The organism is Chryseobacterium sp. HNCC26DJ239, assembly GCF_057180445.1.
On sequence record NZ_JBXUGJ010000005.1, the window covers coordinates 346,030 to 403,700 of the forward strand.

55 protein-coding genes and 1 tRNA gene (2 of these 56 only partly in view) are annotated in these 57,671 nt (G+C 34.3%); 29 read left to right on the forward strand and 27 right to left on the reverse strand.

The window, feature by feature from the left end; translation table 11 throughout:
- Window positions 1-776, forward strand: partial view of an NAD(P)/FAD-dependent oxidoreductase gene (locus AC2A1D_RS13250; protein ID WP_484044062.1) — the 3' portion only. Its footprint begins 259 nt before the window's first position; the window shows 776 of its 1,035 coding nt (coding positions 260-1,035); the start codon falls outside the window, past its left edge; the stop codon is at window positions 774-776.
- 26 nt (window positions 777-802) lie between these two features.
- On the opposite strand, the gene AC2A1D_RS13255 is transcribed toward AC2A1D_RS13250, so the two are convergent.
- The 3 genes from AC2A1D_RS13255 to AC2A1D_RS13265 all read right to left on the reverse strand — a co-directional run bounded on the left by AC2A1D_RS13255 (window position 803) and on the right by AC2A1D_RS13265 (window position 2,506).
- Window positions 803-1,165: a hypothetical protein gene (locus AC2A1D_RS13255; protein WP_484044063.1), complete on the reverse strand. Its 363-nt coding sequence runs from the start codon at window positions 1,163-1,165 to the stop codon at window positions 803-805.
- Window positions 1,166-1,344: 179 nt separating this feature from the next.
- Window positions 1,345-1,431, reverse strand: a tRNA-Ser gene (locus AC2A1D_RS13260).
- A gap of 58 nt (window positions 1,432-1,489) precedes the next feature.
- Window positions 1,490-2,506, reverse strand: coding sequence for an asparaginase (locus tag AC2A1D_RS13265; protein WP_484044064.1), 1,017 nt, complete (start codon window positions 2,504-2,506; stop codon window positions 1,490-1,492).
- 306 nt (window positions 2,507-2,812) lie between these two features.
- On the opposite strand from AC2A1D_RS13265, the gene AC2A1D_RS13270 reads away from it, so the two are divergent.
- Complete coding sequence (locus AC2A1D_RS13270; RefSeq protein WP_484044065.1) at window positions 2,813-3,481, forward strand: TrmH family RNA methyltransferase; 669 nt, start codon at window positions 2,813-2,815, stop codon at window positions 3,479-3,481.
- Between the two features lie 46 nt (window positions 3,482-3,527).
- Here the strand turns inward: AC2A1D_RS13270 and AC2A1D_RS13275 are convergent, their stop codons facing one another.
- The 3 genes from AC2A1D_RS13275 to tsaD are packed head-to-tail and all read right to left on the reverse strand — an operon-like array spanning window position 3,528 to window position 5,669.
- A complete protein-coding gene (locus AC2A1D_RS13275; protein WP_484044066.1) occupies window positions 3,528-4,223 on the reverse strand; it encodes an RsmE family RNA methyltransferase in 696 nt (231 codons plus the stop codon).
- 19 nt (window positions 4,224-4,242) lie between these two features.
- Entirely contained in the window at window positions 4,243-4,653 is a 411-nt protein-coding gene (locus AC2A1D_RS13280; protein WP_484044067.1) for a hypothetical protein, read from the reverse strand.
- Window positions 4,653-5,669: a tRNA (adenosine(37)-N6)-threonylcarbamoyltransferase complex transferase subunit TsaD gene (tsaD, locus tag AC2A1D_RS13285; protein ID WP_484044128.1), complete on the reverse strand. Its 1,017-nt coding sequence runs from the start codon at window positions 5,667-5,669 to the stop codon at window positions 4,653-4,655. Before tsaD ends, AC2A1D_RS13280 begins: the two co-directional genes overlap by 1 nt.
- A 4-nt stretch (window positions 5,670-5,673) precedes the next feature.
- Between tsaD and AC2A1D_RS13290 the strand changes: the two genes are divergently transcribed.
- The 10 genes from AC2A1D_RS13290 (at window position 5,674) to AC2A1D_RS13335 (ending at window position 19,954) form a co-directional block, all read left to right on the forward strand.
- On the forward strand, window positions 5,674-10,464 hold the full coding sequence (locus AC2A1D_RS13290) for a translocation/assembly module TamB domain-containing protein (RefSeq protein ID WP_484044068.1): 4,791 nt from the start codon (window positions 5,674-5,676) through the stop codon (window positions 10,462-10,464).
- A 134-nt stretch (window positions 10,465-10,598) separates the two neighbouring features.
- The gene (locus AC2A1D_RS13295; RefSeq protein WP_484044069.1) at window positions 10,599-11,069 is read left to right on the forward strand and encodes an Lrp/AsnC family transcriptional regulator; all 471 of its coding nucleotides are present in this window, start codon (window positions 10,599-10,601) and stop codon (window positions 11,067-11,069) included.
- Between the two features lie 69 nt (window positions 11,070-11,138).
- A complete protein-coding gene (locus AC2A1D_RS13300; RefSeq protein ID WP_484044070.1) occupies window positions 11,139-11,516 on the forward strand; it encodes a hypothetical protein in 378 nt (125 codons plus the stop codon).
- Between the two features lie 91 nt (window positions 11,517-11,607).
- Complete coding sequence (locus AC2A1D_RS13305; RefSeq protein WP_484044071.1) at window positions 11,608-12,588, forward strand: pyruvate dehydrogenase complex E1 component subunit beta; 981 nt, start codon at window positions 11,608-11,610, stop codon at window positions 12,586-12,588.
- 126 nt (window positions 12,589-12,714) lie between these two features.
- A complete protein-coding gene (locus AC2A1D_RS13310; protein WP_484044072.1) occupies window positions 12,715-14,712 on the forward strand; it encodes a KUP/HAK/KT family potassium transporter in 1,998 nt (665 codons plus the stop codon).
- Window positions 14,713-14,784: 72 nt separating this feature from the next.
- Complete coding sequence (locus AC2A1D_RS13315) at window positions 14,785-15,258, forward strand: Fur family transcriptional regulator (RefSeq protein ID WP_484044073.1); 474 nt, start codon at window positions 14,785-14,787, stop codon at window positions 15,256-15,258.
- Window positions 15,259-15,261: 3 nt separating this feature from the next.
- The gene (locus AC2A1D_RS13320) at window positions 15,262-16,998 is read left to right on the forward strand and encodes an OstA-like protein (protein WP_484044074.1); all 1,737 of its coding nucleotides are present in this window, start codon (window positions 15,262-15,264) and stop codon (window positions 16,996-16,998) included.
- A gap of 385 nt (window positions 16,999-17,383) precedes the next feature.
- Window positions 17,384-18,559: an aspartate aminotransferase family protein gene (locus AC2A1D_RS13325; protein WP_484044075.1), complete on the forward strand. Its 1,176-nt coding sequence runs from the start codon at window positions 17,384-17,386 to the stop codon at window positions 18,557-18,559.
- Window positions 18,560-18,685: 126 nt separating this feature from the next.
- Window positions 18,686-19,072: an START-like domain-containing protein gene (locus AC2A1D_RS13330; protein ID WP_484044076.1), complete on the forward strand. Its 387-nt coding sequence runs from the start codon at window positions 18,686-18,688 to the stop codon at window positions 19,070-19,072.
- 72 nt (window positions 19,073-19,144) lie between these two features.
- A complete protein-coding gene (locus AC2A1D_RS13335; RefSeq protein WP_484044077.1) occupies window positions 19,145-19,954 on the forward strand; it encodes an aminotransferase class IV in 810 nt (269 codons plus the stop codon).
- 80 nt (window positions 19,955-20,034) lie between these two features.
- On the opposite strand, the gene AC2A1D_RS13340 is transcribed toward AC2A1D_RS13335, so the two are convergent.
- Together AC2A1D_RS13340 and AC2A1D_RS13345 are read right to left on the reverse strand one after the other, a co-directional pair.
- Complete coding sequence (locus AC2A1D_RS13340; RefSeq protein ID WP_484044078.1) at window positions 20,035-20,616, reverse strand: N-acetylmuramoyl-L-alanine amidase family protein; 582 nt, start codon at window positions 20,614-20,616, stop codon at window positions 20,035-20,037.
- Window positions 20,617-20,719: 103 nt separating this feature from the next.
- Window positions 20,720-21,268, reverse strand: coding sequence for a YqgE/AlgH family protein (locus tag AC2A1D_RS13345; RefSeq protein ID WP_484044079.1), 549 nt, complete (start codon window positions 21,266-21,268; stop codon window positions 20,720-20,722).
- A gap of 24 nt (window positions 21,269-21,292) precedes the next feature.
- Here AC2A1D_RS13345 and pdxH point away from each other — a divergent pair, with 24 nt between their 5' ends.
- Together pdxH and prmA are read left to right on the forward strand one after the other, a co-directional pair.
- Window positions 21,293-21,934 (forward strand): pyridoxamine 5'-phosphate oxidase, encoded by a 642-nt coding sequence (gene pdxH, locus AC2A1D_RS13350; protein WP_484044080.1) that lies wholly within the window; start codon window positions 21,293-21,295, stop codon window positions 21,932-21,934.
- Between the two features lie 117 nt (window positions 21,935-22,051).
- Window positions 22,052-22,879 (forward strand): 50S ribosomal protein L11 methyltransferase, encoded by an 828-nt coding sequence (gene prmA / locus AC2A1D_RS13355; RefSeq protein ID WP_484044081.1) that lies wholly within the window; start codon window positions 22,052-22,054, stop codon window positions 22,877-22,879.
- Window positions 22,880-22,937: 58 nt separating this feature from the next.
- Here the strand turns inward: prmA and AC2A1D_RS13360 are convergent, their stop codons facing one another.
- From AC2A1D_RS13360 to AC2A1D_RS13370, 3 genes are all read right to left on the reverse strand, one after another.
- Window positions 22,938-23,243 carry a cysteine methyltransferase gene (locus tag AC2A1D_RS13360; protein WP_484044082.1) on the reverse strand — a complete coding sequence of 102 codons (306 nt, stop codon included), beginning with the start codon at window positions 23,241-23,243 and terminating at the stop codon, window positions 22,938-22,940.
- Window positions 23,244-23,408: 165 nt separating this feature from the next.
- Window positions 23,409-24,050, reverse strand: coding sequence for a YiiX/YebB-like N1pC/P60 family cysteine hydrolase (locus tag AC2A1D_RS13365; protein ID WP_484044083.1), 642 nt, complete (start codon window positions 24,048-24,050; stop codon window positions 23,409-23,411).
- Window positions 24,028-24,483 carry a DUF1801 domain-containing protein gene (locus AC2A1D_RS13370; RefSeq protein ID WP_484044084.1) on the reverse strand — a complete coding sequence of 152 codons (456 nt, stop codon included), beginning with the start codon at window positions 24,481-24,483 and terminating at the stop codon, window positions 24,028-24,030. Before AC2A1D_RS13370 ends, AC2A1D_RS13365 begins: the two co-directional genes overlap by 23 nt.
- A gap of 488 nt (window positions 24,484-24,971) precedes the next feature.
- On the opposite strand from AC2A1D_RS13370, the gene AC2A1D_RS13375 reads away from it, so the two are divergent.
- Genes AC2A1D_RS13375 through murB form a run of 3 tightly spaced genes read left to right on the forward strand, consistent with a single transcriptional unit; the run spans window position 24,972 to window position 27,698 of the window.
- A complete protein-coding gene (locus AC2A1D_RS13375) occupies window positions 24,972-26,171 on the forward strand; it encodes a pyridoxal phosphate-dependent aminotransferase (protein ID WP_484044085.1) in 1,200 nt (399 codons plus the stop codon).
- A gap of 19 nt (window positions 26,172-26,190) precedes the next feature.
- Window positions 26,191-26,670, forward strand: coding sequence for a hypothetical protein (locus AC2A1D_RS13380; RefSeq protein ID WP_484044086.1), 480 nt, complete (start codon window positions 26,191-26,193; stop codon window positions 26,668-26,670).
- Complete coding sequence (gene murB / locus AC2A1D_RS13385) at window positions 26,664-27,698, forward strand: UDP-N-acetylmuramate dehydrogenase (protein ID WP_484044129.1); 1,035 nt, start codon at window positions 26,664-26,666, stop codon at window positions 27,696-27,698. The genes AC2A1D_RS13380 and murB overlap by 7 nt, the downstream gene beginning before the upstream one ends.
- Window positions 27,699-27,757: 59 nt before the next feature.
- Here murB and AC2A1D_RS13390 read toward each other — a convergent pair whose 3' ends face one another.
- The 6 genes from AC2A1D_RS13390 to tsaE all read right to left on the reverse strand — a co-directional run bounded on the left by AC2A1D_RS13390 (window position 27,758) and on the right by tsaE (window position 33,719).
- The gene (locus AC2A1D_RS13390) at window positions 27,758-30,037 is read right to left on the reverse strand and encodes a cation:proton antiporter (protein WP_484044087.1); all 2,280 of its coding nucleotides are present in this window, start codon (window positions 30,035-30,037) and stop codon (window positions 27,758-27,760) included.
- Window positions 30,038-30,136: 99 nt separating this feature from the next.
- The gene (locus AC2A1D_RS13395; protein WP_484044088.1) at window positions 30,137-30,853 is read right to left on the reverse strand and encodes a LytR/AlgR family response regulator transcription factor; all 717 of its coding nucleotides are present in this window, start codon (window positions 30,851-30,853) and stop codon (window positions 30,137-30,139) included.
- A complete protein-coding gene (locus AC2A1D_RS13400) occupies window positions 30,828-31,601 on the reverse strand; it encodes a histidine kinase (RefSeq protein ID WP_484044089.1) in 774 nt (257 codons plus the stop codon). Before AC2A1D_RS13400 ends, AC2A1D_RS13395 begins: the two co-directional genes overlap by 26 nt.
- A 26-nt stretch (window positions 31,602-31,627) precedes the next feature.
- Complete coding sequence (locus AC2A1D_RS13405; RefSeq protein WP_484044090.1) at window positions 31,628-31,999, reverse strand: hypothetical protein; 372 nt, start codon at window positions 31,997-31,999, stop codon at window positions 31,628-31,630.
- 41 nt (window positions 32,000-32,040) lie between these two features.
- Window positions 32,041-33,234 (reverse strand): alanine dehydrogenase, encoded by a 1,194-nt coding sequence (locus tag AC2A1D_RS13410; RefSeq protein WP_484044091.1) that lies wholly within the window; start codon window positions 33,232-33,234, stop codon window positions 32,041-32,043.
- A 74-nt stretch (window positions 33,235-33,308) separates the two neighbouring features.
- A complete protein-coding gene (tsaE, locus tag AC2A1D_RS13415) occupies window positions 33,309-33,719 on the reverse strand; it encodes a tRNA (adenosine(37)-N6)-threonylcarbamoyltransferase complex ATPase subunit type 1 TsaE (RefSeq protein ID WP_484044092.1) in 411 nt (136 codons plus the stop codon).
- A 535-nt stretch (window positions 33,720-34,254) separates the two neighbouring features.
- Between tsaE and dnaG the strand changes: the two genes are divergently transcribed.
- Together dnaG and clpP are read left to right on the forward strand one after the other, a co-directional pair.
- Window positions 34,255-36,222 carry a DNA primase gene (gene dnaG, locus AC2A1D_RS13420; protein ID WP_484044093.1) on the forward strand — a complete coding sequence of 656 codons (1,968 nt, stop codon included), beginning with the start codon at window positions 34,255-34,257 and terminating at the stop codon, window positions 36,220-36,222.
- 183 nt (window positions 36,223-36,405) lie between these two features.
- Window positions 36,406-37,089 carry an ATP-dependent Clp endopeptidase proteolytic subunit ClpP gene (clpP, locus tag AC2A1D_RS13425; protein WP_484044094.1) on the forward strand — a complete coding sequence of 228 codons (684 nt, stop codon included), beginning with the start codon at window positions 36,406-36,408 and terminating at the stop codon, window positions 37,087-37,089.
- A 166-nt stretch (window positions 37,090-37,255) separates the two neighbouring features.
- Here clpP and AC2A1D_RS13430 read toward each other — a convergent pair whose 3' ends face one another.
- Window positions 37,256-37,546: an HU family DNA-binding protein gene (locus tag AC2A1D_RS13430; RefSeq protein WP_484044095.1), complete on the reverse strand. Its 291-nt coding sequence runs from the start codon at window positions 37,544-37,546 to the stop codon at window positions 37,256-37,258.
- Between the two features lie 400 nt (window positions 37,547-37,946).
- On the opposite strand from AC2A1D_RS13430, the gene panD reads away from it, so the two are divergent.
- Window positions 37,947-38,297 carry an aspartate 1-decarboxylase gene (panD, locus tag AC2A1D_RS13435; RefSeq protein WP_484044096.1) on the forward strand — a complete coding sequence of 117 codons (351 nt, stop codon included), beginning with the start codon at window positions 37,947-37,949 and terminating at the stop codon, window positions 38,295-38,297.
- 6 nt (window positions 38,298-38,303) lie between these two features.
- The gene (locus AC2A1D_RS13440; RefSeq protein WP_484044097.1) at window positions 38,304-39,317 is read left to right on the forward strand and encodes a lysylphosphatidylglycerol synthase transmembrane domain-containing protein; all 1,014 of its coding nucleotides are present in this window, start codon (window positions 38,304-38,306) and stop codon (window positions 39,315-39,317) included.
- Window positions 39,318-39,398: 81 nt separating this feature from the next.
- Here the strand turns inward: AC2A1D_RS13440 and AC2A1D_RS13445 are convergent, their stop codons facing one another.
- From AC2A1D_RS13445 to AC2A1D_RS13460, 4 genes are read right to left on the reverse strand one after another with little or no spacing between them, the layout of a single operon-like run.
- Window positions 39,399-40,739: a UDP-N-acetylmuramate--L-alanine ligase gene (locus AC2A1D_RS13445; protein ID WP_484044098.1), complete on the reverse strand. Its 1,341-nt coding sequence runs from the start codon at window positions 40,737-40,739 to the stop codon at window positions 39,399-39,401.
- A 1-nt stretch (window position 40,740) separates the two neighbouring features.
- On the reverse strand, window positions 40,741-41,181 hold the full coding sequence (locus AC2A1D_RS13450) for a hypothetical protein (RefSeq protein WP_484044099.1): 441 nt from the start codon (window positions 41,179-41,181) through the stop codon (window positions 40,741-40,743).
- A 12-nt stretch (window positions 41,182-41,193) separates the two neighbouring features.
- On the reverse strand, window positions 41,194-41,994 hold the full coding sequence (locus AC2A1D_RS13455; protein WP_484044100.1) for a lysophospholipid acyltransferase family protein: 801 nt from the start codon (window positions 41,992-41,994) through the stop codon (window positions 41,194-41,196).
- Window positions 41,995-42,021: 27 nt separating this feature from the next.
- Entirely contained in the window at window positions 42,022-42,651 is a 630-nt protein-coding gene (locus AC2A1D_RS13460) for an NUDIX hydrolase (protein ID WP_484044101.1), read from the reverse strand.
- A gap of 228 nt (window positions 42,652-42,879) precedes the next feature.
- Between AC2A1D_RS13460 and AC2A1D_RS13465 the strand changes: the two genes are divergently transcribed.
- The 6 genes from AC2A1D_RS13465 to AC2A1D_RS13490 all read left to right on the forward strand — a co-directional run bounded on the left by AC2A1D_RS13465 (window position 42,880) and on the right by AC2A1D_RS13490 (window position 48,467).
- Window positions 42,880-43,941, forward strand: a complete 1,062-nt coding sequence (locus AC2A1D_RS13465) for a hypothetical protein (protein WP_484044102.1) — start codon at window positions 42,880-42,882, stop codon at window positions 43,939-43,941.
- Window positions 43,942-44,029: 88 nt separating this feature from the next.
- Window positions 44,030-44,404: a hypothetical protein gene (locus AC2A1D_RS13470; RefSeq protein ID WP_484044103.1), complete on the forward strand. Its 375-nt coding sequence runs from the start codon at window positions 44,030-44,032 to the stop codon at window positions 44,402-44,404.
- Window position 44,405: 1 nt separating this feature from the next.
- Window positions 44,406-45,140, forward strand: a complete 735-nt coding sequence (locus AC2A1D_RS13475; protein WP_484044104.1) for a CsgE family curli-type amyloid fiber assembly protein — start codon at window positions 44,406-44,408, stop codon at window positions 45,138-45,140.
- A 4-nt stretch (window positions 45,141-45,144) separates the two neighbouring features.
- Window positions 45,145-45,564 (forward strand): curli production assembly/transport component CsgF, encoded by a 420-nt coding sequence (locus tag AC2A1D_RS13480; RefSeq protein WP_484044105.1) that lies wholly within the window; start codon window positions 45,145-45,147, stop codon window positions 45,562-45,564.
- 6 nt (window positions 45,565-45,570) lie between these two features.
- Complete coding sequence (locus tag AC2A1D_RS13485; RefSeq protein WP_484044106.1) at window positions 45,571-46,971, forward strand: CsgG/HfaB family protein; 1,401 nt, start codon at window positions 45,571-45,573, stop codon at window positions 46,969-46,971.
- Entirely contained in the window at window positions 46,968-48,467 is a 1,500-nt protein-coding gene (locus AC2A1D_RS13490; RefSeq protein ID WP_484044107.1) for a beta-sandwich domain-containing protein, read from the forward strand. The genes AC2A1D_RS13485 and AC2A1D_RS13490 overlap by 4 nt, the downstream gene beginning before the upstream one ends.
- An 83-nt stretch (window positions 48,468-48,550) precedes the next feature.
- Here the strand turns inward: AC2A1D_RS13490 and AC2A1D_RS13495 are convergent, their stop codons facing one another.
- The 3 genes from AC2A1D_RS13495 to AC2A1D_RS13505 all read right to left on the reverse strand — a co-directional run bounded on the left by AC2A1D_RS13495 (window position 48,551) and on the right by AC2A1D_RS13505 (window position 51,577).
- Window positions 48,551-49,198, reverse strand: coding sequence for a LuxR C-terminal-related transcriptional regulator (locus AC2A1D_RS13495; RefSeq protein ID WP_484044108.1), 648 nt, complete (start codon window positions 49,196-49,198; stop codon window positions 48,551-48,553).
- A gap of 182 nt (window positions 49,199-49,380) precedes the next feature.
- The gene (locus AC2A1D_RS13500; protein WP_484044109.1) at window positions 49,381-50,940 is read right to left on the reverse strand and encodes an Rne/Rng family ribonuclease; all 1,560 of its coding nucleotides are present in this window, start codon (window positions 50,938-50,940) and stop codon (window positions 49,381-49,383) included.
- A 346-nt stretch (window positions 50,941-51,286) separates the two neighbouring features.
- Complete coding sequence (locus tag AC2A1D_RS13505; protein ID WP_034674127.1) at window positions 51,287-51,577, reverse strand: HU family DNA-binding protein; 291 nt, start codon at window positions 51,575-51,577, stop codon at window positions 51,287-51,289.
- A 567-nt stretch (window positions 51,578-52,144) separates the two neighbouring features.
- On the opposite strand from AC2A1D_RS13505, the gene polA reads away from it, so the two are divergent.
- Window positions 52,145-54,991, forward strand: a complete 2,847-nt coding sequence (polA, locus tag AC2A1D_RS13510) for a DNA polymerase I (RefSeq protein WP_484044110.1) — start codon at window positions 52,145-52,147, stop codon at window positions 54,989-54,991.
- 61 nt (window positions 54,992-55,052) lie between these two features.
- On the opposite strand, the gene AC2A1D_RS13515 is transcribed toward polA, so the two are convergent.
- Both AC2A1D_RS13515 and AC2A1D_RS13520 read right to left on the reverse strand, forming a co-directional pair.
- Window positions 55,053-55,451: an immunity 22 family protein gene (locus AC2A1D_RS13515; RefSeq protein WP_484044111.1), complete on the reverse strand. Its 399-nt coding sequence runs from the start codon at window positions 55,449-55,451 to the stop codon at window positions 55,053-55,055.
- Window positions 55,452-56,139: 688 nt separating this feature from the next.
- Window positions 56,140-56,691, reverse strand: a complete 552-nt coding sequence (locus AC2A1D_RS13520) for a DUF4256 domain-containing protein (RefSeq protein ID WP_484044112.1) — start codon at window positions 56,689-56,691, stop codon at window positions 56,140-56,142.
- A gap of 163 nt (window positions 56,692-56,854) precedes the next feature.
- Between AC2A1D_RS13520 and AC2A1D_RS13525 the strand changes: the two genes are divergently transcribed.
- Window positions 56,855-57,671, forward strand: the beginning of a protein-coding gene (locus AC2A1D_RS13525; protein ID WP_484044113.1) for a M16 family metallopeptidase. 2,054 nt of this gene lie beyond the right edge of the window; 817 of the gene's 2,871 nt are visible here — the first part of the coding sequence; its start codon is at window positions 56,855-56,857; its stop codon lies beyond the right edge, outside the window.

Sequence of the window (57,671 nt, forward strand, 5' to 3'; positions counted from 1 at the left end):
GAAATATCCATCGTATTTTTCATGATGAAAATGAAAAAAATCTTTGGATTAAAAAATCAGAGAATGATGATCTTAAAAATTTTCTAAATCCTGAGTTTACCTCTTTGCCCATTGTTCGAAATGTTTTTGGAGCAGGGAGTGTAGATAGATCAGCGCGTTTAGATGTAAACGGTTTTTTTAATGATTTTTTGTCTTATTTAAAAGAACAAAAATTTTTAGTTCAAGAAAAATTTGATTACAATACTCTTAGAATCGAAGAAAATATTTATAAAAGTTTTACTTATAAACATGTTGTATTCTGTGAAGGCATCGGAGTACAAGAAAATCCTTATTTTAAGCATATTCCTGTTGTACCAAATAAAGGACATCATATTAAAGTTAAACTGCAAAAGCAATTAGAGACCCAGGTTACCATAAAGAAAAAGCACTTTCTTTTCCCTTTAGATTCAGATTTATATTTTTATGGTGGAACGTATGATAGAGATCAACTTCATTCAAAAATTGATGATTCTGCTGTTGAGCAGCTTGTAAATGGTTTATCAGAAATTTATCCTTATGATTTTGAAGTGAAAGAGGTAAGCTTTGGCTTTAGACCTACTGTAAAAGATAGAAGACCGATTTTGGGTAAGCATTCTGATTATGAAAATCTATATGTCTTCAATGGTTTAGGCGCTCGAGGAATCCTCAACGGTTGCTATTTCTCCAAATATCTTTTAGATTTTATTGAGAATAACAAACCGTTATCAGAGGAAGTTTCTCTTGATAGATTTAAATAAAAAATAATAAAATCCATCCGATCAGACTAAGAAGCTGATGGATGGTTGTTCTTTTTTGTTTTAAAAAGAACCATGTTGTAATTCTTTTTAACGAAAGTGATTTCTTTGTTGGTTTCTGTAAGCTGATATTGATTATCAGAAGTAGAGTAGGTATTACTTTCAAAATCTTTTTCTAAAAGATAAACGCTCCCGTTGAATTTTATCGTTTTACGACCTTGTTCGTCTGTACTAACGGAAAGTTTGTCTCCCAGGTTATCCGTGTAATCCTGAAATTTAGTGGTGCTTTCTTGTGCAAGTGGAGTATTTGTTTGAACCTCCACATCTTTCGAGGTTGTATTGCAACTAAGTAAAATACTTGCAATAGCCAAAGTAAGTAACTTTTTATACATATTGTGTTCGTTTTGAATGTTTGGTGTGCGTTTGCAAAATTACTAATTTTATGCCAAACAAATGTTAAATTTTATTAAAATAGCATATTCTTATTATTTTAATAAACTTTTTTTGAGAATTATCTATTTTAAAAAGAAGTGTATTCATAAAAAAACCGCCTGTAAACAGACGGTTTTCGCAGAGAGGAAGGGATTCGAACCCTCGATACAGTTACCCGCATACTAACTTTCCAGGCTAGCTCCTTCAACCACTCGGACACCTCTCTCTATTCGAGAATGCAAAAGTAAACTATTTAAGCGGATTTGCAAATAATTATACCACAATTACTCTGTGATTTCGCCACAAAGACTTCGTGAAAAATTTTCAGAGAAACTTTCTTGATAATTAGGATTGTCAATAAGGTGCATAGATTTGGTAATGGCGCATTCCGCAGTCATATCTTTCCCGCTAATGGCACCTATTTTAGCAAAAACATTAGAGTTTTCATATTTACCAAAAGAAATGCCACCAGAAATACATTGGCTCACGACAACGATTTCAGTTCCGTTGTTACGGATTTGTTGTAAGGTTTCTAAAGTTTTAGGACTGCTAAAAATAGTTCCAGAACCAAAAACCTGAAGAATAAGAACTTTCATTTTTGGAATTTCTTTAAAATGATTCAAATTCATTCCCGGGAAAATTCTCCAAAATAAAACATCTTCAGAAATATGATTATCCACATAGAATTCTACCTTTTTTTCAGCACGAAGCAAATTATCTTTCACAATATTAAGATGAACTCCAGATTGCCCTAAAATTGGGTAATTCGGACTTGCATACGCATCAAAATATTCTGCAGAATACTTCAAAGTACGGTTTCCTCTTAATAATTTATATTCAAAATAAATGGCAACTTCTTGTATTACCGCTTCGTTTTCTTCATACAAACTTGCGTAATACAGACTCGTAAGAAGATTTTCTTTCGCGTCGGTTCTTAAATCTCCAATGGGAAGTTGCGAACCAGTCATAATTACAGGTTTTGTTAATCCTTTCAGCATAAAACTCAGTGCAGAAGCGGTGTAAGACATCGTATCTGTCCCGTGAAGAATTAAAAAACCATCATATTGATTGTAGTTGGCGTGGATATAATTGGCGATAATTTTCCATTCACTCGGTCCCATATCCGAAGAATCTAAAGGTTTGGCGAAAGGATGCACAAAAACTTCGCATTCCATCAACTTCATTTCGGGCATTTTTTCAAAAATATTTCCGAAATCAAAGGCACGAAGGCTTCCGGTTTCATAATCTTTTTCCATACCGATGGTTCCGCCGGTGTAGATTAATAGGACTTTTCTTTTCATGCCATCAAAAATACAATTTTTAACATAATTATTTTACTGATTTTTTTGCGCCAATTTCTGTCTGAGTTTATCCTGAGCTTGTCGAAGGGTTCCCGCTTTTTTACTGATCGTACCTCCTCATAAAAAGAGCTCCACTCAAGCTAGGGCGCAATTGGGAAGCATTAACAGACTTCAGTGATTAGATTATTAAAAGTTTAATTATCTATTTATTTTTCATTACCGAATTCGAAGCCATTGGCAAGAAGCGAATGGCTATAAGCTAATGACAACTATTTTTTAGCCCATCAAATTTCTTATTTTTGCACCATGAAACATGAGCAAATCTACGAGTACCTAAAACAGTTTTTAACGGAGGAAAGATTAAGAAAAATTGAGCATTTTGCACCCGAAAGTTCAGATTACATTCTTCCGGTGGTGGAAGATGTGTATCAGTTCAGAAATGCGGCGGCGATTGTACGTTCCACCGAAGCTTGTGCTTTTCATAAAGTGGTGGCTTTGCAGGAAGAATATAGTTTTGAACCCAATCTTCGTGTTACAAAAGGCGCCGATACTTGGGTGGAAGTAGAAAAAATGCCAAGAAATATGGATTCTTTTCAACAAATTAAAGACAGAGGATACAAAATGGTGGCGGTTTCTTTAGAAAAAAATGCAAAATTTCTACCTGATTACGAAATTACTCAACCTATTGCTTTGGTTTTCGGAACTGAGATGGAAGGAGTTTCTCAAGAAGTTTTAGACTTTGCAGACGAAACTTTGGCAATCCCGATGTATGGTTTTACGAGAAGTTTTAATGTTTCTGTAGCTGCTTCGATTTGCTTGTACGAATTAAAGCAAAAACTCATCAAATCTGGGATTGATTATAAACTGAACGACGAAAAATTATTAAAAATGAAAATTCGTTGGGCGGTAAATTCCATCCGAAGTGGAGAGCAGATTTTTCAGAAATATTTGAGAGAAAATCAGCTTGAATTTTAAGTGCATACTCGAAGCCATTGGCAAAAAGCTAATCGCTATCAGCTTCTTAAATCATTTGAGTATAATTCCACGCGGCGACAAAAACTCCAGCGGTTTCGGTTCTTAATCTTTGGTTTCCAAGAGAAACAGCTTTAATTCCTTTCTCGGCTAAAAATAGAATTTCTTTATCTGAAAAGTCGCCTTCCGGACCAATCATAAAGGTGTAGCTTTCTATTTTGGGAATCTCGTTCAAATGAATTCTTTCCAAATTTTCGTTGCAATGTGCTACGAAAGTTGTTTCAGAATCAATATTTTTTAAGAAATCAGAAAGTTTAATCAAATCATTAATCACAGGGAAATGGAATCTTAAACTCTGTTTTGAAGCTGCAATCGCCTGTTTTCTGATTTTATCGATGTTAATATTTTTACGCTCAGTTTTTTCAGTTTGAAGAATCGTAATCTCAGAAATGCCCATTTCCACAGCTTTTTCTACGAAAAACTCGATACGGTCTATATTTTTTGTCGGTGCAATCGCAATATGAAGTCTCGGTTTGAAATTTGGCGTTTCGGTTTGAATATTTTCAACGTTAATTCCTGCTTTTTTACCTTCAATAACTAAAGTTCCGGAAGCTAAATTTCCCTTTCCATCGGTTACGTGGATTTCTTCACCCTCTTTCATACGAAGAACTTTTACAATGTGTTGTTGTTCTTCATCATTGATGATCACAGATTGGTTGTTGATTTCGCCAAAAAAAAGTTTCATAAAAAAAGGTTGTTATTTTTTAAAAAAAGATTTCGTTTTCACTAATAAAAGCAACCCCAGTTTTAATGGTCGTGTAAATGTCGCCTTCACAATCTCTGTACGAACACATATAAATTTCTTCAACCCAAAGATTATTCAGAAAAATTAAATTTAGATATTCGTTTTTTCTTAAATTATTTTTGATGGATAAATAATCTCCCTCTTTCGGCTCATAAGAAAAGCTGAAAACATTCTCAGAATTCAGTTTCTCGATTATTTCTTCTTTCACGTTTTGAATAAAACCTGTTTCTGAGCAAATCATCTGAAAATCATCTTCATCAAATTCTGCAGTAGTATCATTTTTACCGGTAATGGTTTCCAAAACCCAGTAATATTTTGAATTTTTCTTAGATTGTGTGCCTAATATTTTTTCTTCTAAAAGTATCTTCATTACAAATCGTATTTTGAAGTTGCTGTCGTTCTTAAGTCGGTAAATTCGCCTCTTTCAAATTTGAGTTGAGCTACCATCGCAATCATTGCTGCGTTGTCTGTGGTGTATTCGAATTTTGGAATGTAAATGTTCCAGTCTAGTTTTTCGTGGTTATTCTGCATTACTTTTCTTAATTCAGAATTGGCAGAAACGCCTCCTGCAATCGCAACTTCTTTTACATTAAGGTCTTTTGCTGCTTTTTCGAGTTTATTCATCAAAATTTCTATGATGCATTTTTGTACCGAAGCGCAAATGTCTTTAAGATTTTCTTTAATGAAATCAGGGTTTTTCTTTACCTCTTTTTGGATAAAATAAAGAACCGAAGTTTTTACTCCACTAAAAGAATAATCGTAATTTTCTAATCTAGGTTTGTTGAAAGTAAAAGCATCGGGATTTCCTTCTTTTGCTAAACGGTCGATAATAGGACCTGCAGGATAATCGAGGTCTAAAATTTTACCAATTTTATCGAAAGCTTCACCGGCGGCGTCATCAATAGATTTTCCGATAATTTCCATGTCGAAATAATCTTTCACCAAAACAATCATCGTATGACCGCCACTTACCGTAAGACATAAAAAAGGAAACTTTGGAGGCACAGGATTTGCATCGTCGATAAAATGTGCCAAAATATGTGCCTGAAGATGATTTACCTCTATTAAAGGGACATCAAGACTCATGGCCAAAGATTTTGCAAATGAAGTACCTACAAGCAAAGAACCCAAAAGTCCAGGCCCTCGCGTAAAGCCTATCGCAGAGATAGTATTTTGTTGTATATTTGCTTTGACGAAGGATTTTTCGACAACAGGAATGATGTTTTGTTGGTGTGCTCTGGAAGCAAGTTCCGGAACTACACCGCCATATTCGTTATGGATTTCCTGGTTGGCTGCAATGTTGGAGAGAATGGTATTTCCTTTGATAATCGCTGCTGAAGTGTCGTCACAAGACGATTCGATACCTAAAATAATAGAGTCGCTCATCATAATGGCAAAGTTAGAGAATAATAACGAAAATAAGAACAAAAAATCGGTAACAGAAAATCTGGGAGATCAGGTTCATAAAACTGTTGAGAATGTTCAGGAGTCTGTAAAGGAGGCTTCAGATTTCGCTGCAGAAGCCATTAAACATCCTGTAGATGCCGCACAAGAGATTGGGAAACAGGCTGCAAAAGATATTGTAAGCTACACGTGGTGGGCAAAACTTTTGCTGGTTCTTTTTTGGACGATACTTTCCGTCGTAGTTCTTGCTTTCATTGCAATTAATTTACCTGTTACGCAAAGATGGGCTGCAGATCAAGCTTTACAGATTGTAAACAAAGATTTTAAAGCAGATATGTCTACAGAAAGTGTAGATGTAGATTTCTTTGGTGATGTTACGATTAAAGGTTTAAAAATAAAAGATTATAAAGGATATGAGTTTATTAAAGCTGAAACCTTTGTAGCAGATTCAGATTGGCTTTCTTTGGCATCAAATATTGGAAAACACAATTCTTTAAGTTTTAGCTCTTTAAGTCTGCAAAATGCAGATGTAAAGGTAATTACTTATAAAGGGGATAGTATTTCGAATTTTATACGTTTCACAAAACTTTTTGACAACGGTAAAAAACGCGATCCCAATAAACCTGCATTCGAACTGAATTCTCGTGTAGAATTGGTAAATGCAAAGATTTCTATTGTAAATCAAAATTCTCCTGGTGAAAAAGGAAAGTGGTTAACTGCCAAAAACGTTAATCTTCACGCGCCTAATGTAAAAATCAACGGGCCAAATATTTATGCAAGAATAAATAATTTCTCCTTTGTTACAGAACGATGGGGGAAATCTCATTTTGTTGAAACGTTTTCTACAGAGTTATCTCTTACTCCAGATTTTCTTTCTTTGAAAGATCTTACGATGAATACCGATCATAGTCTTTTGCAGGGTGATATTAAATTCAACCTAAATAAAGGTTCGTGGGCATATTTTGTTGATCGCGTAAAGTGGGAGATGGATATGAAGATGGGAAGCCAGCTAAGCGGATACGACATTAGTTATTTTGTGACCAATTGGGATAATTATGTGCCTTTTAATATGTCTGGAAAAATGACGGGTACGCTTAATAATTTTACTTTAGATAATTTTTTAATCCGAAATCCTACAGTAAATATTGCTACAAAAAAGATGGATGTTACCAATCTTTTGAAAGGCAATTTTTTATTTGATACTAAAACGCTTTCTGCAGATTTTACTTACATCGATCTAAAGGCGATGGTGCCCACATTTGTTTCAAAGAAAATGAAAAATTTTGCCGATGATTTCGGTAGGTTAAAGTTCAACGGAACCGCAAGAGTAAATCCCAGAGAAGTGTACGTTTCGTCTGGAGATTTAATTACTGGGATTGGACAGGCGAAAATATCTAATTTTTCTTTAAGGGAATACAGTTCTCCTGTTCCGAAATATTCTGGAATTGCGGTGGTGAACGATTTAAACACTTCTGTGATAACAAAAAATAAAGCAGTAGGTTTAATTTCAGGTAAATTTGATATTAATGGAGAGAGCTTCGATGTAAATACGATGAGAATTACCACAAAATCTCAGATTTCCAGCATCGAAATTTTAAATAAAGAAATTAATAATATTTATCTAGACGGCCGTCTAGACCACAGAAAATACAATGGTCTTATTACTATAAATGATGAGCAGGTAAAAGGGAAAGTAAAAGGGTTAATAGATTTTAGTACCTCAAGAACTTTTGCGGATGTAAATGCGGATATTCAATCTTTAAATATTAACTATTTTACAGGACAGGCCGGTTCTCAAATCGTGAGCGGAAAAGTAGATGGGAAAATTGCAATGTCTAACATTAATGACCTAGGTCTTGATGTAAATATAGATAATGTAAACTTTGCAACCGGCGGAAAACGCTATCATATTCCTCATGCTAAAATAGCCACACATGTTCAAGGTGGTAATCGCGTAATAGATGTAAAAGCTCCAGGAGCCATTGATGGGGAAATTTCAGGGAAATTCAATCTTGCAGATCTTTCTGGGATGGTGCAAAATGGTTTAGCTAAAATTCTAGTGGGACCACCGCCGAGAAAATTATATCGAGGGCAGAACTTTACTCTTAATTTTGATGTAGAACAAGGCTTAATTGCGCTTTTTGTTCCCGATGTGCAGCTTTCCCAAGGTGCTAAAGTTGCTGCGCATTACAATGGAGACAGTAATCATCTTATTTTGGATCTGGATGCAGCTTCTATGAAGTACATTATGACCAAAAAACAGGAGATTTCTGAAGCAGACCGTGCTTTGGCAGAAGCCAATCCAGATTATCAGATTAATGACCGTCTTATGGTAACTCGAGATAGTGCGATGGTTGATAGCATTAAAGTTCGAATTAATACGGCAAGTCTCGACCAACAGATTTTTGCTAAAATTAATAGATTAGAGTACAATAAAAACGTTTTAAAAGATATTACGCTTACAGGCAAAAACGAAAACAATACGCTGCTTAAAATTTCTACCAATTTTAAACATGGTAGTTTGCAGGATGAGCAAGACGAAAATCTTAAGAGCTATGCTGTGAATTTTAATCAGACCAGCAACGAATACGGAGATTATGTTTTCAGATTTGATCCTACTGAGGTTAATTTTAATGGGGTAAAATGGGCGATTGATACAGATCCTTCGTTAGACCATTCCATAGTGTACAGGAAAAAAACCGCAGATTTTGAAATTCGAAACCTAAGAATTTATTCAGATGATAGTTCACTTAGAATAAATGAATCAACCTTTAAATCGGCAAAAGATTTTTATGTGGATGCCGAAGTAAATAATTTTGCTATCGAAAAAATTCTGGAGATGACTCCGGATGGCAATACAATGGATATTAAAGGTCTTGCCAACGGAAATGTGAAAATTAGGATGGATCATACTGCACTTCAGCCGTTAGTAGATCTTACGGTAGATGATATCATGATGAACGGAAACGATATGGGAGATATCACGATTTCTGCTACCAATGGTTTTTCTTTGAATGTGTATGATGTTGATGTAAAAGTAACTTCTGCCGGAATTATTGGAAATAACAATCTTCATTTAACAGGTACAGTAAATAATAATACCGCTACACCAACCATCGATTTAAATGCAAAATTAGATGAGTTTGATCTTGCCTTTACCCAACAGTTTGTTCAGAGTGTTTTTGGAAACATGAGAGGGAAAGCAACAGGAGATTTAAAAATTAGCGGTACTTTAAAAGAAATTGATTACAGTGGTAAGATAGATCTTAAAAACTTTGGGCTTAAACTTCTTTTCACAGGTGTAGATTACTCTTTTGATGATACTACCATAGATCTTACAAAAGGTTTAGCGATTTTGAATGATATTGGTGTGCATGATGGAAGAGCAAATTCTAAAGGAACAATTTCAGGTTTAATAAGATTCGAAACACTTTCATCTATGGGAGTTTCTCTCCTGATGAGAGCAGATAATTTATTGATGCTTGATACAACTCAGAAAGATTTTGATCTATTTTGGGGAAGGGTTTATGGGCAAGGTGAACTTTATGTTGATGGGCCTGTTTCTGCGCTTAATCTTTCAACTCCTAACATGAAAGCTTTGAATGGTAGTAATTTTACCTTCAACTCGGCCTCTACCTCGAATGTTGAAGAATTTAAAATGCTTAGATTCTTGAAAGAAGGTAAAAGCGGCCTTGTTGTTTTAGAAGAAAAGAAAAAAAGCGGCGCCAATATGGAAATCGACTTTAATCTCGATGTTGATAAAGGTACCAATGTAAATGTTTTGGTGGGAGATGATGTGGGTAGTCTTAATGTAAGAGGTTTCTCGGATGACTTAAGATTTAGAATGAGTCGTAACGGCAATATTGAAATGTTGGGAGAATACAGCGTAGATAACGGAACTTTCGTTTCTAAAGCAATTCTAAACCGTACATTTCAGATCCAGAAAGGGAGTAGTATACATTGGGATGGAAATGCGATGACGCCTACACTTGATATTACGGCAAACTATATAAGAATGGTTTCTAATGCGGGAAGTTATCTGAATATGGGAAGTTTACAACCTATTTCGATTTTGCTTCAGGCAAAAATTACCAATACATTAAATGATCCCGAGATAAAACTTGGCGTTACCGCACTGGATGTTTCCAGCCAGGTGAAAGAAGCTCTCGCCGCAAAAATTAATCAGACAGAAGGTGAAGATGTGCTTCAGTTTGGCTCTATTCTCCTTATGAATAGTTTCAATACTTCTAATACGGTGAATTTTGGAGCGACAGGTGTGGCTAATTTTGCCGAATCTAACGGATATAATATGCTTTTAAGGCAGCTTGGTTCTGTATTTAATACCATCAGTAGCGAGTTTCAGATTGATTTGAATTATGTAAAAGGCGATCAGTTTTCAAACACCGGAGATCGCGCCAATGCGGGAGTAAGTTTCGCGGTTTCGCCTAGGGTTGAAATAAAAACAGGACTTGGTATACCATTAAATCAATCGGAAGGTACAACGGCGAATTATCTTTCAGGAGAAGGTTCTATTGAGTACGATATTTCTAAGAAAAACGATGGTGCATTGGTCTTAAGAGCCTATTCTAAGCCAACAAATATCGGTGTTGGTACTGGTTTAGTAGTTACAAATGGAGCTGCAAATCAAGCGTATGGCGGAGGTATTGTATGGAGTAAAAGTTTCAATTCTTTATTTAAAAAGAAGAAAAAAGATAAAAAGCAACCTGCAAAGATTGATTCAGTAAAAACAGATTCCGTAATTTCATCCAACAAATAATCGTAAAATCATAATGATTTTTATCATACCTGTTAATTATAGTTAATATTTGATATTTTTTTTTCAGTTAAATTATTTTTTATAATTTTGTAAAAAATTTATGGATTTTTTAGGAAAAATATAATTTCACTATTATGAACTATCAACTGGACGAAATAGACAAGAAGATTCTTGATTTCTTAGTAGAAAACACAAGAATGCCTTTTACTGAAATTGCTAAGCAGATGGATGTTTCTGCAGGTACAATTCACGTAAGAGTAAAGAAAATGGAAGATGCGGGTATTATTTTGGGATCATCTTTGAGCATTGATTATGGTAAACTAGATTACCATTTCACGGCTTTCATCGGTATCTTACTTACAAAATCAAACCGTACGCAAGAGGTTTTAAAAGAATTATCTAGTATTCCTAATGTAATTGAAGCAAGTGTAATCTCAGGAAAATATAACATTTTCTGCAAGGTGAAAGCTAAAAATACAGACGATGCGAAGAGAATTATCTATCAAATTGATGATATTCAAGATGTAATGAGAACTGAGAGTATGATTTCTATGGAAGAATACCTTAGCGACAAAAACAGATTGATCAACGCAATCACGATTTAATTTTTAAGACGATATAAATATTCAAAAAGAACTTATGATTTTTTTTCATAAGTTCTTTATTTTTGCACCATGGAAGAATATAGCTACTTTGACGAAGACCCTAAAAAAGGTTGGGGCTTCATTCTTACACTTGCCGTACTGCTCCTTTTCACAGGGATGGGTTTTGGGATAGATTTAGATGAGTTTTTGCAACAAGAAACACTCAATATTCCGGTTTGGTATTTTTATGTAATCTTCGGAATAGATTTTTTAATGGCGGTAAGTCTCGTACTTATGTATTTTTACCGCAAAGTAGGGCTTTTTGCTTTTCCTACTTTTTTAGTACTGCATTTCTTTATGCACAACTATTACCTTTCTACATTTTTATATACAGATGTAACCAATTTATTTCTTTTTACAGGGTTTGGGATGCTTGCAATTATTCCAAAGTGGAAATTTTTCAAATAATTTTTTTTCTGAAATTTAATATTAGAAAGAGCCTTTTTTTCTGATTAATAAATAAAAACCTTATTTTTGTACTTAAATTTTTAAAATTACTATGGCAGAATATACTTTTCGTGAGGTGATTGCGCAGGCAATGAGCGAGGAAATGCGTAAAGACGAGTCTATCTTTTTGATGGGTGAAGAAGTTGCAGAATACAACGGTGCGTACAAAGCTTCAAAAGGAATGTTGGATGAGTTTGGTGCAAAACGTGTAATCGATACCCCTATCGCAGAGCTTGGTTTTACAGGGATTGCAGTAGGTGCAGCGATGAACGGTAATCGCCCTATTGTAGAGTATATGACTTTTAACTTCTCTTTGGTAGGGATCGATCAGATCATCAATAACGCGGCAAAAATTCGTCAAATGAGTGGAGGTCAGTGGAACTGCCCAATCGTTTTCCGTGGTCCTACAGCTTCTGCAGGTCAGTTAGGAGCAACGCACTCTCAAGCTTTTGAAAACTGGTTTGCAAATATTCCTGGTCTTAAAGTAGTGGTTCCTTCAAACCCTTACGATGCGAAAGGATTATTAAAAACAGCAATCCAAGATAACGATCCAGTAATCTTCATGGAATCTGAACAGATGTACGGAGATAAAATGGAAATTCCTGAAGAAGAGTACTATTTACCATTAGGAAAAGCAGATATCAAAAGAGAAGGTACAGATGTAACTTTAGTTTCTTTCGGTAAAATTATGAAGTTGGCGCTTCAAGCTGCTGAAGATATGGCTAAAGAAGGTATTTCTGTGGAAGTTATCGATTTAAGAACAGTTCGCCCACTAGATTACGATACGATTTTAGCTTCTGTGAAAAAAACAAACAGATTGGTAATTTTAGAAGAAGCTTGGCCTTTTGCGTCGGTTTCTACAGAAATTACTTATATGGTACAGCAGAAAGCATTCGATTATCTAGATGCTCCTGTTAAGAGAATTACAACTCCAGATGCACCGGCTCCTTATTCTGCAGCTTTATTTGCAGAATGGTTCCCTAAGTTGGAAAAAGTAAAAGAAGAAATTAAAAAAGCAATGTACGTAAAGTAATTGTGAAACGATTATAGAGAAAAACTTCCGAAAGGAAGTTTTTTCATTTATTATATTCATCGATAAAAATTCTCGGGGTTATTATTTTAGTATAAATTTGCCCCTTTAAATTTTAAAATTGCTGTTATGGCTGAAGTTACAGAAGGTGGTCATCATTTTGACCTCAAAAAGCTTTCTTTTATTGGAGTTCTAGTTTCATTAGGTATTGTTTTCGGAGATATTGGTACATCGCCACTCTACGTAATGAAAGCCATCGTAAATGCTAGAAAAGAAGGGGCTTTGATGCCAATGAATGAGTACGTAGAAGGTGCGCTTTCGTGCATTATCTGGACGCTTACTCTTCAGACTACGGTAAAATATGTTATCATCGCTTTAAGAGCAGATAACAGAGGTGAAGGAGGTATTTTAGCACTTTTTTCACTCGTTAAAAATCTAAAAAAAGGCTGGCTTTATCTCATTGCAATTGTAGGAGCGGCAGCTTTGGTTGCCGATGGAGTAATTACACCTTCTCTTACCGTAATGTCGGCGATTGAAGGTCTTGAAATTTATAATCCTGAAACTCCTGTAGTACCAATTACGATCGGGATTTTAATTGTAATCTTCTTTGTGCAGCAATTTGGAACCAGCTTCATTGGGAAGTTCTTCGGACCAGTGATGGTAATTTGGTTCTTGGTTTTGGGAGGTCTTGGAATCTCACAACTAGGACAAAATCTTGAGATTTTACACTCTTTCAATCCGTATTACGCATATAAGTTAATTGTAAACTCACCGAGTGCTATTGTTATCTTAGGAGCAGTTTTCCTTTGTACAACGGGTGCGGAAGCTTTGTACTCAGATTTAGGACATTGCGGAGCTAAAAATATTAGAATCAGCTGGGTTTTTGTAAAAATCATGTTGATTTTAAACTATCTTGGGCAAGGAGCTTGGTTGTTAAACAACTATTCAGATTCTCATACGCATGAAGTGAATCCTTTCTTCGGAATTATGCAAGAATGGATGATTGTTCCTGCGGTTATTTTGGCAACGGCTGCTGCAATTATCGCAAGTCAGGCTTTAATTACAGGTTCTTTTACCATCTTCTCGGAAGCTATGTCTTTGAACTTTTGGCCCAACCAAAAAATTAATTATCCTTCTGGGGTAAAAGGGCAAATGTACATTCCTAGAATCAATTGGGGATTGTTGTTGTTTTGCATTATTGTGGTTTTACACTTCAAAGAATCTACCAAAATGGAAGCAGCATACGGTCTTTCTATTACCGTAACGATGTTGATGACTACTTTATTGTTGGTATTCTGGTTGCTGAAAAAGCGAATCAATAAATTACTTATTCTAGTGTTTGCAATTGTATATTTAGCGATTGAATTAGGTTTCTTTAGCGCGAATATCATCAAGTTTGCAGAAGGAGGTTGGATTACGGCAGTTCTTGCAGGTTCTATCGGGATTTGTATGTATGCGTGGTTTAATGGAAGACGTATTAAAGGAAGTTTCATCAAGTTTGTAAAACTTTCAGACTATGTCTCTATCATTAAAGATATGAAGCTGGATAATACAATACCGAAATATGCAACCAATTTAGCATATCTAAGTAGAGCGAAATTTAAAGATGAGGTAGAATCTAAAATTATTTACTCCATCATCAAAAAGCAACCGAAAAGAGCAGATCATTATTTTATCTTAACGATTACCAATCAAGATGATCCGTATGAATTCAAATATACAGTAGATGAAGTTTTACCAGGAACGGTTTATAAAATCAACTTCCTTCTTGGTTTTAAAGTAGATAGAAGAATCAACGATTATTTTAATATGGTCTTGAAAGATCTAATGGCAGACGGAACCATCCCTTCAAGAAGTAGCCATCCTTCGCTTAGGAATTATAACATTCCGCCAGATTTGAAATATGTAATTATTGATAACACATATATCAACGATATTCTATTAACGGTTAAAAAGAAAATTATTCTCAACCTTTACAACTTTGTAAAATATATCGGAAGCGACGACTTTAAAGCATGGGGAGTTACCTCTCACAACGTAGTGGTAGAATCTGCTCCACTTACAGAAGAAGCCTACGCAAGCAGCCAAAAGATTCAGCAGGTTGGGTTTGAAAGGCATAATTCTTAGAATTGGAAGCACCTGGAAAAGGCGGTTTTCTTTTCAATAAAAAATCTATAAATTTGTAGTATAAATTTTTTAATGGATACTTTACAAAAAGAAAAAAATATAACTCTAATAAAAGACGTTTTACGTAACTATTTATTAGAAAAAGGTTTCAGAAATACTCCCGAAAGATATACTATTCTAGAGGAAATTTACAATATGGATCATCACTTCAATGTTGATGATCTGTATTTGTTGATGATGCAAAAAAAATATCACGTTTCTAAAGCAACCATCTATAATACCATCGAGATTTTCCTTGATGCTGGTTTAATTCGTAAACATCAGTTTGGCGAAAAAACCCTTACATCTTCCTCTTACGAGAAATCTTATTTCGATAAACAGCACGATCATTTGGTGGTCTATAAAAAAGATTCGGATAAAGAGATTGAAGAGATTATAGAGTTCTGCGATCCTCGTATTCAGCCTATTAAAGAAGCTATAGAACAGGCTTTTGGCGTAAAAATTGATTCTCATTCGCTGTATTTTTACGGTACCAAGAATGATTAATTGATGAAGATATTTTGTTTTCTATTTATTTTCCTTTCTGCTTTTTTTAGTTCACAAGGAAAACTGCAACCTGCGCAAAGAGACCCTTTTTTGCAAAACCCAACACCTGCAAAATCTGCACCTGGTAAAAAGGTGAAGATTATTAATGCAGATGAAATCTCAAAAAAAACTAATGTTTACGATGGGAATCAGTTTCTTAAGGGCAATGTGAAAGTAGAGCATCAAGGTTCTATTCTCAGCGCAGACATCATCGTTATTTACGAGGAAGAAAATTTCGCAAGAGCCATGGGAAATGCAAGGCTCGAAAACCCAGACGGTTCCGTAATTACAGCTTCCGAAATGGAGTATGATGGCAATACCCAAAAAGGAGTTGCCAAAAAAAACGTGGTCTTAAACGACCCAAAAGGTACGGTTATTAAAACTGAAACTTTATATTACGACAGATTAGGAAATCAAGCCTATTACAATACAGGAGGTACTATTAATGACGGTAAAAGTACAACGTACTCAAAAACTGCGTCTTACAACTTGGTCACTAGAGAAATTAATCTTGTAGACAATGTTACGATTAAAGATCGAGAATATACTTTAGTTGGGAAAAATGTGGTGCAAAATCAAAACACCAATATTGTAACCATTAATGGCTACACTACCATTACCAATAATAAGAACCCTAAAAACCGAATTATCACAGAAAAAGGTACTCATAACATGAATACCAAAGAGTCTTTTCTCACCAAAAATTCAAAAATTTATTACAATGATAAAATCTTGACTGGGGACGAGATGTACTATAATCAATTAACAGGTTTGGGTAAAGCAACGGGAAACGTTACGTTGGATGATCCTTTAGAAAAAAGATATATCAAAGGAGGGTACGGTGAGATTTATGAGAAGAAAGACTCTTCCATGATAACCAAAAATCCGTACGCTGTAAAAATTTTAGAGAAAGACTCTATTTATTTTGCCTCAGAAAAAATTCTTTCCTATCAAAAACCGGATACTGCAGATGCAACAAAGAAGAAAAGCTTTTTAAGAGCCTTCAAAAAAGCCAGAATTTATAAGTCTAATGCGCAGGGAAGAGCAGATTCTATTGCTTTCAACGAAACGGATGGAATTATGCACATGTACAAAGAACCTATTCTTTGGAGTGGTGAAAAGCAAGTAACAGGTGACAAATTAGAAGCGTACTTCAATACAGGAAACGAGAATATAGACTCTCTGAAAGTGATCGGAAACGCTTTAGCCATAAGCAAAGTAGATTCTTTGAATCTAAAAGACGAGTTTAACCAAGTAAAAGGCAAACTGATGACCGTCTATTACGAACAAGGCGAGCTTAAAGAAGCGAAAGTAATAGGAAATGCACAGGCGATATCTTATGCTGATGATGTAGATTCTAAAACAAAAAAACCTGTGAGGATTGGGATCAACCTTTCTTCTTGCGGAATAATTGATGCGTTGTTTGAAGAAAGAAAGCTGCAAATAGTTGCCTGCAATATCGGTGCAGAAGACGCCACTTATCCCATGAGTATGATTGAACCCGAAAAACGCAAGTTCCCCGACTTCAACTGGAATACCAAAGACCGAATACGGAAATGGCAAGATATTCTGGTAGACACCCCGAACTACGAAGAAACCCAATACGAACCGGAAACCGCTCTTTACGACAATGCCCAAAAAGTCATCAACGATGCCAAAGCAAAAGAAGAAGCCAAAAAACCGAAGAGAGTAAGGAAATAAATAACAAGACCGCCGAAAAGCGGTCTTTTTTGTTTTCAATTAAAGCATTTTAAAACGAAACAACTTGCATAATCTTCCGCTAACAGTATTTATAGATGCTTTTCTGCAAAAAAAACTATACAAAACACTTTTCTCCAGTGGAGCAATATCTGTGTAGAAAATATTTCCTTAACCGAGCGGAACTCCGTAGGAGTTCAAGTTCATTATATAAATGGTGAATGAGATTGATGAATGATTGATGAAACTCTTGTTAAACAACACGGTTGCTGAACGAAGTCGAAGCAACGATGAAGCTATCCAGACTTCGGAGTTTTATTTTCAACCAATTAATAAAACACTTTCCACCCAATCTTTTTATCTTTGCTTTGCAATTTAAAAGGAGATTATGCAAACAGATTTTTTTAAGTATCAAGCGCAAACTACGCAGTTTGCAGCAGGTTTTGAAGTAGAAAAGGCAGTAGGAAGTTACATTTATGGTACCGACGGAAAAAAATATCTAGATTTTGTAGCCGGTGTCTCGGCGAACACTTTGGGACATTCTCACCCGAAAATTGTAAATGCTATTAAAGAACAGACCGAAAAATACCTTCACGTAATGGTCTATGGCGAATATGCGCAGGAAAAACCTGTTGCGTTGTGCCGTCTTTTGGCTGAAGCTACACCAGAACCGTTGGAGATGACGTATCTTGTTAACAGTGGTGCAGAAGCAATTGATGGCGCTTTAAAATTAGCCAAAAGATATACCGGCAGAGAAGAGATTATTTCTATGAAAAACGCTTATCATGGGAATACACATGGCGCACTTTCTGTGGCAGGGAATGAGTATCATAAAAGAGAATTCAGGCCGTTGCTTCCTTTGGTGAATTTTATTGAGTTTAATAACGAAGAAGATTTCTCTAAAATTACCGAGAAAACTGCTTGTGTTATTGCAGAAACTATTCAAGGGGCGGCAGGTTTTTTAATGCCTTCTGAAAATTATTTTAGAAACTTAAAAAAGCGTTGCGAAGAAGTAGGAGCGCTTTTAATTTTAGATGAAATTCAGCCTGGTTTTGGAAGAACAGGGAAGTTGTTTGCATTTGAACATTACGGCATAGTTCCCGATATTTTGGTGATGGGAAAAGGCATGGGAGGTGGCGTTCCTGTGGGAGCTTTTATGAGCTCGCGTGAAATGATGGAAACGCTTTCGCATTCGCCAAAGTTAGGTCATATTACTACTTTTGGAGGGAATCCTTTGATTGCAGCTTCAAGCTATGCAACGTTAAAAGAAGTATTGGAAAGTGGTTTAATGGAAGAAACGGCAAAGAAAGAACAGCTTTTCAGAGAATTATTGGTACATCCGAAAATTAAAAATATCAACGGAAAAGGTTTGATGTTGGCGGTAAATTTGGGAGATCCAGAATATACGATTGCGGTGGCAAAAAGATGTATGGAAAAAGGGTTAATTGTTTTTTGGCAATTGTACCGAAACGAATACATGAGAATTTCGCCTCCTTTAACCTTGTCTGAAGACGAAATTAGAGAAGGATGCGCAATTATTTTGGAGGTTCTAAATGAATTTTAGGTAAGAATACATCGTAATAATTGGTTTTATGATAAAAATCATAAAGCTTTCATAAAAAATTAATCTCTGTTTTGTTAAATCAAAAAATTAATTTATATATTGCGACACGATTAAAACAGTGAATATATGGCGAAAAATAAAGTCCATTATGAGTTTCCAATGCATTGTCTATCAGAGATTCTGTACGAATATCTGGCTACTGCAGAAGGATTGTCGGAATGGTTTGCGGACGATGTTGTAGAGAAAGGTGATGATTTCTTTTTCAGTTGGGGAGGCGGTCCTGCTGAGAAGGCTACTCTGATCAGATATAAGCCTGAAGGATTCGTGCGTTTCAGATGGGAAGAAGATGAAGGTACCAAGAACTTTTTTGAAATGACAATCGTAATTGATGATATTACAGAAGATCTTGCATTGAATATTACTGATTTCTGTGAACCAGGAGATGAGGAAGAAAATGCGATGTATTGGGAAAATCTTATCGAAAATCTTAGAATAAAACTAGGCGCAGCTTAGGGTACAATATCACAACATAAAACTGATGAACGATTTATCGTTCATTATTTTTTTAGTTTAAATTCAGAAAAATTGGAAAATTATATTTTTAGTTCGGGAGAAGCAGAGTTGGCAAACAGAGCATTTACGCTGGGCGATGCGGTGAAGGTTTCTTTTTTTATAAGAAACTCTCAGTTGATTATGGATGAAGAATGCTATTTCTTTTTAATGGCTTCGATGCGAAAAATGAGACTGAACATTCCGTTAAGTTACACGTTGGAGTTTTTCCAAAATCTTTTTACGCAAGAAGTAATTGAAGGGAAATCTGTACAAAACGGAATCATCAACTTTTTGGTGTACAGGAATAGAGATGGGGTAACGGTTTCAAAATCTAGTGTTTCTTATTTTTATGAAGTGGCGGAGGTTTCTGATGTTTTAGACATTCATCAAAGAGCTTTGGAGCTTGATTTGATTAAAGAAATCAACGTGAATACAAATCTTTTGAGCAACATTAGACTTCATTCGCCAGAAAACATTTATGGAAGCATTTACGCTGAAGAAAATGATTTAGACGACGTTATTTTCCTTAATCCAAACAAGAGAATTGCTCGTACAACGATGGGAAATCTTTTGTTTTTGGAAGAAGATGTAATTAAAATTCCTAAACATACAGAAGGAGCTTACATTTCGCCGTTGCTGGAGAATTTCGTAACCTTCATTCATAAAAATAAATTGGCAGATATTCAGGAATCTGAAATGATTGCTTTTGAATCTCAAAAAGCCGAAGAAATTCTTTTAATTTCAGACGAAAAAGGTATTTTCTCGGTTGGAAAAATTAGAAATAAAACTTTCGCCACAACAAAATTCACAGACCTTGTGAAACAGTGGAGAGAGAGCCTTTAAAATTGACAAACCCGGTAAACAACGACGAAAGTCCTTTACCGGGTTTTTTTTCTGCACGAGTCAGAATTTGTATTTTCTATTTATAATTCTCTGAAAATCTTATCGAATTTTTTTGCGACTTCTTTTTGTCCTTCTTTGCTCGAAAAGTAATTTCTGTCTTTTGTATTGTTCAAAAATCCGAGTTCTACCAAAACTGCAGGTGATTTTGATTCTCTTAAAATATGAAGATTTTTTTCAGTAATGGAGCAATCTCCCAAAGTTCCCGAAATTACTTTAGCTAAATTTTTCGATTCTTCGCTTGCTTGAGTGTAAATTTCGTGGCCAGACCTTTCAGATTCTACTTTCGCACTGTTGTTCATATGAAGAGAAATAACAGCGGTAGGATGTAGCTCGTTTATTTTTTCTGTTCTTCCAGATAAAGTAACGTATTCATCACCGTTTCTCGTCATTACAATTTCGTAATCGTTGTTGTTTGTATTGAAGTTTTTAATTTCATTAGCGATATTCAGAACAATATCTTTTTCCAGAATATTTTCTCTTTGTGCGCCAAAATCATTTCCACCATGTCCTGCATCCAAGACAATTACTTTTTTATTGATGGGCGTAAAAGATAAAAACGAAGCTGCAATTAGAGAAAATCCAAACAGTTTAAGTGCTTTCATATCATTAAGTTTTATTTATCCAAATAACGTGATTTTGGTCTTAAAAATTAGTTAAAGCAGACTTAAAATTTTGTTAATATTTGAAAATGAGTTACTTAAAGATTTAGTTCATCGAAATGTCTTCCGGTGAATTTGCCCAAAGAAGAAACTCGCCTCCCAGATTTTGCATAATGGTTTTCCATAAAGTATGATCGTTGGGAAGTGTGTAATCTAGATTGTAAACATCTACAACCGTCCAAAGTTTTCTTGAAATTTCGTTTTCAAGTTGTCCGGCAGACCATCCAGAATATCCTGAGAATATTTTTAAATCTTCCACATTCAATTGATTGGTCATTACACCACTAATCACCTTTTCTACATCTTCAGTAAGGTAGAAATGGTCATTAATTTCAGAATAATTGTCGGTAATTTTTTCACCTTTAATGATGAAAAAAACTTTATCATTTTCTACAGGACCACCATCGTACACATCAATTTTAAATTCAAAAATATTTTTGAATCTTGTACTCATTTTAGTGTTTCTTTTGTTGAGGATAAGCCCAAAACTTCCATTCTCATTATGATCAATCATGAGCACTACAGACCTCGAAAAAATATCCCCTGAAATATCAGGCGTAGAGATTAATATTTTACCTTTGTACGAGTAATTCATACTCAAATGTAATAAAAATTCTTTATGGAAAATCTGCACGATAGGAGAAAAACATACGAAAAATCTCAACTTATTGAGAATGAGATTAAACAAAATCCGTTCGAACAGTTTAGGGATTGGTTTTTGGAAGCTACAGAGAATCCTATGATATCAGAATCTAACGCAATGTGCGTGTCTACGATAGAGGAGGACGGTTGTCCGCGAAGTAGAATGGTACTTTTGAAGTCTTACAACTATGAAGGTTTTGTATTTTATACCAACTACGAAAGCCGAAAAGGGAAGTCTATTGAGAAAACGCACAAAGCATGTCTGCATTTTTTCTGGCCTTCTATGGAAAGACAAATTATTATTAAAGCAAATCTTGAAAGAATTCCAGAGAATCTAAGCGATGGTTATTTTCACTCTAGACCAAAGGGAAGTCAGTTGGGAGCTGTAGTTTCGCCACAAAGTACTGTAATTCCGAATCGCGAATTTTTAGAAGAAAAACTTAAAGATTTGGAAAACGAATACGAAAATAAGGAAGTTCCCAGACCAGAAAACTGGGGAGGTTACATCGCAAAACCTTATGAGATTGAATTTTGGCAAGGAAGACCCAATCGTTTGCACGACCGCATTATTTATAACTTAAAAGAATGGGATTGGGAAATTTCCAGATTGGCACCGTAATAAGATCAATTTAAATATAAAAAGAGAATATGTAAAACTGCATATTCTCTTTTTTAAATATTTAAGTAAAGCGCTACTTCCGATTTAAAATAATTATTTTTGCAGCAAATTATTCGTATGCAAAATTATTTAGAATTCAATTTTAAAATTTCTCCGCTTCAGCCTTGGAACGAGATTCTTATGGCAGAACTTATCGAGATTGGTTTCGATAGTTTCACAGAAGAGCTTGAAGGTATTTTAGGATACGTTCAGAAGGAACTTTTTAATGAAGAAGAATTGAAGGCGCTTCCGCTGTTTCAAAACGAAGAGGTAAAAATAGAATATACTTTCCAAGAAATGCCCAATATCAACTGGAATGAAGAGTGGGAGAAGAATTTCGAACCTATTAATATCGATGATAAAGTATTAATTAGAGCAGAATTTCATGAATCAGTTCCTGGAATGCACGAAATTATTATTCAGCCTAAAATGTCTTTCGGAACGGGGCATCATCCAACGACGCATTTGATGATTCAACAAATGATGGATATCGATTTTAACGGTAAAAAAGTACTTGATATGGGTTGCGGAACTTCAGTTTTAGCAATTTATGCCAAACAAATTGGAGCTGGAGATACAAAAGCGATTGATATTGATGAATGGTCTGTAGAAAATTCTAAAGAAAACGCAGTAAGAAATGGGGTGGAGCTCGATATTGAATTAGGAACAGCTGATAATTTAGGAAAAGAAAACTACGATATTATTTTAGCTAATATTAATAGAAATATCCTTATTTCTGATATCCCGACTTATGTTTCTGTTTTAAATGATGGCGGGAAATTGCTTCTTTCAGGGTTGTGTTTCTTTGATGTTGCTGATATTTTGGAAGTTTGTAAAGAAAACGGTTTAGAACTGAAAAAACAGCTGCAAAGAGAAGAGTGGGTAAGTCTTCTTCTTGAAAAATAAATAAAAAGCGCCCATCTCCGAAAAGATGGGCGCTTACTCAAACTATATGGAATCAAAATTAGGAATATTTTCGGCAGACATATTCTACGTTCGTATTCAGTAATTTATTTTTATTAAGAAAGTATTCCAGATTCTGAAATTCTTCCGTGGTGGCGTTCAAATACAATTGAAACGAGCCAAAATCATTACCATTCACGTATTCCACATCTGCATTCAAAACTCTGTAGCACATTCCCATTTGGTTGCAGATTACGTTTAGGAGATAATCAAATTTCATTTTCCCGTTCAATTCTACTTCCAAGATTAGTTCTTTTTTGCTAATGTTCAGTTTTTGTGGCAAAGCCTGCAGTTTTTGTGTAATCATGCTGATTTTTTTTAGATTAATGACTCAATTCTTTCGTACATAAATTTGTTTTTGTTTTAAATACAGGACAAAAGTAAAAAAAAATATTAGTCCACCAAATTTGTGGACTAATAAATGTGATATTTTAACAAAAAAAAAAGAAACCATAATGGGTTTCTTTCGTAATTATAATTCTTTGATGCGCATGAGTTTTTCTGAAGCAGCCAAACCGTTTGGGTTGCAACCTGGCTCTCCTTCGGGAACTTTTAGATTTTTTTTATCGTAAAAATTTTGCCAGAATTCGTTGGTTTTTCCAGTTTTTGGGTCAATAAACGTCATGGGTTCAAGTTTGAAAATATGGTCTTTTCTAAAAATTCTTTCAATAAAATCTGAACAATAATAAGAGTTTTCGTCTAAAATATAATTGAAATTATAAGGCTTTCCGAGCATCGTGTTTGCTTTTTCTAAAGCAGTAGAAATTGTATTTTGAAACTCGGGTTTTAGTCGATAAACTACAATATTTTGTTTGTCTTCTTTTTGATTTTTAATGAAATCTTTTAAATCTTGTCGGTTTGAACCTTTTTCTGGCGAAGCATGCAGCACAAAATATTTTCCGTTTTTGATTTCTAAAATTCCGATGTGGTCAAATTTTTCGCTTTCTTTTTTTTGAGTAACATTATTGATTGCTCCAGAAAGTCCAGAATTTGTTGCGGTCACGAAAAGCAAATCTCCATTTTTAAGGTCAGATTTTATATTGGAAGCGCAGTTAAAAAGTGTAAGAATTAAGGCTAAAAAAGTAAAGAATTTAGCGTTTAAGATTTTCTTCATAAAGATCAATAAACTTTTGTACTGTTATTTTTGTGCTTAGTTCTCCAATTAGTTCTAAAGGAATTTCGTTGATGTTTTTAAACCTCACACACGATTTTCCCATGTCGAGCTTCCTTTTTGAATGTTTTGGAAATTCTTCCGTAAACCATTTTAGTAACTCGGGATCAGAATATAATCCCATATGATATAATGCGATAAAATTTTTCTGAGAGGCGATACTCATGAAGGGGAGTGGTTGTTCTGGAGTGCAATGATATCCTGCAGGATAGGTTTCCAGAGGTACATTCCAGCCAATCATTCCGTAGGAGCATCCTTCTTTGAAACCTTCTGGAAGATTTTTGTGAATGGTTTGATATAATTTTGTAAATATTTCTTGTCTTTCTTCTGGGATTTTCGAGATATATTCTTCTATGGTATCAGTAAATATTTGCATGATGTATTTTTTTTTCAAATAAACAAAATTTTAATAGAATAAAAAACGGTTGTACATCATCTGTACAACCGTTCATATAATAATTCAAAAATAATTTATTTTTTGATGACTTTCGCAGTTTTTTGCGAACCGTCTTTAAATTGAATGTTCAATAGATATAATCCTGCATTAAGTTCAGCTATACCTAAAACACTGAGTATGTAAGAAGGTAGTGTTTTTCATAAATACTTCATGATTTTTTCTTGCACAAAAGTATTAAATAATTCAGTAAATTGTGAATGTGTTTTGTTTTTTTTTTAAATGTTTTAGCTAAAATGGTTTGTTGTGTATATTGTATATTCGATTTTTGTATTTAAAATTTATTTTAATTTAATTTTTGATGATTTAAATATAAAATATGTGGTTTGCATGGTATTGATTAGTACTTTGATTAAATCTTAAACTAAGACAAAATAATTTCATATTTTTGCGCATACAAAATTCAGACAATGCCTAAGATCTCAAACAGAGCGCAGCACATGCCACCTTCACCGGTAAGAAAATTGGTTCCATTTGCCTTGAAAGCAAAACAAAACGGAACAAAAGTTTATCATTTAAATATCGGACAACCAGATATTGAAACTCCTGAAACAGCTCTTAATGCTTTAAAAAATATTGATCTTAAAGTATTAGAATATGCTCTTTCTGAAGGTAATTTAGAATACAGAAAAGTTCTTACAGAATATTATCATTCTTTAGATTTTACAGACCTTACGCCAGATAATTTTATCGTTACCAACGGTGGTTCTGAAGCTTTGAATTTTGCTATTTCTACACTTTGTGATGATGGTGATGAAATTATTATTCCAGAACCGTATTATGCAAACTACAATGGTTTTACAAGTACGTTTAATGTAAATGTTGTTGCAGTTCCTTCAACAATTGATACAGGTTTTGCACTTCCTCCAGTAGAAGAATTCGAAAAGAAAATTACCGATAAAACCAGAGCGATTGTTATTTGTAATCCAGGAAATCCAACAGGTTACCTTTATACAAGAGAAGAATTGCAAAAATTGGCAGAAATTGCCTTGAAATACGATATCGTAGTTATTTCTGATGAGGTGTACAGAGAATATGTTTATGATGGGAAACAGCAAATTTCGATGCTTGCTTTCCCAGAATTAAGCGAAAACTGTATCATTATCGATTCAGAATCTAAAAGATATTCAATGTGTGGTGTGAGAATCGGTTGTATGGTTACACGTTCTAAGAAAATTCATGATGCGGCAATGCTTTTTGCACAAGCGAGATTGAGTCCAGTTTTATTGGGGCAAATTGCAGCAGCAGCAGCGCATCAAAACGATGGAGCTTATATTAGAGCAGTGAGAGAAGAATATACTCACAGAAGAAACGTTTTGGTGGAGCAGTTAAATGCAATTCCGGGAGTTATTTGCCCGAAACCAAAAGGAGCTTTCTATTGTGTAGCAGAACTTCCTGTTGATGATACTGAAGTTTTCGCACAGTGGCTTTTAGAAAAATATTCAAATAAAGGAGAAACCATTATGGTGGCTCCTGCAGGTGGTTTTTATTCTGACCCAGAATTGGGGAAAAAACAAGTAAGAATCGCTTATGTGCTTAATGAGCAAGATCTTCGTAGAAGTGTTGAAATCTTGAAAGATGCTCTAGAAAAGTACAATCAGGAAAAATAAATTTTTAATTTACAATACAATGTCAGCAATAAAAAACGCAGGGTTGAAGATGTTCTTTCCGGTATTTTTATTGCTGATTTTTTCTTGTAAAGATTCCTCAAAAAAAGTCAAAAATACTGGCTTTGAAACCATAGAATATGTTGTTTATTCTCAAGTTGGCGGGAAAGATGGAAGTTATAAAACTGTAAAAGTTACCCAAGATTCTATTATTTTGAATAAAGGTGAAACTGCTTTAAACCTTCATAAAACCTGGAAAGCTAAGCTTTCTAAACAGCAGAAAAATTCTATTTTTAATCAATTAAAAGTTAATCAACTTGCTTTTATCAGAAGTTCGGAAAGCAAGCAGTTTAAAAAAGAAATAGATGAAACCTTTCAGGTGAAAACTACCAAAACTTCTCATGTTTTTGTGAATGCTTTTAATGATGAAGAAAATTACAAGCAATTGAAGAATTTTAAAACCGAACTCGAAAAACTTATTCCAAAAGAATACGGATTATGATGAAAGAAAATTTCTCTTTACAGCCTTTCAATACCTTTGGTGTAGCGGTTAATGCTAAATATTTTGCTGAAGTAAATTCTGTTGATGAATTGCTTCAAGCTCTTAAATTCTCAAACGCTCAAACACTCAAACTTCTCTTTTTAGGAGGTGGAAGTAATCTTTTATTTACCAAAGATTTTGACGGTTTAGTCATAAAACTGAATTTGAAAGGAATTTCAGAGGAGATTTTAAATGAAAACGAAGTAAAAATCACCGCTCAAGCTGGTGAAAATTGGCATGAGTTCATTTTGTATTGTTTAAAGAAAAATTATGGTGGTTTAGAAAACTTATCATTAATTCCTGGAAATGTTGGAACTTCTCCCATGCAAAATATTGGTGCGTACGGAACGGAAATTAAAGACGTGTTTGTAAGCTGTAAAGTTCTGAATATCGAAACTTTAGAAACTGAAATTTTCGACCTTGAAAAATGCAGGTTTGGTTACAGAGATTCTATATTTAAGCAAGAGGGAAAAGGGAAATATGTGATTCTGGAAGTGAGTTTTAAATTAACCACTCAAAATCATCATGTTAAAATTGAGTACGGTGCGATAAAATCTGAATTGGAGCAGTTAGGAATTGATATTTCTGATGTTTCAAAAGTTACTATTCAACAGGTTTCGCAGGCGGTTATCAATATTCGAGAAAGTAAATTACCCAATCCAAAAGAGATAGGGAATGCTGGAAGTTTTTTTAAAAATCCTACGATTTCTTTATCTCAGTTTGAAGAATTAAAAGAACGTTTTCCGAATATTCAAGGGTATCCAAATGGTGATGTTGTGAAAGTTCCTGCAGGTTGGCTTATTGAGCAATCGGGTTGGAAAGGAAAGCAAATCGGAAATGTAGCTTCACACAAACTTCAGGCTTTGGTGATTGTGAATGCAACCAGAAAGGCAACCGGAAAAGAAATCTACGATTTCTCGTCACTTATCATAAATTCTGTGAAAGAAAAATACGGAATCGAGCTCGAAAGAGAAGTGAATATTTTGTAAAAAAAATAAATGAAAAATCCCGACTTTTTATTAAAATGAAAAGTCGGGATTTTTTTTGTTTATGGGTTTGAAATAATCAGTGTAGATGGGATGTCTGAAAGCCAAAGGTTTTTAGTATCGATTAGGTTTTTCCAGCTTTTACTGCTTACGAGCATTAAGTCTTGGGATTGAAGGAAGTCTTTCTCAATGTTCTTTTCATTATACAATGTGATGTGATTGGGAGCGACTTGCTCAATGCTTCTTATGAGTTCTTTTACTTCGATATTATTTTTTATTTGCCCACCGGCGTCTAGAATAATAATTTGAGAATTGTTGTTGTTGATAAGTCTTTTTGCATACTCTAAAAGGTAAAAATCACTTAAATTAAAAATAGGGATAAAGACTTTGTCGGCAGCGGTGAAGTTTTTTTCAACCATAATTCCTACAGGGATGTTTGTTTTGTCTAGAATTTGGAGGGTGAAATCATCAAAAGGAGAATTGTTAAAGATAGAGCCTTTTCCTTTTACTGTATTAATAAGCTTTTCTGGATTGATAATTTTGGTTGTAAAACCGAGTAGTCTTCCTAGTAAACTCCCTTCGTACATGGATTTTCCGAGCATTATTAGAAGGAGGTCATAGTGTCCTTTTTTCGATATATTGGCTAGATCACTCTCGATGTCGTTGGAGGCTTTAAAAAGTGTGGTTACTTTTACATTGAGCTCCTGTGATTTTTCTATTACATTTTTAAATTGCTTGTTTTCATACTCGTTAATATCGTAAGCGTGCATTTCTTCAAGCGGAGCGATATTCATTGCGGTAATACTTTTGTTTCCGTTCATTTTGTTGGTCAAATCATGGGCTAGTTTTAAAAGTGTACTCCCAGATTCTGGATTTTCAAAAGAAAGTAAAACTCTATATTGTGCATCGTGATTGTCTTCACTCTCTTCATTTGATTTTTTAGATTTAAAAATAAAATTGATGAGGTCTAGAGTGGGTCCCGTCATAAATGTTGTGAACAATGCCATAATTACCATCATTGCAAAAATTTGAGGGCTTAAAACGCCTAGGTCATATCCTATATTGAGGACGATTAGTTCCATTAAACCTCTAGTATTCATCAATGCTCCAATGGTAAGACTATCTTTCCAGTTGATGCCTAGGAATTTTGCTGTTAATGCGCTGCCTGCAAATTTCCCCACAACAGCGGTTGAGATTATAAAACCTGCAATAATCCATAAGTGGCTATCATTTAATAGCCCTATTTCTGTACGCAAACCTGTAAACACAAAAAATAGAGGGAGAAGAAGTACTAATGCTATATCTTCAATTTTTTCAATAAATAAAGTTCTGAATTTTGCATTTTCTGGCATTATAGCTCCTGCCATGAAAGCACCAAAAAGAGCGTGGATGCCGATAACTTCTGTTGCGTAAGCAGAAAGGATTAAAGTAAGAAAAAATATGGCAACCATTGGTTTATTGATGTTGTTTTTGCTTGCTTGTAAGTCGCCAATTCTTTTGAGAAAAGGTCTTACGATTTTAATCATTAAAAAAACATATGCTATTGCCATTAAAATCACATATATAGAACTGGTAAAAGAACCTGCTTTTACAATTGCAATTACTGCTGCTAGAATACACCATGCGGTAATGTCATCTGCTGCTGCGCAGGTAATTACTACGGTGCCAAGTTTTGTTTTTTGAAGGTTTCTTTCTTGAACAATTCTTGCCAAGACAGGAAAAGCCGTAATGCTCATTGCGATTGCTATGAAAAGAGCAAATGAGGTAAACTGAACTCCTTCTGGAGCAAATTCGCGGTAGATGAAATATGATAGCCCAATACCTAAAGCGAATGGTATAATAATACTTGCGTGACTTATTACAACGGCGTCGTGTGCTTTTTTACGAAGAACGCTTAAGTCCAGTTCCATTCCAACGATGTACATGAATAAAATTAAACCAATTTGGCTTAAAAACTGAAGATTTCCAAGTGATTCTTTCGGAAATAAAAATGCGGAAAATTCAGGGAAATACATGCCTATAAGTGATGGTCCTAAAACAATACCTGCAATCATTTCCCCAATTACCGAAGGTTGTTTTAGTTTTATACAGATCCAGCCGAAAAGTCTCGCTACGAAAATAATCGTAACAATTTGTGCTAAAAGTAAAGCTAATGGATGGTGTAGGTTGGAAAGGAAAGATTCTCTGAAATTTTCCCAAGATGTACCATTGTTTGTTTTTGCAACTATGTTTTCCTTAAGTTCTAAAGTTTGTCCTTCCATCATGAAGAAATACATAAGACATGAAAAAACGGTAATCGTTGCAGTGTAAAATATGATGTTTCTGTATTTTCCCCAATTCATAATTCTATTATTTTCCTGCAAAGTTCATGAGTTTGTTTCGCAATAAAAACAATTGGAAGTTTAAATGTAACAAAGATGGGAAATTCTGTAATGAAATTTTTACATTTCGTTACTTAGTCTTTTAATTAAGATATTTTTAAAAGTTTCTCCGAGCTGAAGCTTTGCAGGGCTTTGTGTCTCGTCTAGAAAAGTGGTTAAGATTTCATTTCCGGCAATGGCTTTTATTGCTGTAATTGCGATAATTTCTTTTTTGTTTACTTGGGTGAAATCTTTTGAAGGAAGCATTTCTAAAAGGGTCTTGAAATTTAGATTTTTTAGAACGATAGAAGTTTTATTATTTAAGTAAATTTCTTTGTCTCGACTATCTATGTCGGACGTTTTAATGTAAAGAATCTGTTTTGTAAAAATCATCGATCTGCCTAGATTGCTATTCCATTCTATGAAATCATTCTTTGCGGATTGCTGTAATTGTTGTTTTGCTTTATTAAAAGCTTGAATGAGTCTTTCTTTTTTTATAGGTTTTCTGACGTAATCTACTACATTTAAATCGAATGCTTCAGCTGCATATTCTTTGTAAGCAGTGGTGAAAATGATTTTTTTATTCTCAGAAATAATATCTGCAACCTGAAGACCAGTTATTCCAGGCATCTCGATATCTAGAATACAAAGGTCACAATCAATTTTTTCAATTTCATTTAAAAATAAATGAGGATCGTTGTAGGCTTTAATTATTTCTATATCTTCAATTTGCTCACAGAGTAATTTTAGATAGCTTATTGCCAGTAATTCGTCATCTAGAATAACGCACTTTATCATAGAAATCTTTAAGATTTAAGGTGAGTTCTGCGGTGAAAATACCGTTTTTTAAACTTCTTTCGAGATTGTAATGATTTTTGTAAATCATTTTCAGACGTTGTTCAAGAGATTGGCTTCCAAAACCACTTTTTTCTTTATTAAGTGTGTTTTTTTGTGATGCTTTATTGGATGTTTTCATTTTAAATACACCATTTTCTAGTTCAAGCTGAATAGAGATGTAAGAATCCTGAGATAAAAAATCGGTATGTTTAAAAGTATTTTCGATAAGATCTACAGAAATAAGAGGTGCGAAAATTTGTTCACGGAAAATAGGGTCTGAGGTATCAATTTTCGATTTTATTCTGAAGTCGAATAATGGGTTGATTTTAATTCTATTAATTTCAATTAAGCTCATGGCAAAATCAAGCTCTTCCTTTGGGCTTACAAAGCGGCGATTGCTTTCGTATAGGATATAATCAAGCACATTAGCTAATTTGTCTAGCGACATGTAGGTTTGATAGGCGTGTGATTGTACGGAGTTTAAAATGTTTTTGAACAGGTGTGGGTTTAGTTTTGCTCCAATTTGCTCTAGTTGCACTTCGTTAAGCCTTTTCTCTAAAAGTTTTGCATTTTCAGTAACTTGAATGTTTTTAATTTTTAGTCGTTGATTTTGACTGAAAAAATAAATGCAAACAGCTAAAAATGCGAAAATGGCAAAAACACCAAAAAAAATGACATAGTCATGAATCATGTAGTAATTACCATTCATAGTCGATAGGTTTGTTTAGTGAAATTTTACCTAATTTTTTTCAGTGTATTGAACGTTGCTTTTTCTTCGCACTTATCAAAAGTGATTTCGTATTTCGGGTTGTTTTCTGGATAAATTAAAAGATAATCTGGGCAAGGTTTTTTCTGAGCATGGCTTTTGTCGAAGTCAATTTTTCCTTTGGTGATAATACTGTCTTTAATAAATTTTTCATCGATTTTTAAAGCGGCCATTTCATTTTTAAAGCTTTCAGAATAAGTGAAGTCTTTGGAAAGGGTTTCGGCAATTACTCGGCTGTTCGGAAGGTATCCGCTGCAGCTTGCTCCTTTTTTGTTTAGAATAAAAAATACGATAACAAGACCGGGAATAAGCCCAATCATATAGAATTTAAGTTTTTTCATTTAGAAAATTTTTGAAATTCCGATTAATAAAAGGAAAATCATTAAAAAATTAAAAGGTTGATGTCGTGATAAGTAAGCCCGAAACGGTCGCAAATTACTTTTTTGGTATGTCTGCCTTTGTACATATAAAGACTTTGCTTCATTTCGTTTTTTCTAAGAAGCATGTTTTCAAAACCACCTTCTTCGTCGTAATTTAAAATGTAAGAAAGGAAAAAGTTTGAAATTGCTTTTGTTGTTGTTCTCGGCATTTTTGAGGTCAAGTTTGGTAAACCGCAATGAATGACGCCATGTTTTATGATGTAAGGGTTTTCCATCGTGGTAAGTTCGGAAGTTTCAATTACTTTTCCGTTGTCGATGGTAATGTCGATTATTACTGTTCCTTTTTTCATTTTTGTTACCATTTCTTCGGTAACAATTGGGGTCATGTTAAGTCTTGGAAGTGCTCCAATCACAACATCGGCACGTCTTAAAGCTTTTTTAAGCTCTTTTGGGTCGATAATTGAAGTGGGAACTCTGCTGTCTACTAATGTATGAAGTCTTCTTAATTTTGAAAGCGAATTGTCGAAAACTTTTACACTTGCTCCAAGCCCGATAGCCGCTTTTGTGGCAAACTCTCCCACGATACCGGCTCCAATGATTACTACTTCTGTAGGTCGTACACCTGTAATTCCTCCCAACATTAAACCGTTTGAAAGTGCTAAAAGTTCTGATGCGTACAAGATTGATACAGAACCCGCGATTTCACCAATCAATCTTACGAGCGCAAGCTGCTTATATTCATCAAAGATAAATTCAAAAGCAATAGCGTTAATCTTCTTTTCTGCCAGTTTGCAAAAATATTCTTTATCTCTAAGGTTTATTTGTAAAGCTGAAACAAGGTATCCATTGGGTTTGAAATACTCAATTTCTTCTAAAGTTGGTGGGTTTATTTTTAAAACTAAATCCTGTCCAAAGGCTTCCTTTGGGTCTGTAGTAATTTTTGCTCCCGATTCAGAATATTGAAGGTCTGTAAAAAAAGAGCCTTGTCCTGCACCAGATTCTATAATAATCTCGTGGCCATGTTCTACCAAAACCTGTACGGCATCTGGAGTAATGCAGGTTCTTCTTTCGTTTAGACAGGTTTCTTTTGGAATTCCTATGCTGAATTGTTTACCTTTTTTAATAACCTCAAGTTTTTCCTCTTTGGGCATTAAATCTTCTTCGGTAAACGGGGTGAAAATATTAGTAGTGCTCATTCTTTAAAGATAGATTATGACTAACAAAATAAATTAAAAATCAATCGGTTTCACGAGGCAAATATACAGATTATTTATTCGAAAGTAATTTCTCTTGTTTCTCCATTGTTTTCAATTTTCATGGTATGAAAATTTAAACCTTCAAGCTCGTCTTCGTATACTTCGGGCCATTCTATAATACATAGATAAGAATTATCTAGGTATTCTTCGATGCCAATGTCATAGACTTCATCAATATTTTTCAATCTGTAAAGGTCAAAATGGAAAATTTTTCCTTTTGGAGTACTGTATTCGTTTACAATAGAATAAGTGGGCGAGTTTACCTCGTCTTCACTTCCGATGTTTTTCAAAAGAACCTGTGTAAACGTTGTTTTTCCTGCGCCTAAATTTCCCTTTAATAAAAGGATGTTGTGTTGTATTTTAGGAAGAATCTCCGACACAACTTTTTGCCAGTCGCCAAGAGAAGAAATACTGAATGTTACCATGGTTCAAAAATAAGATTTTGAAGCGAATCAATGAAATTTGATTGATTTGTGAAATTTATTTATTAATTATAATTGTTTACGTTTAATAAATTTCGATAATAACAAATTTACAAATAAAATATTTAATTAAAAAATGGTATTTAATGAAAAATAATCTTTACTATTTTGTATCTTTATCAAACAAAACAACAACGATCGAAAAAAAATAATCATCCTGCTCTTTGCGGAGTATTTTATTTGATGTTTTATTGATGTTGCAGTAGAGATATCACAACTTGTTTTATTTCAGTAATTATGGTGAAAAACCATTTTGAATATCTGGTGATAGTTACTGTACTGTTCTTTAATAAACGTCGATAATCAGGAGATTTTATTAGGGTTGCATACTTGGTAAACCCGAAAAACTAAATTTATTACCTTGCACAAAGACAGATCAGGAAAAAAACTCTCTGATCTGTTTTTTTTGTTGCTATGAGTAATATTTTGGTAAAAGTCAAGCGTATTTTCCAATTTAAAATTATTTACTTTTGCCTTAATGATTTCTAAGCAGACCATAGATAAAATATTTTCCACAATCCGAGTAGAAGAGATTGTGGGCGAATATGTGCAGTTGAAAAGAGCAGGGTCTAATTTCAAAGGTTTAAGCCCGTTTGTGGACGAAAAGTCGCCAAGTTTTATTGTTTCTCCAAGTAAACAGATTTGGAAAGATTTTTCTACAGGAAAAGGAGGAACGGCGATTTCTTTCTTAATGGAAATCGAAAATTTTACTTATCCTGAAGCGTTACGACATGCTGCCAAAAAATATGGTATCGAAATCGAAGAAGACCGACAGGAAATTTCTGAAGAAGCAAAACAAGCGCAAAGTGATCGCGAACTTTTGTATAAAATACATGAAATTGCAAATACTTATTTCCAAGAAATTCTTTGGGATTCGCAGGAAGGGAGAAGTATAGGTTTGTCTTATTTCAGGGAACGAGAGTTGAAGGATGATATCATCAAAAAATTTCAACTGGGGTATTCTCCCGAAAAGAAAAATTCTTTCACCGAATTTGCTTTAAATAAAGGATATTCAAAAGAAATTTTAGAAAAATCCGGACTTTCTATTTTTCCTGAAAATTCTCCGGCGGGAATTGATCGTTTTCGCGAAAGGGTAATTTTTCCGATTCATAGTTTTTCGGGAAGGGTTTTAGGTTTTGGAGCGAGAATTCTGAAAAGCAATGTAAAAACTGCAAAATATCTCAACTCTCCGGAAACCGAAATTTACCATAAATCTAATGTCCTTTATGGCTTGAACCAAAGTAAACAGGCAATTTCTAAGAAAAATGTCTGTCTTTTGGTGGAAGGTTATATGGATGTGATTTCGCTCCATCTTTCAGGTATTGAGAATGTTGTGGCGAGTTCCGGAACTTCTTTAACAACGGAGCAGATTAAACTGATCAAAAGACTTACAGAAAATGTAACGATTCTTTTTGATGGCGATAATGCTGGAATTAAAGCGAGTTTCAGAAGTATTGATATGCTTTTGGCGGAAGGAATGAATATTCGTGTTCTTCTTTTCCCGGAAGGTGATGATCCTGATTCTTTTGCGAGAAAACATCCACAAGATTATGTGGAGAAGTTTATCGAAAACGAAGCGACAGATTTTATTGATTTTAAGGCTGAAATTTTACTTAAAGACGCTGGAACTGATCCGATCAAGAAAGCTGAAGCGATTCGAAATATCGTAAAATCGGTTTCTTTTGTTCAAAATGCGCTCAAAAAGGAGGTTTATTTAAAGGAAGTTTCGAATAAGTTTGGTTTGTCTGAGCAAACTTTGTTTAACGAATTAGATATTCAAAAACAGGTTACTCAAAACCAAAATCAGCATCAAAATCAAGTAAAAGAAGCGCAGAAACCTTCGAAATTAGAGATTGTACCTAAGCAAACCGAGCTTGAAGATTCGGTGCAGTTCAATATTATTCATCAAGAAAATAAATTGATTGATACCATGTTGATGTTTGGTGATATGGTTTTGGAAAGAAAAGACGCGAATCAGCAGAAGTATGAAATCACCGTAATTGAAGAGATTTTACATCATTTTGAGGATGAAAATTATGAGTTTCAGATTCCGATCAATCAAAAAATCATTGAAAATATTAAAGAAGGTATCGAAAAAGAAGAGCTTCGTGCTGGGAATTTCTTTATCACTTTAATGGATGAAGATATTACGCTGAAAGTTGCTGATGCCTTGCTTTCGCCAGACGATTTGAGCAATTGGTCTACGAGAAATATTTTTCCACCTGCGCTTGGTGATCATTTAGCGGATGAGGTAGAAGCTAATATTTTGATTCATAAATATTATTATATTCATTTTTTAATCAGAAAGCTTACACAAGAGCTTGAGAATTTTAGAGAAAATGATCCACAACAATATTTTGATTCTTTAAAGAAAATTATGATGCTTACAGAGTTTTCAAGACAACTCGCTGCAAAACTAGAATGGTCGCCGATTACGAAAGTGTAATCGTTTTGATTTATTAAATAAACAACGCTTTAATTTCATCCATTTAGTTTGTAAAAACTAAAATCGGGAAATGATTTTTCCTTTACATTTTTATTACACATTTTTTTTAATTCTGCCATATTGTCCTTACATTTGTTTGGAACGATATTAGTCAAACAAAAAGAAAAGATAATTTAATTACCTATGGATATTAAAAAAGAATTTAGAGATTTCTCTACAAAACATTTAGGAAACAATGGTTTGGTAACCGATCAGTATATGGGAATGTTCAACCCAACCAATCTTACGCCTTATATTATGGAGGAAAGAAGAATGAACGTTGCGCAAATGGACGTTTTTTCTAGATTGATGATGGATAGAATTATTTTCCTTGGAACGGGAATCGACGATCAAGTGGCAAATATCGTAACGGCGCAGCTTTTATTTTTAGAAAGTTCAGATCCGTCTAAAGATATTCAGATTTACATTAATTCTCCTGGAGGAAGTGTTTATGCAGGATTGGGAATTTATGACACGATGCAGATTATTAAGCCTGATGTAGCAACAATTTGTACAGGTATGGCTGCTTCAATGGGAGCGGTTTTATTGGTTGCAGGTGAAAAAGGGAAGCGTTCTGCTTTGAAGCACTCAAGAGTAATGATTCACCAACCAAGTGGAGGTGCACAAGGTGTGGCTTCTGATATGGAAATTAACCTAAGAGAAATGTTGAAGCTTAAAAAAGAATTGTACGACATTATTTCTGAACATTCTGGGCAAACTTACGAATGGGTAGAAAAAGCTTCAGACAGAGATTATTGGATGACTTCTACCGAAGCAAAAGAATTTGGTATGGTAGATGAGGTTTTACAAAGATCTAAAGAAAAATAGTTTTAGCTGAAATAAAAAAAAACTCACTGTTGAAAAGCAGTGAGTTTTTTTGTGAAAGATTTTATTTTTAGATTTCGGCGCGGGCGAAGCCCGCGCCGAAATCTAAAAATAAAAAAAAAAGCTGCATCATTTCTGATACAGCTTTTGTGTAATATAATCTTGTTGATTATTTTTTCTTAGCTCCTGCTACAGCGTTTGCTAGCTCTGCACCTGCTTTAAATTTAGCAACTTTTTTAGCAGCAATTTTAATTGGTTTTTTTGTAGCTGGGTTGATTCCCTGTCTTGCAGCTCTCTCAGAAACTGAAAAAGTACCAAAACCTACAAGAGAGATTTTTCCGTCTTTTTTCTGTAATGTAGAAGTTACGTTAGACATAAAAGATTCTAAAGCAGCCTTAGCTGCAACTTTTGTAATTCCTGCGTCTTTTGCAATTGCGTCGATTAATTCAGACTTGTTCATAATTTTTTATATTAAAAGTTAGTTTGTTATAATAGCAAATTTAGTATAATTTTCATATTGTGCAAATATTTTAGCAAAACTTATTAAAAATTTCATAAAAACCAAAAAATGATTGATTTTTGATTATTTTAAAATTCTAGTAAAATACGCATTTACAGCGGCTAAAATTGTGCCAAATGCCCTATATATAATGTTTTATGATTTTTTATAATTTCCTTTTTCATTTTATTAAATCCGAAATTTGTAAAAACAATTGCCGATTTTAAAAATATGGTTGCATTTATCTTAAAATTAGAGTGATATGGTTTAATAATCAGTAATTAACAGAAAGTTTATATTCAAAGATTTTGTTGTGTTACAAAACCGATTCTTTCTAAAAAATAATTAATAAATTTGCACCATGTTAATAGAAGTATTTAAATCTAAAATTCACAGGGTAAGAGTTACGGCTTCAGACCTGAATTATATAGGAAGCATCACGATTGACGAAGAGCTTATTGAAGCTGCAGGTTTGGTGGTAGGAGAAAGAGTTTATATCGTAAATGTAAATAACGGTGAACGTTTTGATACTTACGTAATCAAAGGAAAAAGGAAGTCTGGAGAAGTTTGTCTTAATGGTCCTGCTGCAAGAAAAGTTCAGAAAGACGATATTATCATTATCATCGCCTATGCGCAGATGTCTCCTGAAGAAGCAAAAGATTTTCAGCCGAAAATTGTTTTCCCAGACGAAAAAACAAACCTTCTTACCTAGTTTTACATGGAAGAGAAGAAAAAAAATCCCCTCAAAAGTTTTTTAACCATCATTATTTCTTTAGCGTTTGCTGCGTTTTTTCTGTGGCTTGCTTTAAAGGATTTTGATTTTAAATCTTTCAAAGATTCTATTTCTAAAGCCAATTATTGGTGGGTTGCTTTTGCCGGAGTTTTCGGGCTTTTGGCGTATTGGTTTCGTGCAGTTCGTTGGAATTTGCTTTTGGAACCGATGGGCTACACAACCTCTACCTCGAATGCGCTTTGGAGCATTTCTTTTGGATATCTAATGAATCTTACCATTCCAAGAAGTGGGGAAGTAGCGCGTTCAACCGCTTTGTATGGTGTTGAAAAAATCCCGGTTGATAAATCTTTCGGAACCATTATCCTTGAAAGAGTAATCGACTTGGTTTGTATGATAGGTTTTTTGATTTTGACAATCATTTTTAAAGGAAGTGTAATTTATTCATTTGTTGAAAATGCAGGAATAAAAATTAATACAACCAAAGTATTGCTTGTTGTTTTGGCTGGAATTGCTGGTCTTGTATTTTTCTTTGCCTTTAAGAAAAAGCTGGCTCAAATTAGCTTTCTTAATAAAATTATTCAGTTTATTGATGGCATATTTCAGGGAATAGCTTCTATCGGAAAACTAAAACAAAAAGGTAAATTCATTTTTTACACCGTAGGAATTTGGATTTCGTACTACATGGCGGCGTATTTGGTATGCTTTGCGCTTCCCGAAACTTCAGATTTTACCATTGCAGATGGCTTTTTCATCATTGTTGTAGGTACTTTGGGAATGATTGTTCCGGCAAGTGGCGGAATTGGCGCTTTCAACCTGGCTATGAAATACGGTTTTATGACACTTTTTCTGGCTATGGGAAAAGACGGAGATCAAGGTTCTGCGCTTGGTCTTACTTATTCTTTCATTTCTCTGCCTTTACAATTGTTTTTGATGATTGTAATGGGTGGGATTTCAATTCCAATGTTGGCAAAAGAACGTAACAAGTTATCAAATAATTAAAACGAAAATTTGAATTCGTTTTTAGAAATAAAAAAATCCTTTTCTGTGTGAAAAGGATTTTTGTTTTTTATGACTGATTTATTATTTCGTTAAATCTAAACCACCAAAATTTCCAGAACTCATCATGAGATAAACTCCATTGGTTTTGTCTAAACTTTCCCAATATTGATGCAAATCTTCCGCATTGGTAAATACTTTCAAGCTCTCATTCTTGAATTTTTCTTTGATTAAATCTGGCGAAATAGCTTCCATTCTTTTAATCTTCAAAGCATCTTCAGAATAAAAAACGATGGCTTCTTCCGGCCCGTCCATTGCGTGGTCGTATTGCTCCAGAAAAACAGGATTCAAGCTAGAATATGTGTGAAGCTCGAGGAAAGCATATTTTTTTTGATTTTTAAACTGCTCACAAAAAGCTTTTACCGCAGCTTTTACTTTGCTTGGAGCGTGTGCAAAATCTTTATAAAGTGTACCGCCGTCGTTTCTTTCTACTTTTTCAAGGCGTTTAGAAGCTCCTTTAAAGCTCATAATAGCTTCATAAAACTCCTCATCCATAATTCCTAAGGTGTGGCAAATATGTCTTGCTCCTTCAAGGTTTAAAAGGTTGTGAGCACCAAAAACAGAAAGCGGAACATCGCCCATAATTTCCGTTTTCAGTAAAACTTTACCATTGCTGATTTCGTATTCCGGAGTTTTGTAAGGCATTTTTCTGAAATAATTTTCAGCATTTTCTACCACTTTTACCACTTCTGCATCTTCTTCGTTGTATACCAAAACTCCACCTGGAGTAATACTTGCTACAAATTTTCTGAATTGCTCGATATAATCATCAAAGGTTTTAAAAACGTTGATGTGGTCCCATGCAATTCCACTTAAAAGTGCAATGTTGGGTTGGTAAAGCAAAAATTTAGAACGTAAATCGATGGGTGAAGAAAGGTATTCATCTCCTTCCAAAACCATGAAATCGTTGTCTTGCGTAAGTTTTACCATACAATCAAAACCTTCCAATTGAGCTCCAACCATAAAATCTACATCTTTTTGATGAAAATTTAAAACGTGAAGAATCATAGAAGTAATCGTGGTTTTACCATGAGAACCTGCTATTACAACTCTGGTTTTGTCTTTAGATTGCTCGTATAAAAATTCTGGGTATGAGTATATTTTTAAACCTAATTCTTTTGCTTTAGCCAATTCAGGGTTGTCTTGATGGGCGTGCATTCCTAAAATAACGGCATCTAAATCTGAAGTGATTTTTTCAGGAAACCATCCCATTTCTTCAGGAAGAATATCTTTTTTTTCTAGCCTAGATTTAGACGGCTCAAAAATTGCGTCGTCCGAACCTGTTACTTGGTATCCTTTATCTTTTAATGCAATGGCTAAATTGTGCATCGCGCTTCCGCCGATGGCTATGAAGTGGGTTTTCAATTTATTTTGTGTTATTTACGTTATTGTCTATGATTTTTTGAAAAACTTCTACAGAATTTTCCCATTTTACCTGGTCTACAGCCATTATCAGGCTTGCGTCTGTTTTACTGCCAGAATTTTCGCCCTTTTTGACTGTAAGAATAATGGAAGGTTTGTTGTAAACTTTCTTTCTGTCTTCAAGGATTTTTCTGAATTGGTTTTCGCTTAAAACTTTCTCGATATTCTGTAGTTCTGTGTCTGAAATTTTAAACTTTTTCTTTGTTTTTTTGTCTTTAGATTCTAAAGAATAAAGTACGTTATTTCCTTTAATTAAAAGGTTTTCGTATCGAGAGACAGCGCTTTCACTTTTCGAATAACTATAATCGAATTCTGAAAAAGCTTTTTGTGAATTACAAGAAATAAGAATCGTAAGGATCAGAAAAATTGAGAGTATTTTTTTCATTTTTTTGAGTTTTTAAGAGTTGGTTTCTTGTGATTTTTTAGCCTTTAATTCTTGATCATAGGTGTGCAAAACGTTGAAATCTTCTGTCTGCTCTATAGCAGTCATAATTTTCAGAAGAATATCGTGAGAGTTTTCGTTGTCATAATCAATATCTAAAGGCGCTTTAAACTCCATAGTAGGTTTTACTCCGGTCACTTTTACACGAAGACCTTTCTTATCAAACGCTCTTCTAAAGCCATTTATTTTAATAGGAATTACAATTGGTCTTTGGTTCTTTACCAATTTTGCAGTTCCTCTTCTTCCTTGCGCAAATGCGGCGGTGGTTCCTTGCGGAAATGTTGCAACCCAACCGTTTTGAAGTGCTTTCATGATGTTGTCTACCTCGCTCATGTCTACCATTCGGTTTACATTTTTACCTTCGGCTCTCCAGGTTCTTTTTACTGTTACTGCTCCTGCAATTTTGAAAATTTTAGGTAGAATTCCTTTATTCATTGTTTCTTCTGCGGCAACGTAGTAAAAATCGATCTTTGGGTTGAGCAGATAGATCGGGTTTTTAATTGTATTCAGATAGCCATTGTTTACTGCGCAAAATGCATGATACATCGCTGCAACATCGGCGAAATAGGTTTGGTGATTGGATACGAAAAGAACATTAGAATCGGGTAGGTCTACCAAATGTTCTGTTCCGGTGATTTTCAGTTTATTGAATCCGTTAAATCTTCTGTAAGATACGAAACCCAGTATAAAGATGATCAACCTTTTTAAAAAATAAGGAGTTCCGAATGCATCGGTAAAGATATTTTTTTTGGCCATATTTAGTTAAAAAACAATGTTGCAAAGTTACATTTTTTTCAGCAACTGACTGAATTCACTTAAGATCATTGCAGTGGCTCCCCAAATAATATATCCATTAAAATTGATGACAGGTACATTGTTGCCATTTGCGGCATCAAGATTCATTATTTCAGGTTGGTCGGGAAGGTTGAGAAAAGAAGTGATTGGAAATTCAATAACTTCTACTGCTTCTGATGCTTGTAAGATAAACTCTGGATTTTTTTTGGTGTAAGAAATGAATGGATACACATAGAAATTGCTCGGCGGAATGTAGATGGGCGACATTTCACGGATAATTCTTACATAGTGTTTTTCTAACCCGATTTCTTCGGATGTTTCTCTAATTGCAGTTTGTGCAAAGTCTTGATCTAGCTCTTCTCTTTTGCCTCCTGGTAAAGAAATTTGCCCGCTATGACGGTCGTGCTTGTTTTCTGTACGCTGTATGAGCGGAAAATACCACTCATTATCTTTTATATATAAAACAATATTTACGGCTGCAAATTTCGGGTTTTTAGACAAAATCTGGTCGTAGGTAAAAATAGGACGGGATGGAGGTGAAAAAATTCCATGGGCATATTCGCCACCCAATTCTGTTTGCTTTATTTTATTAAGAAGGTTTTTTCCGAAGCTTTTCATAGGGTAAATTTACTAATATATCATAAAATTTCCGAGAGAAAGTATTCCAAATAATATACCGTATTTCTACTACAAAAAAACTAACTGTAATTAATGAACGTTTTCTAACCAAAATGTGAAGTAAATCTCAAGAATTCAATGATTTTTGAAATTTACTGTTTACACATGATTTTTCGCCTTTGTGAGAAAAGTAGATTTGTAAAGTTTTAAACCATAAAAATTTACACAATGAAAAAATTAGTTACAGGTGCTTTAGCACTACTAGCAGTAAGCATCACTTACGCTCAAAGTACAAACAGTACAAACACAGTAGATCAAACAGGTAACAATAATGTTGCTAATGTTTCTCAAAAGGGAATTCAGCAGAAAAATGAATCTAGCCAAACTGGTAATAACAACACCGTGAATGTGTCGCAAAAAATGCAATACAATGAAGCGATGACTACTCAAAGCGGTATTGGAAACAGTGCGTCTGTTACACAAGGTGTTGCTTGGGCAAACAAAAACTATGTTACTCAAGATCAAGACGGAGTGAATAATGTTGTGAGTGCTACTCAGGATAAAACCTACATGAATGAAATTACGCAAACACAAGATGGTTTGGTAAATAACGCAACTGCTTCACAAAGCTCTGGCTCTAGAATGTACATCGATCAAGTACAAAACGGAATAGGGAATAGTGCTTCTGCTACGCAGGTTGGAGATAATAGTTTAGCTAGCTTAAGTGCAGATGCTAATGATATCTATCAGTCTCAAAATGGTCTTGGAAACAGCGCTGTTGCATCTCAGGAAGGATGGAAAAACGATGTAGACCAAGTTCAGGTAGGAGTTGCAAATGAGGCAAGTTCAGACCAGGTTGGGTATTTTAATACAGCAACGCAGTCTCAAAATGGTTGGTTTAATTCAGCTGAATTAACACAAGACGGAGATCAAAACTCTGCTAGCCAAACTCAAAACGGAAATGGTAACGACGCCGCTCTTTCGCAAGATGGAAATATGAACATGGCGGTTCAAACCCAAACAGGAAATTCAAACGACGCAAGTGGCTCTCAGACAGGAAACAGCAACACATTGACTTCAACTCAAACAGGAAACGGTCATATGGTTTTAGTTTCTCAGGAAGGGAGTTCCAACCAGTCATTATCAACTCAATCAGGGCTTAATAATGATGCGTGGGTTTATCAAAACGGAACTTCAAACCAATCTACCCTTACACAAGCGGGATCTGGTAACTATCATATGGGAGTACAAGCAGGTAGTGGAAATTCTATTGTAGTATCACAAAATTAGAGTTTCTTAAAAATGTATAGGAGAGCAATCTCCTATACATTATATTTTTTTGGAGATGAAAGCAAATTACTACATATCAATTTTTCTGATGATTTTTTGTTCTTTAATGCATGCTCAGAAGAGTGTTTCTTTTGAAGAGCTTAATTCTCAGAATGTTTTACAACTTTTTGGCAGTTCTGGTGCTTCAAATAGTGGCTCTGGTTTTACCACGAGCGTGGTTCAGATTGGGAATTCTAATGATGTGAAAATTCTCGATCTAAATCCAAAACAGGTTTCTATCACCCAGATTGGAAACGAAAATCAGACCTTATTTATCAATACCAGTAATAAGCCAAGCACGGCCACAATAAATACCGTTGGCAATTCAAATTATATTGATATGGTGGGAAGTAACAGTATCTCAGAAAAGATGAAAATCAATATCCACGACAGTAACATGATTATTTTTATCAGAAATTATTAAAATGACAAAACAATTTCTATGGATAATCTCACTATTTTTTTGCTGTAATTTTTTCTCTCAAACCAATAAAGAGATTGGCTTAAAAGCCAAAATAATTACAGAAAGCGCAGACGGTCTTTGTAATATTATTGCTACAGCAGAAAACCAATCAGATTTCCATTACCCAATCAATTACATTCTGCTATCTATAAAGAGGGGAGCTTCTGGCAATACTTCATCTAATAAACAAGAAGGGAAGTTTGTTGTAAAACCGAATGAAACCTTAAAACTTTCTGAAGTAAAAACCAATCTCGAGAAAAAAGATGTTCTTAAAGTTTTCCTTTTTATTAAAGACGAAGAAAATGCAAAAGTGATTTCTAAAGACAGTATAGAAATACGCCCTGAAAAAAACTTACAAAATAGTACCCGAAAAATATCTGAAAACGATATTGCGCTCTATGGTCTTACAATAGACGAAACCAGAAGCAAAAACGGAAAGTACTATTACGATCAGTTTTACATGCAGTATCTGCAGACAGATGCAAAGTTTCCGGGAACAGTAAAGATCGTCGAGATACCAGGAATAGGGCAGAGCACTAGAATTTCAGTTTTGTACAACGAGCAAGAAATTTATCTCTTTAATACATCTCCGGATGAAGAAGCGATGAGTCGCGAAGCTCAAGTTACTTTGGAAATTCTTAAAAAGATGATTTCGCCTAAGAACGAATTGCAACGCACCTCAACTAAAAATCTTTAACACAATGAAACTCTTATACATAACTACAATATTATTTCTCGTATTTACCAACGTCTCGTTGCGTGCGCAACAGTTGGTTTACAAACCCATAAATCCCGCTTTTGGCGGCGATACATTCAATTATCAATGGTTGCTAAGTTCGGCAACGGCACAGAACCAATTCGATAATGCTTCAACTTCTTCCCTCTCTTCCAGTTCTAGTTCGCTCGGAAGTTTTACCGATAGTTTAAACAGACAGCTTCTCAGCCAGCTATCAACCAAGCTTTTTGGTGATCAATTTGGTGATGGAGACATAAAACCGGGAACTTACATTTTCGGTTCTATGTATTTAGAGGTTACACAAACCGGAACAGGATTGCTGATAAAAATCTTAAATACGGGTACAGGAGAACAATCAGAAATTATTATTCCGGGACAAAGTTAATTTACCATGAAAAATACATACTTATATCCAAAACTTTGGGTAGCATTTCCCATGTTTTTTCTGGTAATGATTGGCTGTAATTCGTTACTGAATTATCCATCGAAAAGCGAAAAATCTACTTTGGGAGAAACGACTAATTTTACTTCAAAAATTAAAAGTTTACCATTACCTAACGAAAAAGTAGTGGTAGGAGTTTACAAATTCCGAGATCAAACGGGGCAATATAAAGCTGCTGATAATGGGGCAAATTGGAGCACGGCAATTCCGCAAGGAACCACCACAATTCTTATCAAGGCTTTAGAAGACAGCCGTTGGTTTAGACCTATAGAAAGAGAAAATATAGGCAATCTTTTAAATGAAAGACAAATTATAAGGTCTACAAGAAAAGAATATATGCCAAATCAAAGTAATGAATCTGGCAATTTGCCGCCACTTTTGTATGCGGGGATTATTCTTGAAGGCGGTGTAGTTTCTTACGATACTAATGTTGTAACCGGTGGTCTTGGTGCTCGATATTTTGGTATCGGAGCCTCTACGCAATACAGACAAGACCGAATTACAGTTTATTTAAGGGCGGTTTCCACGCAAAGTGGCGAAATCTTGAAGACGGTTTACACATCAAAAACTATTCTTTCTACAGGGATAAGTGGAAGTTTTTTTCGATACGTAGATACCGAAAGATTAATGGAGGCTGAAGTAGGAATTACACAGAACGAACCTGTGCATCTTGCCGTAACCGAAGCCATCGAAAAGGCTGTATATGGTCTTATTGTAGAAGGTGTTCGTGATAATATTTGGGGGAACAGAATGCAAGATAGCAGCAAGTTTACCAATGTTATCAAAGAATATAATGCAGAGCAGACAGATAATGATATGAAAGTTCTCGGCAGAAAAATGGCAGATAATGAAAGAGCAAAATTAGCGATATACGGCATTGCTGAAGCTACACAGATACGTGGTGATTATGTAAATCCTAAAATGCATCCAGGAGCAAAAGCTGGGATAAAATATTTCTTTAGCGATCATCTTAATATCGACGGAAATGCAAGTTATTTTGTTTTTGAAAATAAAAACCTTTTTTGGAGACGTGGGGTTTCTACAGATGTAAATGTGGAATATTTGCTTTTGCCCAAAAGTAAGTTTACTCCTTATGTTTTTGGTGGAGTAGGATGCGTGTTTTACAGTGATAAAAACTTCTTCAAATCTCAATTTGGGGGTGGTTTAGAATATTTAGTCAACCGAACTTTTGCTTTCAGACTCAATACGCAGTATGATTTGGGTTTTAATGATGATTGGGATTTCAAAGTACAGGGAACGAGGAAAGATCAAAGCGTGAGAATTGGTTTAGGGATGAGTATTTACCTAAACCGACGAACTTCAAAACCAGTAAAAACAACAAATCCATGAAAAATTTATTAAAGTATATTCTATTTCTGATGCTTAGCTTTACCATAAGCTGTAGCGAAGATCTTGTAGGTGAAGCTACAAAAGGAATTATTAAAGGAACTGTGGTGAAAAAAGGAACAAACGCCCCGCTTGCCAATGTTAAAATTTCTACAAGCCCTACAACCACTACTACATTTACAGCTACAGACGGTAGTTTTAGCATTGAGGATGTTCCGGTAGGCGATTATTCTGTAAAAGCAGAATACAATGGGTATGTTACAAGTTACCAAGGTGTAAACTTAAAAAATGATGGACAAACCGTAACGGTCGTTTTTGAAATGTCTGATGATTCTACCTTAAATTCGGCTCCTTCAATTCCTGTGCTCGTAAGTCCTGCAGATAATTCCGTAGAGCAACCTTTATCTCTTAATCTTTCTTGGACTTGTACCGACCCTGAAAATGATAGCCTAAAGTTTGATCTTATCATAAAAAACGCCAACAATACCATCGTTCAGAATATTAATGATTTATCGACGAAAAATTATAATCTCACGAACCTTCAGTTTAATAACACTTATTTTTGGCAGGTTGTTGCTTCTGATGGAGTAAATCCGAAAGTATATAGCGAAATTAGACAATTCAAAACCATTACAATGCCTTCCAATAGATTTCATTATGTAAAAAAAGAAAGCGGAAACTATTACATTGTATCGGCTAATGACTCTAATGTAAATTTTAGTCTCACGTCTACTTCACAAAATTCATTGAGGCCAAGATTGAATAATGATGCCAATAAACTTGCTTTTCTGAGAAATATTGGAGGAAATTTTCAAATTTTTACCTCAAAAAGAGATGGTTCTGATGTAATGCAGGTTACAACAGTTCCCGCAACCGGTTTTAGCAATACCGAAATCGATTTTTCTTGGAACAAAGTAGGGAGCCAGTTTATATATGCGAATTTCGATAAACTTTATCGTATAAACAGTGACGGAACTGGCCTTTCTTTACTCTACACAACACCAGATGGAAGCCTTATCTCGGAATGTGACTGGAGCTATGATGGAAGTAAAATTGCCCTTAAAACTAATAATCTAAGCGGTTATGGCGTGAAAATTTATATAATTAATATGAATGGAACTGTTATTCAGAATGTGTTGAGCGGAGTAAATGGAGGTGCAGGTGGTATTAATTTTTCTACAGATGGAAAAAAATTGCTTTATACAAGGGATGTTGCGGGTTTTGAAGCGCTACAATACCGACAGTTAGATTCGCGTATTTTCTTGTATGATTTAGAAAATAATACGCAACAGGATATCTCTACTCTGAGCCAGAAAATGAATGGAAGCAATGATTTAGACCCCAGATTTTCTCCAAATGATGCGGAAATTATTCTGGTAAATACTTCAAACGATAATATCTCTGTTAAAAATATTATAAAAATTACTCTTGCAGGTATTGGTGGGAATTTTCCTCGAACAGTACTGTTTTCTGATGCAGAAATGCCAGATTGGGAATAAAACAGTACATTTTTTAGATAAAAAAAAGTCAAAACCGGAAATTTGGTTTTGACTTTTTTGTTTCAGCAAGTCAGAAAACTTTTTTACTCAATAATGTTGTTTTCTAACGCGTATTTTACAATTCCAACCGAGTTTTTCACGTTCAGTTTTGTAAGGATTTTTTTTCTGTGAGTTTCTACTGTATTAATGCTTATAAAGAGTTTGTGCGAAATATCTTTGCTGCTGAGTCCGTCGCAAATCAGTTTTAAAATTTCGGTTTCTCTTTTGGTAAGCGATTCTTTTGCCTGAGTAGATTCAAAATTTTTCCCGTTGCTTACAAAGCTTATCATTTTTTCTTTTGCGTGCATGCATAAGAAGATTTTGTCTTCCTGCAAAGATTGTACACAGTCTATAAACTCATCAAAAGAGCTTCTCTTATCGAGATAAGCCGTAATGCCTTTGTTGAAAAGTTTTCTGATGGCGTTTACATCATAATCATCACCAATGATAATAATTTTTACGTTAGGATTTCTTTTTTTGATTTCGTCAGTCGCTTGGTAAATTTCTGAAAGCACCATAATATTTGAGCTAAACATTAAGATGTCGAAATTGTTGCTTTCTAAATAATCTTTAAGTTTTAGATAACAACTGCATACTTGAATTTGATTAAGAATTTTGGTCTGTGAGAGTAATTTAGATAAACCTTCTGCGTACAAAACAGGTTGATCAAAGATTATTAAATTTGATTTCATCGTGGTGCCTTAGATAGCCATAAAATTATGAAAAAATATTTAATTACGTATTATTTTAATTGATAAAATGCTGAAAAATACCCTTTTTGTGGTATATTTTTATAATAATATGTGTTATGTTGAGAATTTTTTATATGAAAAAAAGAAAAAGCCTTTCAGTCTTCTGAAAGGCTTTTGTTTTTCTAGTTAGAATAGCTTGCAAGTTCTTCTTTTTTTGAGTTGTAAACTCTGTATTCAAGATACTTGAATGAATCTCTGGGTATTACTGTTACCCATTTTTTGTACTTTATAAACCATTTCATCTGGATACTTTTAATACCTTTTGTAAGGTAAGCTTCCACGAAAGGGTGCACATGTAAAAAGAGTTTTCCTTTTTCTTTTTGTAAGATCGTTCTTAAGGTTTCTCCCATTTTTTCTACAATTACAATAGGAGCAACAATTTCGCCGTCTTTGTTAGGATTTTCTTCTTTAGTGTCTATTTGTTTTTCTGGTCGGTTTCTCTGTCTTGTAATTTGGATAAGCCCAAATTTACTCGGAGGAAGAATTTTGTGACGCGCTTTGTCTCGCTTCATTTCTTCACGAAGATGTTCGTAAAGGTCTTTTCTGTGTTCCGGGTTGGTCATATCGATAAAGTCGATTACGATAATACCTCCCATGTCACGCAGTCTTAGTTGTCTTGCAATTTCAGTGGCTGCCATTTTGTTCACATTTAGTGCGTGTTCTTTATTGGCAGTAATCCCTGCAGTAATATTGTTTCCGGAGTTTACATCTACTACGTGAAGAGCTTCTGTGTGTTCTATCACAAGATAGGCGCCTTTAGAGCTTGGTATATTTACGTGTTTCCCAAAGCTTTGCTTCATTTGCTTTTCGACATTGTAGTATTCTAAAAGCGGAATGTGAGAGTCGTAAAATTGTACAATGTTTTTTCTTTCCGGAGCAATTACTTCTAGGTAAGATTTCATTTCAGCTACCATTTGCTCATCATCACAGATGATATTTACAAAATCTTGGTTGAAATTATCTCTAAGAATTGCAGATGCTTTGTCGTCTTCGCTTAAAACTTTTGAAGGGACTTTGTTTTTTTGGATGTTTTTAAAGGTGTTTTCCCATTTCTGAACCAATTGGTTCATGTCGTTGTGAAGGTCTGCAACTTTTTTGCCTTCTGCAACTGTTCGGATAATAACGCCGAAACCTTCAGGTTTTATACTGTCGATAAGGGTTCTGAGTCTTTCTTTTTCTTCCGAAGTTTTTATTTTTTTCGATATGGATACTTTATTGTCGAATGGGATTAGCACAAGAAATCTTCCCGTAAGAGAAATTTGTGTAGAAATTCTTGGCCCTTTTGTAGAAATGGGCTCTTTTGTAATCTGTAGAAGAACGATATCGTCTTTTGCAATTACTTTGTCTACTGTCCCGTTTTTGTCGATTTCTGGTTGTATTTCAAAATTCTTCAGTCCTGAAGTATTCTGTCTTTTAGAAACACTATCCTTTAAAAATTTTTTATAGGTAAGAAACTGCGGTCCCAGATCCTGATAATGTAGAAATGCATCTTTGTCGTATCCAATATTTACAAAAGCTGCATTAAGGTTCGGAGCTAGTTTCTTTACTTTTCCTATAAACAAGTCGCCTACTACAAAGTTATTTTTGTCTTCTTCCTCATGAAGTTCACAGAGTCTTCCGTCTTCCAGTAAAGCAATTTTGGTGAAATCGTCTTCATGCGAGACCAATAGTTCTTTCTTCATTTTGTTGTAAGATAAATTATATAGATTGAGGGAGTGTTTTTTCGAAAAATATTGATTTTTTAAATTTAATAAATAAATCAATATATCGTTAAAAAATCTTTAATAAGATTATTTATCTTCCTCTTAATCACGCTTTGCACAAACAAAAATATAGTCGGTGATTTTTAAATATATAAAAAACACCAACTATATTATTATATTAAAAATCTCGTAAGAGATTATTTTTTCTTATGTCTGTTCGCTCTTCTTCTTTTCTTTCTTTTGTGAGTCGCTACCTTGTGTCTTTTTCTTTTCTTTCCGCTTGGCATAATGTTAATTTTTTAATAACTAGTTAATATTCTATTTTTTATTTTACTGCAACTTTAGTCTTTACTTTCTCCACAAAAGATTTTGAAGGCTTGAAAGCTGGAATGTTGTGTGCAGGGATTTCAATTGCAGTGTTCTTAGAAATGTTTCTTCCCGTTTTAGCTGCTCTGGTTTTAACGATGAAAGATCCAAAACCTCTTAAGTAAACATTGTCCCCATTGTACATAGAAGTTCTGATCTCCTGCATAAAAGCTTCTACAACTTTCTGTGTTTCATTCTTTTCAGTTCCCAACTTATTTGAGATGGTGTTTACCAATTCTGCCTTTGTCATTTCCTTGTATAATTTTAAATTTTAGGTGTGCAAATTTAGTTAAAAAAATTGAATATTAGCAAATTACTAATAAAATATTTTTTGGCGTAATCGATTGGTATTATATGAAGATAACATCAAATATTCTTTAATTATTATGTCATATAAACGTAAAGTTATTTTTGGGATATTCGGCAATGGCTATCAAGTCTATATTTTTTGGTTAATCGGTTGCTTTTTGGAGATTTAATTTTATTATCCAATCATCAATTATTTTTTTTGATTTTTCTTTTACGTAATTCTGTATTCAGTTGAATAAACGGAGCTTCCGAATTGCAAAAAATATAATTTAAATTGATGTTTTTACAAAATATTTTAGGCAGACATTTTTATTAAATAGATAATGCTTTACATTTTTTGTTTTCATTTTTTTAAATAAATTTTCTTTAATTATAAACCTTTATTTTTTTTCATTTTTAAATCAAATTTCATAGTGAAACTTTATTAAAGTACTTTTTAAAACGGTTTCAAGGGATTGTTTGATAAAAACGCGTTGCAAAAAAACACTTTTTCATATATTTGTTGACTATGGAAAATATCGAGGCAACACAAGATAAAAGGCTTTTTCTCATCGATGCGTATGCGATGATTTTTAGAGGGTATTACGCGTTAATCAGAAGTCCGCGAATTACAAGTTCAGGGTTAGATACTTCAGCAATTTTTGGATTCACCAATTCACTAATAGAATTAATCAGAAGAGAAAGACCAACACATCTTGCTGTGGTTTTTGATGTGGGTGAAGCAAGTGTTAGAACTGCGGATTTCACCGAATATAAAGCCAATCGTAGCGAAACTCCTGAAGCGATTAAAATTGCTGTTCCTTATATACACAGGATTTTGGAAGCGATGCATATCCCATATCTCGGTGTTCCGGGTTATGAAGCGGATGATGTGATTGGAACCATTGCTTGTAAAGCGGAAAAGGAAGGATACACTACTTTTATGGTAACGCCAGATAAAGATTTTGCACAATTGGTGACCGATAAAATTAAAATCTACAAACCAGGTTTAAAAGGGGGCGATATTGAAATTTTAGGTGTAGAAGAAGTAAAAGCAAAATACGAAATTGAAGATCCTAAACAAGTCATTGATTTTCTTGCGATGATGGGGGATGCGGTAGATAATATTCCCGGATTACAAGGTGTGGGTGAAAAAACTGCCATGAAATTCCTTAAAGAATACGGAAGCATTGAAAATCTTTTAGCCAACACACACGATTTGAAGGGCAAAATGAAAGAAAAGGTTGAAGCTTCTGCAGAATTAGGTATTTTATCTAAAAAATTGGCAACAATTATTTGCGATGCCCCAATCGAATTCCATCAAGAGCAGTACGACCTCGAAATTCCAGATTTTGAAAAAGTAAAAGCGGTTTTCGAAGAAATCGAGTTCAGAAGATTGTATGAAAATCTTTACCGTGCTTTTCAAAAAACAGAAACTCCAACTCCGAAAACTGAAAACGAAAATAACGAGCAAGAACAAACGCCTCAGCAAAAAGTGGCGGCTGCAGTGGGACAACTCGATTTGTTTGCAACGTATGAAGAGCTAGACCAGGCAACTTCAAGCAAAGCAACTATTGAAACGAACGATCATTTGTACCAATTTTTAGACAATCCTAAAGCTCAGAAAATTTTAGTTGAAAATCTTTTGCAGCAAAAAGCGGTTTGTTTTGATACCGAAACAACTTCTCTAAACGAGCTGGAAGCAGAATTGGTTGGGATGAGTTTCTCTTATAAAAAAGGTTTGGCGTATTACATTCCGTTTTCTGAAAATCAAGAGGAAGTTTTAGAAACTTTGGAAATTTTCAGACCGTTTTTTGAGAAAGAAGATTTGGTGAAAATTGCACATAATCTTAAGTACGATTATAAAGTTTTAAAAAAATACAATATCACGGTAAAAGGTGCGATGTTCGATACGATGATTGCGCATTACCTTTTAAATCCGGACGGAAGACATGGGATGGATTATCTTTGTGAGGTGTATCTAAATTACAAACCGGTTTCCATCGAAACGATTATCGGGAAAAAAGGGAAAAAACAAGGCAATTTCAGAGATGCAGATTTGCGTACGCAAACCGATTATGCAGCCGAAGATGCAGATGTTACGTTCCAATTGTACGAATTGCTTGCGCCACAATTAAAAAAAGAAAATTTAGAAGACCTTTTCTTCTCTATCGAAATGCCTTTAATGGAAGTTTTGGCTAAAATGGAACTTGCCGGGATTTCTTTAGATGAAAAATGGCTCGCTCAGGAAAGTATTGATTTAGATAACGATTTAAGAAAATTAGAAGCAACAATTTTTGAAATTTCTGGTGAAGAATTTAATATGAATTCACCGAGACAATTGGGCGAAATTTTATTCGAAAAAATGCAGCTCGACCCAAAAGCAAAGAAAACAAAAACCGGTCAGTACGCAACTTCGGAAGATGTTTTGCAGAAATTAGCTTCAAAACATGAGATTATTCAACATATTTTAGAATACAGAACGTATCAAAAGCTGAAATCTACTTATGTGGATGCATTGCCGTCGCAAATTGAGCCGCTCGACAACCGTGTACATACCAATTTTTCGCAAACAACGGCTGCAACAGGTCGATTGGCGAGTGTAAACCCGAATTTGCAGAATATTCCTATCCGAACTTTGAGAGGGCAACAGATTCGTGGTGCTTTTGTTTCGGGTGAAGGTAAAAAACTGATTTCTGCCGATTATTCTCAGATTGAATTGCGTTTAATCGCTGAAATTTCTGGAGAAGATAATATGATTAAAGCTTTCCAAGACGGAGAAGATATTCACGCTTCAACAGCTGCGAAATTGTTTAAAATTCCTTTGGAAGAAGTGTCAAAAACGCAGAGAAGTCAGGCAAAAACGGTGAATTTTGGAATTATTTACGGTCAAGGTGCATTTGCTTTAGCAGAACAGACAGGATTGTCTAGAACGGAAGCAAAACAAATGATTGAAGCGTACTTTGAAACGTATCCAAAACTGAAAAAATACATGGCTGAACAGGTTGATAAAGCCCGCCAAAGCGGTTATGTGGAAACAATTTTAGGAAGAAAACGCCATTTGAAAGATATCAATTCTAACAACTTTGTGGTAAGAGGTCATGCAGAAAGAAATGCGGTGAATGCGCCTGTTCAGGGAAGTGCGGCAGATGTTGTGAAGATGGCAATGATTAAAATTCAAAAGGAGCTTGAAGAGAAAAATTTAGCAACAAAAATGCTTCTTCAAGTGCATGACGAATTGGTTTTTGAATCTCCAATTGAAGAAGTTGAAACAGCAAAAGCTTTAATTAAAACCCAAATGGAAAGCGCTATCGAAACACAAGTTCCTTTGTTGGTAGAAGTTGGAGTAGGAGATAATTGGTTGGAAGCGCATTAAAAACAGCTTTTAATACAGATAAAAAAATGATAGCATCAAAAAAAGATGCTATCATTTTATTTTAATACTCAATTTCAATTCCTCCTAAATAAACCAGAGAAAAATCGTCTGTTTCTACAGATTTTGGTTTTGGAATTTGTCCTTGGCTTACGAAAATTAAAGAGTTTATATCGAATTTCAAATTGCTTTCATTGATTTTATGCACCAATTCTGGAAGCCATTCGTCTGCAAAAGAGTAGTCTGCAAATTTTTGGTAAAGCGTGTAATCGCCTTCTGCAAAGCCGTACTCAATGAAATCTTGGTCAAACCAAATGGTGTCTTGCGATTCTGCAAACCTAGAAATATAAACGTCGTCAGAATCTTCCTCTAGGTAAAATTGCTCGTCTTCATCTGCGAATCTTTCTAAGTCTTCTTCTGATTTGAAATTTCCTACCCAAAAATCTAAAATCTGTGTGTCCATAAGGTTTAATAAATGTTTATTATTGAAGTTTCAAAGGTATGATAATAGTTTGTGGTGGTAAAATTTTATTGAAACGATTCGTTGCATAAAAAAATTGAAAAGAAAGATTTTTTTACTTTCTGCTATTTTTAATAAAGGAATGAATAATCTTTTTTTAGTACTTAAATTGATTTTATCTTATCATCAATTTTTTTTGTGAGCTCACTTATTTTTAAATTTAAGGTAGAGTGGAAAAAAAGACAAGAAAAACAACTTTAATTAAAAAAAAATTCAGAAATTTATACTGTGATAATTGTAATTATAAAATTACAATTGAATCGAGTTTGTAAAGTAATAGGAAAGTTTATGACAATAAATTTATCAATATTGTGTATATGTTTAATTTTTTGTAAAATATAATGTAAATTTTTCTAATATTTTCTGTTTAAAATCACAAATTATTTGTAATTTTTAGCAAACAAATTCATTCTGCCTACCTTTAATTTTGCATTATCAAGTTTACTCTTATATAAAGAAGGAATCTAAAAACACAGTTAGTACCACACAACATGATAAATGTTGATGTAATAATAAGAGTCGACTTGTTTTTATTTATAAAGAAATGTTTTTTTAGATAAAGTTTTTAAATAATATAAATTTATAAGCTTTAGTTTTTAGTTGGGGCTGCGTTTTAATTAGCGCAGCTTTTTTATATTATTACTTTACCTCTAAATCCTCTTGCTGCATAATAAGATTGTACGCCATTATGGTATAGAAATACAAAATTATAGCGTCGGTCACAGAAGAAAGCACCGCCGCGGTTTCTTATTTCCTCTGGTGTTTGTATCCAACTCGAAGTTTTTTCATCGAATTCACCTAGAGTTTGTAGTTCTCGATACTCTGCTTCGTTTAAGAGTTCAATGCCCATTTCTTGGGCTGCGTTTATCGCAGAATCTTGCGGTTTGTTTTCTTTTCTTGCAAGAAGAGCTTCATGATCGTAGCAAAAACTTCTTCTTCCAGAAGGGCTTTCTTTAGAACAGTCGCAAAAAACTACGGATTTATCACATTTAATAACGTCTGGTTCGCCACCTGTTTTTTCCATTTGCGCAATACTCCATAATTTTTCTGGATTTTGAAGAAGAAGATTTTCAATTGAATTCCAATCTAGATTTTTTAGGTTAAATCTGTTTTTTTCAATCCTAATTTTTAAAATTTTAAGAATTTCTTGAGATTCGAGGTTGTTTAATTTTTTGGAAGCCATTTTGTGATTTGTTTTTAAAATACTGATGAGGTAAATTTAATAAAATTAAAAAACTCGGTATATGTATTCGATTTTTTCTAATACAGGTTTAGTTTTTTAAAAAAATTATAAGAATAGCAGTTCGGGTTTTTTCGATACATTTGTAATCTCACTTATTACAATAATGAATAATTATCCACATAAAGAGGTCGCTTCGGTCTCAGAATTATCTGAATTTCCTTATATCACAATAACAAACGACGAAAATAAAGTAAGAATTTACACTTTACAAAATGGTCTTCAAGTATTTTTAGCTCAGAATTTTGATGCGCCAAGAATTCAGACTTTTATCCCTGTGAAAACGGGAAGTAATAATGATCCTTCGGATAACACAGGTTTAGCGCATTACCTTGAACATATGATGTTTAAAGGAACTTCTAAATTAGGAACAATAGATTGGAGTAAAGAAAAGCAGCTTTTAGATGAGATTTCTGATTTGTATGAGCAGCATAAAGCGGAGCAAAATCAGGAAAAGAAAAGAGAGATTTATCGCAAAATAGACCAAGTTTCTCAAGAAGCCAGCAAATATGCGATTGCGAATGAATATGATAAGGCTATTTCTTCATTGGGAGCATCTGGGACCAACGCGCATACTTGGTTTGACGAAACTGTTTACAAAAATAATATTCCCAACAACGAGCTTGAAAAATGGCTGAAAATTGAAAGAGAACGATTTTCAGGAATGGTTTTAAGGCTGTTTCATACCGAGTTGGAATCTGTGTATGAAGAATTCAACAGAGCTCAGGATAACGATTCTCGATTGGTAAATTATGAGTTGATGGATGCGCTTTTTCCGTTGCACCCAAATGGGCAGCAAACGACTTTGGGAAAAGCAGAACATCTTAGAAATCCTTCTATGAAAGCAATTCATAAATATTTTGATGAATATTATGTACCAAACAATTATGCATTTGTACTTGTAGGAGATTTAGATTTTGATG

Bases quoted from the DNA above. Each gene is read 5' to 3' on its own strand.
- AC2A1D_RS13255 (WP_484044063.1), bottom strand. From the start codon at position 1,165: ATGTATAAAAAGTTACTTACTTTGGCTATTGCAAGTATTTTACTTAGT.
- AC2A1D_RS13265 (WP_484044064.1), bottom strand. From the start codon at position 2,506: ATGAAAAGAAAAGTCCTATTAATCTACACCGGCGGAACCATCGGTATG.
- AC2A1D_RS13270 (WP_484044065.1), top strand. From the start codon at position 2,813: ATGAAACATGAGCAAATCTACGAGTACCTAAAACAGTTTTTAACGGAG.
- AC2A1D_RS13275 (WP_484044066.1), bottom strand. From the start codon at position 4,223: ATGAAACTTTTTTTTGGCGAAATCAACAACCAATCTGTGATCATCAAT.
- AC2A1D_RS13280 (WP_484044067.1), bottom strand. From the start codon at position 4,653: ATGAAGATACTTTTAGAAGAAAAAATATTAGGCACACAATCTAAGAAA.
- tsaD (WP_484044128.1), bottom strand. From the start codon at position 5,669: ATGAGCGACTCTATTATTTTAGGTATCGAATCGTCTTGTGACGACACT.
- AC2A1D_RS13290 (WP_484044068.1), top strand. From the start codon at position 5,674: ATGGCAAAGTTAGAGAATAATAACGAAAATAAGAACAAAAAATCGGTA.
- AC2A1D_RS13295 (WP_484044069.1), top strand. From the start codon at position 10,599: ATGAACTATCAACTGGACGAAATAGACAAGAAGATTCTTGATTTCTTA.
- AC2A1D_RS13300 (WP_484044070.1), top strand. From the start codon at position 11,139: ATGGAAGAATATAGCTACTTTGACGAAGACCCTAAAAAAGGTTGGGGC.
- AC2A1D_RS13305 (WP_484044071.1), top strand. From the start codon at position 11,608: ATGGCAGAATATACTTTTCGTGAGGTGATTGCGCAGGCAATGAGCGAG.
- AC2A1D_RS13310 (WP_484044072.1), top strand. From the start codon at position 12,715: ATGGCTGAAGTTACAGAAGGTGGTCATCATTTTGACCTCAAAAAGCTT.
- AC2A1D_RS13315 (WP_484044073.1), top strand. From the start codon at position 14,785: ATGGATACTTTACAAAAAGAAAAAAATATAACTCTAATAAAAGACGTT.
- AC2A1D_RS13320 (WP_484044074.1), top strand. From the start codon at position 15,262: ATGAAGATATTTTGTTTTCTATTTATTTTCCTTTCTGCTTTTTTTAGT.
- AC2A1D_RS13325 (WP_484044075.1), top strand. From the start codon at position 17,384: ATGCAAACAGATTTTTTTAAGTATCAAGCGCAAACTACGCAGTTTGCA.
- AC2A1D_RS13330 (WP_484044076.1), top strand. From the start codon at position 18,686: ATGGCGAAAAATAAAGTCCATTATGAGTTTCCAATGCATTGTCTATCA.
- AC2A1D_RS13340 (WP_484044078.1), bottom strand. From the start codon at position 20,616: ATGAAAGCACTTAAACTGTTTGGATTTTCTCTAATTGCAGCTTCGTTT.
- AC2A1D_RS13345 (WP_484044079.1), bottom strand. From the start codon at position 21,268: ATGAATTACTCGTACAAAGGTAAAATATTAATCTCTACGCCTGATATT.
- pdxH (WP_484044080.1), top strand. From the start codon at position 21,293: ATGGAAAATCTGCACGATAGGAGAAAAACATACGAAAAATCTCAACTT.
- prmA (WP_484044081.1), top strand. From the start codon at position 22,052: ATGCAAAATTATTTAGAATTCAATTTTAAAATTTCTCCGCTTCAGCCT.
- AC2A1D_RS13360 (WP_484044082.1), bottom strand. From the start codon at position 23,243: ATGATTACACAAAAACTGCAGGCTTTGCCACAAAAACTGAACATTAGC.
- AC2A1D_RS13365 (WP_484044083.1), bottom strand. From the start codon at position 24,050: ATGAAGAAAATCTTAAACGCTAAATTCTTTACTTTTTTAGCCTTAATT.
- AC2A1D_RS13370 (WP_484044084.1), bottom strand. From the start codon at position 24,483: ATGCAAATATTTACTGATACCATAGAAGAATATATCTCGAAAATCCCA.
- AC2A1D_RS13375 (WP_484044085.1), top strand. From the start codon at position 24,972: ATGCCTAAGATCTCAAACAGAGCGCAGCACATGCCACCTTCACCGGTA.
- AC2A1D_RS13380 (WP_484044086.1), top strand. From the start codon at position 26,191: ATGTCAGCAATAAAAAACGCAGGGTTGAAGATGTTCTTTCCGGTATTT.
- AC2A1D_RS13390 (WP_484044087.1), bottom strand. From the start codon at position 30,037: ATGAATTGGGGAAAATACAGAAACATCATATTTTACACTGCAACGATT.
- AC2A1D_RS13395 (WP_484044088.1), bottom strand. From the start codon at position 30,853: ATGATAAAGTGCGTTATTCTAGATGACGAATTACTGGCAATAAGCTAT.
- AC2A1D_RS13400 (WP_484044089.1), bottom strand. From the start codon at position 31,601: ATGAATGGTAATTACTACATGATTCATGACTATGTCATTTTTTTTGGT.
- AC2A1D_RS13405 (WP_484044090.1), bottom strand. From the start codon at position 31,999: ATGAAAAAACTTAAATTCTATATGATTGGGCTTATTCCCGGTCTTGTT.
- AC2A1D_RS13410 (WP_484044091.1), bottom strand. From the start codon at position 33,234: ATGAGCACTACTAATATTTTCACCCCGTTTACCGAAGAAGATTTAATG.
- tsaE (WP_484044092.1), bottom strand. From the start codon at position 33,719: ATGGTAACATTCAGTATTTCTTCTCTTGGCGACTGGCAAAAAGTTGTG.
- dnaG (WP_484044093.1), top strand. From the start codon at position 34,255: ATGATTTCTAAGCAGACCATAGATAAAATATTTTCCACAATCCGAGTA.
- clpP (WP_484044094.1), top strand. From the start codon at position 36,406: ATGGATATTAAAAAAGAATTTAGAGATTTCTCTACAAAACATTTAGGA.
- AC2A1D_RS13430 (WP_484044095.1), bottom strand. From the start codon at position 37,546: ATGAACAAGTCTGAATTAATCGACGCAATTGCAAAAGACGCAGGAATT.
- panD (WP_484044096.1), top strand. From the start codon at position 37,947: ATGTTAATAGAAGTATTTAAATCTAAAATTCACAGGGTAAGAGTTACG.
- AC2A1D_RS13440 (WP_484044097.1), top strand. From the start codon at position 38,304: ATGGAAGAGAAGAAAAAAAATCCCCTCAAAAGTTTTTTAACCATCATT.
- AC2A1D_RS13450 (WP_484044099.1), bottom strand. From the start codon at position 41,181: ATGAAAAAAATACTCTCAATTTTTCTGATCCTTACGATTCTTATTTCT.
- AC2A1D_RS13455 (WP_484044100.1), bottom strand. From the start codon at position 41,994: ATGGCCAAAAAAAATATCTTTACCGATGCATTCGGAACTCCTTATTTT.
- AC2A1D_RS13460 (WP_484044101.1), bottom strand. From the start codon at position 42,651: ATGAAAAGCTTCGGAAAAAACCTTCTTAATAAAATAAAGCAAACAGAA.
- AC2A1D_RS13465 (WP_484044102.1), top strand. From the start codon at position 42,880: ATGAAAAAATTAGTTACAGGTGCTTTAGCACTACTAGCAGTAAGCATC.
- AC2A1D_RS13470 (WP_484044103.1), top strand. From the start codon at position 44,030: ATGATTTTTTGTTCTTTAATGCATGCTCAGAAGAGTGTTTCTTTTGAA.
- AC2A1D_RS13475 (WP_484044104.1), top strand. From the start codon at position 44,406: ATGACAAAACAATTTCTATGGATAATCTCACTATTTTTTTGCTGTAAT.
- AC2A1D_RS13480 (WP_484044105.1), top strand. From the start codon at position 45,145: ATGAAACTCTTATACATAACTACAATATTATTTCTCGTATTTACCAAC.
- AC2A1D_RS13485 (WP_484044106.1), top strand. From the start codon at position 45,571: ATGAAAAATACATACTTATATCCAAAACTTTGGGTAGCATTTCCCATG.
- AC2A1D_RS13490 (WP_484044107.1), top strand. From the start codon at position 46,968: ATGAAAAATTTATTAAAGTATATTCTATTTCTGATGCTTAGCTTTACC.
- AC2A1D_RS13495 (WP_484044108.1), bottom strand. From the start codon at position 49,198: ATGAAATCAAATTTAATAATCTTTGATCAACCTGTTTTGTACGCAGAA.
- AC2A1D_RS13500 (WP_484044109.1), bottom strand. From the start codon at position 50,940: ATGAAGAAAGAACTATTGGTCTCGCATGAAGACGATTTCACCAAAATT.
- AC2A1D_RS13505 (WP_034674127.1), bottom strand. From the start codon at position 51,577: ATGACAAAGGCAGAATTGGTAAACACCATCTCAAATAAGTTGGGAACT.
- polA (WP_484044110.1), top strand. From the start codon at position 52,145: ATGGAAAATATCGAGGCAACACAAGATAAAAGGCTTTTTCTCATCGAT.
- AC2A1D_RS13515 (WP_484044111.1), bottom strand. From the start codon at position 55,451: ATGGACACACAGATTTTAGATTTTTGGGTAGGAAATTTCAAATCAGAA.
- AC2A1D_RS13520 (WP_484044112.1), bottom strand. From the start codon at position 56,691: ATGGCTTCCAAAAAATTAAACAACCTCGAATCTCAAGAAATTCTTAAA.